The sequence below is a fragment of the Gaetbulibacter sp. S0825 genome (genome assembly GCF_011777505.1).
In the GTDB taxonomy this organism is placed as follows: Bacteria; Bacteroidota; Bacteroidia; order Flavobacteriales; family Flavobacteriaceae; genus Pontimicrobium.
Map to the genome: position 1 here is coordinate 1,557,132 of NZ_JAATJT010000001.1, position 57,671 is coordinate 1,614,802.

The window sequence follows — 57,671 nt, forward strand, 5'->3', positions numbered from 1 at the left end:
CACAAAAAATTTAAAAAAGACTTATATAAGAATGAGCAAATGTATGTAGAGTATGTTACTGCCAAAAAAGAGTTTCTAGTCTTAAAAAACAACACATATAATACATTAGATTCTAAAAAAGATATTACTAATGTATTCCCCGATTCTAAACAAAAAATAAATCAATTTTATAGAGATTATAGGTCGCTTAGAAAGGCAGATTATAGTCAATTTTTAATAAAACTACTGCAAGAACTTAAACTCGCTAGACTAAAATAGCTTTGTGCAATGAGAATTACTAAAATAGTAATCGTATTAATTTTTTGTTTTCAAACGGTTTTTTCTCAAGAAAAAACGGCGAATATTTCATTGTCTTTTGAAGATGCTAAAATCGAAGAAGTCATCCAAAGCATTGAAAACATTACAAATTATAAGTTTTTCTATATTTCAGATTGGCTTGGGGACAATAAAGTGTCTGGCAGTTACACAAATGCCTCAATTAATAGCGTGTTAGCTGATGTTTTTAAAAGCACATCTATTAATTTTTATATAGATGCTAGCTCCAATATCATTTTAACTCAAAATAATATCATACACGACAAACTTCCAGATGATTTTTTTGTTGTTAAAAAAGAAAATGTAACAGATGAATTTGAAAATGAAAATGCTTCTAACCCAGTATTTTATGTAGATGAAGAATTAGTTAACAACACCGATATTGTTAGAATAGGTAAGGAAAATAGGCGTTCAAGTTTAAAATCGTTTGTGCTGACCGGGAATATTAAAAACGAAACTACTGGAGAACCTATTGCTAATGCTGCTATTTTGGTAAAAGAAAACAATACAGGAACTACAACCGATAGTAAGGGGAATTATGAACTAACATTGGGAACTGGATTAAATACCCTTGAAGTTAGTGCACTTGGTAAAAGCAAAATTGAAAAAATCATCATCATTTATAATAATGGCGAATTAAATTTTATACTTAACGATGACTTTGAATCATTAGACGAGGTGTTCATAGAAGCCAACAAAGACAGAAATGTAGTTAAGGCAATTACTGGTGTTTCATTAATTGATGTAGAAGAAATAAAAAATATTCCTTTAGTACTAGGAGAAAGAGATATTTTAAGAGTAGCCATAGCTTTACCAGGAATTACTAATGCAGGCGAAGGTGCATCAGGGTATAATGTTCGAGGTGGGAAAACAGACCAAAATTTAATTTTATTGGACAATTCGGTGGTGTATAACCCTTCTCATTTTTTTGGTATTTTTTCGGCATTAAACCCATTTACTTCAAAAAACGCAAGTATTTATAAAGGAAATATCCCAGCTGAATTTGGAGGAAGGCTCTCATCAGTATTCGATATAAAAACCAAAGAAGGAAATACCAAGAAATTTTCTGGAGAGGCTTCTATAGGTGCAGTAATGAGCAACTTAACATTAGAACTCCCAGTTGTAAAAGAAAAATCATCTTTATTGATTGGTGGTAGAAGCACCTATTCTAACTGGATATTAAAAGCTTTAGACGACGAATCTTTAAATAATAGTAAAGCTTCGTTTTACGATGTTGTTGCTAAATACCATCATAAAATAAACAAAAACAATACGGTTAAGACCACAGCGTATATGAGTAAAGATGATTTTAGTATTACCTCAGATTCACTTTACAGTTATAACAACAAGCTGTTTTCTTTTGATTGGGAACATAAAGTTAATGATAAGAATGATGCTAATATAATAGTGGCAAAAAGCCAATACGAGTTTAACATAAATTATAAAGACAGTACCAATTCAGGCTTTGATTTAGGATATAAAATTGATGAAACAGAGTTGAAACTTAAAATGAAATACAACCATAGTGATGCACATAAATTTACTTATGGATTGTCTAGTAAGTTATATGTTGTAAAGCCTGGTAATCGTGATGTTATTGGTGCAGACTCTAGGTTTGTTGGTGTAAACATTCCTAAGGATAGAGGCTTAGAGTCGGCAGTTTTTGTATCAGATAATTTTACTGTGAATGAAAAGCTACTAATTGACGTAGGTTTGAGGTATTCACATTATATGTCTTTAGGCGAATCTACACAAAGAGTATATGCTGAGGATCAGCCTAAAGTTGAAGGGACATTAATAGATAATGTGTATTACAAAAAAAATGAAGTCATTAAACAGTATGGTGGTTTGGAAGCTAGAATTTCCATGAGATATTTTTTAATGGACGATTTTTCGGTTAAGGCAAGTTTTAATAACAACATCCAATACATTCATACTTTATCTAACAATACAACTGTTTCGCCTACTGATACTTGGAAATTATCCGATTTAAATATCAAACCACAATCAGTTAATCAATATTCTTTAGGTTTTTACAAGAATTTAAAAGATAATATGTATGAACTTAGTGTAGAAGGTTATTTTAAAAAATCTAATAATATTTTAGACTATAAAGTAGGTGCTAATTTGTTGCTTAACGAAACAATAGAACGAGAAGTATTGCAAGGGGAAGGTAAAGCGTACGGAATTGAGTTTTTAATTAAAAAAGATAAAGGAAAGTTTAATGGATGGATTGGTTATACCTATTCTAAATCCTTGAATAAATTTGAAAGCGAATTTTTAAGTGAAAATATAAATAATGGTAAGTATTTTTCATCAAATTACGATAAACCTCACGACTTAAGTTTAGTAACAAATTATAAAATCACTAATAGGTATAGTGTATCAACCAATTTTGTATATCAAACAGGAAGGCCAGTAACCTATCCAACAGGGAAATATGTTTTAAACAATACGGAGTATGTGGTTTATAGTGAAAGAAACAAATTTAGAATCCCAGATTATTATAGATTAGATGTAAGTTTTAATGTAGAAGGAAATCATAAAATAAAAAAGTTTGCTCACAGTTTTTGGAATTTATCAATCTATAATGTGTTAGGAAGAAATAATCCATATTCAGTATTTTTTGTGTCAGATGATGGTAGGGTTAAGGCATACAAGAGTTCTATTTTCTCAATCCCAATTCCAACAATTACCTATAATTTTAAATTTTAATGTATGGCTACAATAATTAAAAGTAAATATCGAGTTTTTTGGGTGTTGCCTTTGTTGTTTTTTGGCTGCGTAGAACCTTATGAAATTAAAACCGAAACGTTTGAAGACTTTTTAGTAGTTGAAGCATTACTAACCAATGAGGTGAAGTTCCAAGAGATTTTATTGAGTCGAACATTCCCATTAGAAGAAGTTATTCCTATTGCTGAGACAAACGCAAATGTTTCTATAATTGAAGATATGGGCTTGGAGTATAAATTCAACGAAGTGGAACCTGGCAAGTATATATCAGAAGTTGAGTTTAACGCTTTACCAGATAGAGAATATACATTATCTATAACCACCAATTCCGGTAGAAAATATAGTTCTAAACAAGAAAAGTTAGAGCAAGGTGATGTTGTAGATTTTAGTTTATACACGCAAAGTTCGGTGAATAGTGAAGGTGCTGAAGGTGTAGCTATATATTACGAAAGTACTGAGCCAGGAAATGAAGATTCCAGATATTTTCGTTTTGAGTACATTGAAACTTATAAAATTGTGCCACCTTATTGGTCTGATGAGTATTTAAGAGTTAACCCTAATGGAACATTAACATTATTGGCTAAAGAAAATGAGGATGGAAAAGTTTGTTTTGGCACAACGGAATCTAATGAGATTATTTTAAGAAATGCAAGTGAATTCTCAGAGAATGAAATAGACCCCTTTCTAATTAAATTTAATAAACGTCTTAATGCAAAAATACAAAGTCGTTATAGTTTACTTGTTAGGCAACACCTAATTTCAAGGGAAGCTTATACATATTATGAAACCTTAAAAGGTTTTTCGGAATCTGGTAGCGTATTTTCTGAAAACCAACCAGGAACTGTTTTAGGTAATATATTTTCTATAGATAACCTAGAGGAAACCGTTATTGGTTATTTTGAAGTTGCAAAAACCTTAGAAAAAAGAGTGTTTTTTAGTTATACCGATTATTTTCCTGACTCTCAATTATTTTTACGTCCATATTTTTTTACATGTAACATAATGGAACCGTTTATAGAAGCCAATGCTTCGCAACCATTAACTTTAGCGGAAATGATCGAACAAGGCCTAGTAATATTTCATGCAGAGAATTTTATTGAAGGAGAACCACCTTATCAAGTTGTCGTACCCAAATGTGGAGACTGCTCAACATTTGCAGATATAGAAGTACCAGATTTTTGGGAAGAATAAATTATTGTAACAAATGAAAAAAAGGATAATAGTTTTTTTAATATGCTTTGCAAGCAATATATCATTTGCTTACACACAATCTAATGCAATTAATTTGTCATTAGACCAAACCGAAGCATTACCCAAAGAAAATATTTTCGTACATTTTAATTCCTCTCTTTTTTTGGCAGGAGAAAGCATATACTATAAAATATATTGTTTAAATGAGGGAGCAAATACATTAAGCGCTTTAAGTAAGATTGCTTATTTAGAGCTTGTTGGAGAAAACCAAAACATTGTATTTAAACACAAAATTGCACTAGAAACTGGGGTGGGTTATGGAGATTTTATTATTCCAGTAACGGTTAATTCAGGTAATTACAAACTAATAGCTTATACACAGTGGATGAAAAATGAGGGTGTTGAAGTCTTTTTTAGTAGTGATATTAGTATCATTAATCCATTTCAGAGTAGTCAAGAAACTATTTTGATTGATAAGGATGCAGACCAACCAAACAATACCAATACTTTATTAAGTTTAAATTCAGATACTAATACGTTAAAATCTATTAATTCCAACCTTTTAGATATAAAAATCAACAAAAAAACATTTCAAAAGAGAGATAAAGTAATGTTGACTCTTAAAAGTAAAAACGATGAAAGTTTGTCTGGAAACTATTCAATATCTGTAAAAAAGATTGATGCTTTACATGGATTAACTAGTAAGGCACCTTCATCAAATGCTTATGTAAACCATTTAGTTAATAGAAAACAATCTTTCAAAAAGATTAATCATTTGCCAGAGCTTAGGGGCGAACTTATATCTGGCACTTTACTTAGAGTAAGTGATGATAAACCAGTTGCAAATGAGCAAGTTGTACTATCTATTCCACAAATCGATTTTATTCTTAGAGTATCTAAAACCAACCAAGATGGTGTTTTTTATTTTAATATTAATGAAGATTATGATAAGCAAATTGCGGTTTTACAAGTTTTAGGAAAAGACGCTAAAGATTTTAAAATAGTTTTAGATGAACATATTCCGATGGATTATAACAACCTTGATTTTGAGGAATTTAAAATTTCATCAGACTATAAAGAAGATTTGGAGCAGCGAAATATTTATAATCAAATTGAAAATGGGTATTTCAGCCTAAAACCAAATAGACTTAAAGAAATAGATACGGTCCAACCATTTTTTGGGGACTATTTCTCTACATTTTATTTAGATGATTACACTAGATTTAATAAAATTCAAGAAACTTTTGTTGAAATAGTTAAGGATGCCTTCATTAAAAAGGATAACAGCCAAAAGTTTAATTTTTATGTAAATTCTCTAAATCCTTACGAACAACTTGAAAAACCAGCTGGAGTTATCGTTGATGGTATCTTACTTCAAGATTTTGATGAACTTTTAAGCTATGATTCAAGAAGGATAAATAGAATAAGCATTGCACGAACTGAAACTAATTTTATTCTTGGCACAAAAACGTTTGGAGGATTTATTGTAATCGAAACTATCGATGGTAAGTTTTTTGATGAATTAACAAAAGGTAATTTAACCAATGTAACCTTATTTAAACCTCAACCTAAAAAAGCGTATTACAAAAAGGTTTATACTAGTGATGATAAGTTAAATAGAACACCAGATTATAGGCAACAATTATTTTGGGAACCTAATATTAATATAATTGACCAAGAGATAGACTTTACTTTTTTTACTTCAGATAATACAGGAAACTATGAGATTAGCATTGAAGGCTTTACAAAAAACGGCACCCCAGTTTCTATAAGAGATTATATAATTGTAAATTAAAATTTATATCTTCAACTTCTAACTAAATATTTAATGAAGGAGACTATTTCATTTGAAGACTTTATAAAAGTAGATTTACGGGTAGGAACGATTATAGAAGTTAACGATTTTCCTAAAGCAAAAAAACCAGCATATCAACTTACTATTGATTTTGGTGATTTGGGAATTAAAAAATCTTCAGCGCAAATAACTACGCTCTATACAAAAGAAGAATTGTTAAACAAGCAAATAGTAGCAACCATTAACTTTCCGAAAAAGCAAATAGCAAACTTCATGAGCGAGTGTTTGGTAATGGGAGCAGTAAATGGCACTGATGTTATACTATTGCATCCTGAACATAAGGTAAAAAATGGGTCAACAGTATCTTAATATATGCAAGAATTAGATGCCGTAAAAATTAATTTTGATAGTGGAGGGCTTTGGGTTCTAAATATTGCATTAGCAATCGTTATGTTTGGTGTGGCTTTGGGGATTACTTTCAATGATTTTAAGAGCCTACTAAAACAGCCCAAATTAGTTGTTTTAGGCATTGTATCTCAATTTGTATTATTACCCTTTTTAACTTTTCTAGTTATTTTATTATTAAAGCCACAACCAAGTATTGCTTTGGGAATGATGATGGTTGCTGCTTGTCCAGGAGGTAATATTTCAAATTTCATGACGCATTTGGCTAATGGAAACACAGCTTTGTCTGTAAGTTTAACAGCATTTGCCACTTTCTTGGCAATGTTTATGACGCCTTTAAATTTCCAGTTGTATGGTAATCTTTACGAACCAACGGCGCAAATACTAAAAACAGTATCATTAGAACCTTTTGAATTGGTAAAACTTGTTGTTTTAATTCTTGGAATACCTCTGGTTTTAGGTATGGGTTTAAGACACAAAAACGAGAAACTTGCCATAAAATTATCTAAGCTTTTAAAACCATTGTCCATAATTGTGTTTGTGGCTATTGTTGTTATTGCATTTTCGAATAACCTAGATATTTTTTATGATTACGCACACCATGTTTTTGCCATAGGTATAGGGCATAACTTGTTGGCAATACTTTTAGGTTTTGGAGTGGCAAAGTTATTTAAATTGTCATTTAGAGATACAAAAACACTAGCTATTGAAACTGGAATCCAAAATTCAGGCTTAGGTTTGTTACTCATCTTTACGTTTTTTAATGGTTTAGGAGGGATGGCTATTTTGGCGGCTTTCTGGGGAATATGGCATATCATTTCTGGTTTGATATTAGCAACTTATTGGTCTAAAAAAAGTAATACTATTGAAGAAGTTTTGGCTGCATAGTGTAAGAAATTATTTAAGATTGGGAATGTTCTTTTATTTTAAAAGAATACATGTTCACAATGTTGAAAATGTACCAAAAGACAAGCCTGTATTATTATTGGCAAATCATCAAAATGCATTACTGGATGCCTTATTAATAGCGACAAAGTGTGGGCGATTTTCTTATTTTTTAACTAGAGCTGCTGTTTTTAAAAAATCATTTGTAAGCAAAATTTTAAAAAGTTTGCAAATGTTACCTGTGTATAGAGTAAGAGATGGTTGGAGTAACATTTCTAATAATAATGCCATTTTTGAAAGTTGTTCAGAGATTTTAAATAATGAGGAGGCTATTGTTATTTTTCCTGAAGGAAGCCACAATTTAGCGCGTCGCGTGAGACCTTTAAGCAAAGGTTTCACAAGAATTGTGTTTGATACTTTAGAAAAATATCCTGATTTAGATTTACAATTAGTGCCAATAGGATTAAATTTTAATAAAGCTGAAAATTGTCCAGATAGCACTTCTATTTTCTTTGGAGAGCCTTTTGCCGCTAAAGATTTTATTAGTGAAAACAAAAATGAAGGTGTTGTAAAGATTAAAGAAGCTGTGCATAATAAAATTAAAAGCTTGACAACACATATTCCTCAGGAAAATTATGTTGAAGATTTGCAAAAATTAAACAGCCTTAATATTGATTTTTTAAAGCCCCAAGAAGTAAACTTATATTTAAAAAGTGATTTTAGTAACTGTAGTTCCAAATCGAGAAACAAAACAAATTATTTGAGTAAATTGTTTATAATGTTATTAAAGTTAAATCTTATAATCCCTTATACTATTTGGAAATTTATACTTAAATCAAAAGTAAAAGAACTAGAGTTTTTATCTACATTTAGGTTTGCTGTAGCACTTACTCTAGTTCCTCTATATTTAGTAGTAATAACGTTTGTTATTATATCACTCTACACTGTTTCTATTGGTTTAATTTATTTAATTTCTAGTTTGTTACTGGCACTTTTAGCTATTAAATTATAATTCTTCTCTAAAGAAGATAGCATTCATCAATAACTTATTTGTACCATACCAAAAAGCTCTAAAATTAGTATTATCAGTAAATGCAACCACTTTTCCTCTGCCTAATTTTTTAATTTGTAATGGAACAGTATTAGAAATACTATCTAAATTCGGTTTAGATATATAGCCACTTAAAATAGGATCCTTAGTATATTGAATAGGGTTATTGTAGCTGTCTTTACTTGGATTCATAAAAATAGTAGTATTTCTAAATAACGCAATTTTGTCATTTTTATAACCAAAATTAATTGGATGACTTCTATCAATCTTTGCTTCAAAAATGGCTCCTCCAATAACTTGCGCACCATTATAGTCTCCTCTTTGTTCAAACGAAATATCTTTTGCAGTTCGCTTCATTTTTTTAAAGTCTAATTTTGCAAATTCATTAGAGTTTAGCCATCTAACAGCATTTCTATATGCAATAATTGTACCTCCATTTCTAGTCCATGTTTTAAGCTTTTCAGAATTATTCTTGCTTAAAGAACTCGTATTTGCAACAATAATAGTATTGTACCTACTTAAACCAGCATAATTGATAGATTTAGTGTCAAGTTTAGTTATTGTTATGTTGTATCTCGTGTCAAACAAATGCCACATTTCACCTGCGTCATAACTAGAAATACCATCGCCTACTAGCAAAGCTATTTTTGGTTTGTATACCGTTTTAAAATTTCTACTACCTAAGTCTATACCAGAAGTAAGACCTGTATTTACAGCATCAATTTGTACGTGGCTTTCTTTGGCAAGCTTGGTTAAAAAAGCATGAAGGTCTTTATCTTTTAGTTTTTGATTTTGAACAGGTATAAGAATAGTTCCATAATCATAATCTTTACCATTCATCCCAAAACGTTTCAATGCTACTTTAGCACGAATGTCTTTGTTTAATAGTTTGTTTAAAACCTTTGGTGAGTAATATTCATGCCACTCCATAAGATATGCATAAGAGCTCATTGCTGTTACTTTCCCTTCCTTTTGCTGTAAATTGGTTACTTCATTTCCCAAGTTATTAATTGAAACACCTTCGGCATAATCTAAGTTAAATGCTAAAGGGAAAGTCCAGGCAGAAATATCATAAAATAAACTATCCTGAAACGTGGTTCGTTTTTCAAACATTGCATTTATAAGCCTAGTGTTTTTTTGGTTCTTTGGGACTATATAACTATATCCTTTTTTGAAGCGTTTACCATTAGCAGTGAAATCTTGTTTAATTTCATGAAATTTTATTTTATGACGATTTAATATTTCTGCTAAATGATATGTTCTAGCAGCATCTTTAGAGTCTCCAAATACGATAGCTTTACCTTTTTCTTTTGCACCTTCATTTCTTGCATTTTCATAAAAGTTCTGCTGATAGTTTAAAATTTCTTCACGCATATTTTTGGCAGCTTCTAGTGTAGATAAAGCTGCTGTAAATTGATTGCGTATAGTAAACGGAAAAGTTAACAAACCATTTTCGGTTTCTTGAACATGACCTCTAGAGCTTGCTTGTTCAAATAAAATACCAATACTACCATTAATATCTGGGAACGTCGATCCTTTACCGTAATAGAAGTCGTCATAACTTTCTTCGGTATAATAAAGAGATCCAATTTTATTAAGAGCTTTAGCATGATAATCTCCAATCGCTCTTGTAATTTCTTGATTTAGTTTTGGGGTTAGAGGATGGGTTCTTGAAGGTATTCCAGGTTGAAAAAAGAATGTTGCATTGCTTCCCATTTCATGATGGTCTGTTAAAATATTTGGTAACCATTTATGAAAGCTGGTAATTCTTGCTCTAGATTCTGGCAATTGTACTGGTAGCCAATCTCTATTCATATCAAACCAATAATGATTTGTTCTACCACCAGGCCAAACCTCACTATATTCTCTGTCGCTTGGATCTGAACTCAAATTAATACTCTTGTTGGTATTAGCCCAATAAGCAAATCTTTGTAGTCCATCTGGATTAAACGATGGATCAAATAAAATAACGGTATTATCTAGCAGCTCTTTTACATCATTACTTTCTGCAGCAGCTAAATGATAAGCTGCCAATAATCCAGCATTTGCACCACTTGGTTCATTACCATGAATTGAAAAACCTTGATAAACAACAATAGGACGATTAGAATTATTGGTTGTTTTAGTATTAGTAGCTGCAATATGAGCCTCTCTAATAGCATCTATATTTTGATGATTTGTTGGAGAGGTTATGGTTAAAAGAAGAATTGGTCTATCTTCAAAAGTTTTTCCTCTATTTTCAATTGTTACTCTATCTGAAGATTCAGCCAATGCATACATATATTGAACAAGCTTGTCATGAGTTACATGCCAATGTCCTACTTGATGCCCAATAACACTTTCCGGTGTTGGGATATTATTGTTGTATGTAACATCTTGAGGTAAATAATAAGATAAATCTACTTTGTTTTGCGCACTAAGTATTGTGCAAAATAAGAAACTAAATAGCAGTAATTTTTTCATAGGTTGGTTTGAATTAATTTAGTGATTAAAGATAAAAAAACCGTTACGATTTCGTAACGGTTTTAAATATTTTAAGATATTTTAATAATTAAATGTCTTCAAAATTTACATCAGTAAAACTCTCTGGAGAGGTTGGTGTTTCATTATTACTGTTGTTGTAATCTTCTTTTTTGTAATCCTTTTGATGGCGCTCACTAATCACTTCTTCACCTTTTTCTTGGATAACATAATCGGTCATTTCTCTTAAAATTTCATTGAATTCAGCGAAATCTTCTTTGTACAGATAAATTTTATGTTTTTTGTAATGAAACGATCCATCGTCATTGGTAAATTTTTTACTCTCGGTGATAGTTAGATAATAATCACCAGCTTTGGTTGCCCTTACATCAAAGAAGTAAGTGCGGCGTCCAGCTCTCAAAACTTTTGAAAATATTTCCTCTTTCTCCATCATATCATTATTACTCATTGTGGTTTTTGTTTTTTGTTTAGTGACTCAAAAATCTAAAAAAAAAATATAGCAACCAACTAATTAACACATTTCTTTTTGCTTATTTCAATTTATTAATGAAAGTTGTTATTTGGGAAGAGGTTAGTTATTGTCTTCAATAGTTTCCGATAATTGTTTTAAGTAGAGTTCTTTGTAGTAACCATCAATGTTTATAAGTTCATCGTGAGATCCTTGTTGAATTATTTCACCTTCATCTAAAACTATAATATGGTTTGCATTTTTAGCAGAAGATATTCTGTGACTAACAATAATTGTTGTTTTTCCTTTTGAAACCTTGTTTAAATTGCTTAAAATTCGTTCTTCGGTCTCAGTGTCAACAGCCGAAAGACAGTCGTCTAATAACAATATTTTAGGGTCTTTTATAATTGCTCTAGCTATAGAAACACGTTGTTTTTGTCCTCCAGAAAGGGTAATACCTCGTTCACCTAAAACTGTATCGTAACTTTTAGTAAATGCCTTAATATTTTTATGTACCACAGCATTTTTTGCGGCTTTTATAACGTCTTCATCTGTTGCGTTTACATAACCAAATTTTATATTATTTTTAATTGAATCGGAAAACAAAAACGCATCTTGAGGTACAAACCCTATACTATTTCTTAAACTGATTAAATTTACATCTTCAATTGGTGCTCCATCAATTCCTATAGTACCATCATTGACATCGTAAAGTCTACCAATTAAATCTAAAATTGTTGATTTTCCTGATCCCGTTTTACCAATAATGGCAAGTGTTTCACCACTATTTACTTTAAAACTAAGTCCTTTTAAGGCTTCTATATTAGTGTCATCATAGGTAAAATGTACATTTTTAAACTCTATAGTACCTTTTATTTCTGTAAGTGAGTTTACATTGTTTTTTATCTCTGGTTCTTCTTTTAAAAACTCATTAATTCTTTTTTGCGAAGCTTCAGCTTGCTGTACAATAGAGGTTACCCAACCCAAAGTTGCTACTGGCCAAGTTAGCATATTCACATAAATAATAAACTCCGCAATAACACCTATACTCTCAATTTCTCCATTAATATATTGAAGACCTCCAATATAAATTACAAGAATATTACTTACGCCAATAAGTAAAATCATTAATGGAAAAAATAAGGCCTGGACCTTAGTTAAGTCAATTTGCTTTTGCCTATTTTCTGTTGATAAAACTTCAAAGTTGTCGTTCGTAATTGGTTCAATACCATAAGCCTTAATAACCGAGATTCCGCTAAAAGATTCTTGTGTAAATGTTGATAATTTTGAAAGATATTCTTGTACAATCGTACTGCGTTTATGTATCTCCTTACTTAAAAAATAAATGATGAACGAAAGTATTGGAAGCGGAATTATAGTATAAAAAGTTAATTTGGGAGACTGATTGTACATATAAAAAAAAGCAACAACAAAAAGTGTAATCATGTTTAGCGAATACATAATTGCTGGTCCAGCATACATACGCACCTTGGTAACATCTTCGGTAATGCGATTCATTAAATCTCCAGTACGATTACTTTTATAAAAATTCAGCGACAAACGTTGGTATTGTTGGTAGATTTCATTTTTTAAATCAAACTCAATATATCTTGATACATTAATAATAGTTTGTCGCATTAAAAAAGTTAAAGCACCAGCGATTAATGCAGCACCAATTAAATAAAGAATAGTTAACATTAATTCTTTTCTAAACACTTCTTCGGTAATGGTGCCATTTAGTTTGTTAGAGATAACATCAATAGCGCTTCCAATTAATCTAGGAGTAAAAAGTTTAAATACTATAGCACTAATTGTAATTACGACGCCAAATAAAAGCCTGTATTTATACTTTAAGAAATATTTATTAAGATGTTGTAATTCTTTCATTTGCTGTTTTCTTCTTCAAAAACACTCATTAATGATTTCTTGTTTTTAAGCGGGTTTTTTTGCTCAAAATGTAATATTAGATTATTTTTGCACGCTGTTATTATTGATTTTGTAATAATAGCAATAAAATTAAAAAATAATACTAATGATTTCAGACATCATAAACCCCAAAGACATCAAAAAAGTTGACCCAGTGTTTGGACAACTTTCTTTTGATAACCACGAACAAGTCGTTTTTTGTAATGACAAAGATACAGGTTTAAAAGCAATAATAGGAATTCATAACACGGTTTTAGGACCTGCGCTTGGAGGTACTAGAATGTGGCAGTACAATAACGAATGGGAGGCTTTAAATGATGTGTTAAGGCTTTCTAGAGGAATGACCTTTAAAGCTGCAATAACAGGATTAAATCTTGGAGGCGGAAAAGCAGTAATTATTGGTGATGCCAAAACTCAAAAAACTCCGGAACTTATGAAAAAGTTTGGAGAATACGTACATTCTTTAAGCGGAAAGTATATTACAGCTGAAGATGTTGGTATGGAAACTTCTGATATGGATTTGGTAAGAGAGGTAACACCTTATGTTACTGGAATATCCGAAAGTAAAGGTGGTGCTGGAAATCCATCACCAATCACAGCTTATGGCGTTTTTATGGGAATGAAGGCTGCTGCTAAATTTAAATTTGGAACAGATATATTAGAAGATAAAAAAGTATTTGTTCAAGGAATTGGTCATGTTGGAGAATCTTTAGTAGAGCATTTAACCAATGAAGGTGCTAAAGTGGTTATTGCAGATATTAATGAAGAGCGATTACAAGAAGTAAGTTCTAAATATGGAGCTACTGTATACACAGGAAATGATATCTATAGTGAAGCTATGGATATTTATGCACCTTGTGCACTTGGAGCGACTGTCAATGATGATACTATTTATAAGATAAAAGCAGAAGTCATTGCTGGAGCTGCTAATAATCAGTTAGCAATAGAAGATAAGCACGGTGCTATCCTACAAAAAAGAGGTATAGTATATGCTCCAGATTTTCTAATTAATGCTGGAGGAATTATTAATGTATATGCCGAATTAGAAAATTATGGTAAGCAAGAAATTCTTAGAAAAACAGAGAATATCTATAATACAACACTTCAAATTTTAGAAAAGGCACAGGAAAGTGATATAACCACAAATCAAGCTGCCATGGATATTGCTAGAGAAAGAATAGCAAAAAGAAAAAAAGAAACTTCAAAATAGATTCTTTTTAAAATAATACTATTTTTGCGAGGCAAAAGACAACTATCTTTTGCCTCGTTAGTTTTAAATTAATAATTCGTTAGAATTAAAAAGTTCTTATGCTTAATAGAAGACATATTCGAATAAAAGTAATGCAAGTTATTTATGCATTTCAAGGCAATGAAAGTGATGATTTAAAAGTAAACGAAAAGTTTCTACATCAAAGCATCGAGAATATGTACAATTTGTACCTTTTAATTATTTCCTTATTAATAGAGGTACATTTAAAAGCAGAAGACCATCTTACAAAATCACAAAAAAAGCATTTAGCAACAGCAGAGGAGAAAAACCCTAATAGAAAACTCATCAATAATGAGTTATTACTTCTTTTAAAAGAGAATACCTTACTAAAAGAAACGCTTGAAGCTAGAAAAGTTGATAATTGGAAGCTAGATAACGAATATGTTGAGGTAATTTTCAAGGCGCTTTTAGAAAGCGAATTGTATAAAGACTATATGGCAACCAAAACATCTACCTTTAAAGAGGATAAATATTTTATTGTTGATGTTTTTAAAGAAATTATCGCACCAAACGAGAAACTTTACAATTACTTGGAAGATAAAAACATTACTTGGTTAGATGATTTACCAGTAATAAATACCATTATTGTTAAGCTACTTAGAAAAACAAACCCAAAAACACCAGAAAGCCATTTTCTTCCAAAACTAGTTAAAGATGTTGAAGACAAAGAGTTTGCAAACGACTTACTAAACAAAACCATTTTAAACTTAACATCTTTAAGCAATGAGATCGAGGCAAAGACTGCCAATTGGGATAAAGACAGGATTGCAAATATTGATTTTGTGTTATTACAAATGGCGATTTGCGAGTTTCAAAAATTCCCTTCCATACCAATTAAGGTAACAATTAATGAATATTTAGAGATAGCAAAAGAGTATTCAACACCAAAAAGTAGTGTGTTTATTAATGGGATTTTAGACAAAATTGTTAAGGAATACAGTGATAAAGGAACGTTAAATAAAGTAGGCAGAGGACTCATTTAATTAAAATTTATTACATTTATCCCCGAAATAACCTATAAAACAAATTAAATAACCCAAATGTTTATCTTGAATAGACAATTAAAAATGAAAATTATGAAAAAAATAATTTTAAGTTTAAGTGCCTTGTGTATGGTTGCATTTACATCTTGTAAAGAAGATGCAACAAGTAAAATTAAAGCTGAAAACGTAACACAAGCAGCCCAAAGAGATGCTGTTGTTGGAGAATTTCCAGTAATAACTTTTGACAAAAAAGAACACGATTTTGGAGAAATCGAAAATGGAACACCTGTATCTACTGTGTTTAATTATACTAATAGTGGTACTTCACCATTAGTAATTACTAACATTACTAGTACTTGTGGATGTACAGTACCTCAAGATTGGAGTAAAGAACCATTAGCTCCAGGAGCTTCTGCTAAATTTACTGTAGATTTTAACGGTAAGGGCTCTCCAGGAAGTAGTACTTCTAAAACAGTTACTATAACTGCAAATACTGAAAGTGGTAAAGAGACTGTGAAAATTAAGGCCTTTATTAAAGGAACTCCTGGTGCTGCAACTGGAATACCAAGCGTAGCAACAACTCAGGTTAAGTCTAGTACACAGCCAGGTCACGAAGGTCATAACCACGATTAATTTATATTAAATGGATGGATTAGGGCAATTTGCACCTTTTATACTCATGTTTGCTGTTGTGTATTTCTTTATGATTGCACCACAGATGAAACGTGCTAAACAAGAAAAAAAGTTTGCTGCAGACCTTAAAAGAGGCGATAGAGTCATTACCAAAAGCGGTATGCATGGTAAAGTTATAGAACTAAATGATAAAGATGGTTCTTGTGTTATCGAAACCTCGGCAGGGAAAATAAAATTTGAACGTTCGGCCATTTCTATGGAAATGAGTAGGAAGCTCAATGTACCAGCAAAATAATAAATAAAAGCAGTTCATCGAGCTGCTTTTTTTATGCTTAACAGTTTTTATACTTATCGTGTAAACCTACACCTTTTAGTATCATTGGTGTTATTTTTTCTAAACGACTTACTTTTGTAGCCTCACGTTTCGCAGTTGCTATATGCTCACAATATTCGCGTTGTTTTGAAGGTGATAATGCATTAAAACTAACGTGTAATCCCTTATTGTTATCTAACTCTCTTTGTAGTTCTGGTGGAATAACCGTTTTCTTTTTGCTCCTATCTGGTTTTATTTCTTTTCCAGCTTTTTGGTTGTCGATAGCCTCTTTAACGTAAGCCAATACAATATCTTTATTAATGTCGTTTATAGACTCAAAACGCATTTGTCGTAAGGCTTTGGTTTTTTCTTGCGCATTAACTAATAAGTTTTGTTCGTCTTTTAAAAACACGCCATTAAAAAACCAAATACCAAAGTGGTTTTTAAAAGCGCCTAAACCAACAACGTTTTTACCGTTTAAGTCATACACAGGAGCGCTCCATTTTATAGTTTCATTAAGGTCTGTTGAATTTATTAGGTTGCGAAGCAAAGTTAAGGCATCACTAAATTTTTCGTGTGACTCAATGTATTCTTCAACGGAATGCACTTTTTTCATGGTTTTTTTGACTTTCGTTTAATGCGATGATATGCAACGTTTTAATGTTTTATATTATTAGTTAAACGAAGTTCGTCTTTTTTTCTTATAAAGTCAAGTGATCTTACCAAACACCAGCATAGTCCAAATTCTCATTAGTTTGGCTATTTAAATAATCAAACTTTTGCTTTATTATTTGTCTTAAATGTAAATAATCATGAGCTAACCAATTGTCTAAAAAGTGCTTTGCAGTTACCTTTCCTAGCTTTGGGTGATTGTATGAGTTTTCCCATTTTGGATTTTTTAGACCCTTCAACCAAATTATAGAGCTATCTCTTTCCGATAGAAATTTTTTGAGCATGATATTATAGTCTTGCTTCATATAGCTGTTGTCATTAACCCAGTCTAAAGGATTGAAAGGAGGAGGTAATACGTTTGGTTGTTCTAAAACCCATTGAGTTCTATACCTAAAGTCAAATTGCTCTTCATCGTATAAATGACAAACAATTTCTAGCAAACACCATTTGTCTGGTTGTGGTCGCCAAGTAATACATTCTTTAGGAACGTCTGCCAATAAAGACTGAAATACATATTTGTTTTTTTGAAGTTGCTCTACTATGTTCATTATTTATAGCGTTCTTCTGTGAGTTCGGCAATTTTACAAATTACTTGCGTCGCTTTTAATATGCTTTCTACAGGAATATATTCATAACGTCCATGAAAATTATGTCCTCCAGCAAAAATGTTTGGACAAGGCAAACCCATATAACTTAACTGTGAGCCGTCTGTGCCGCCTCTAATAGCTTTAATAATAGGTTTAATGCCTAATTGCAACATAGCTTCTTCTGCTATATCTACAATATGCATTACTGGTTCTACTTTTTCTTTCATATTGTAGTATTGGTCGTTAATAGCAATGTTTACTATGTTGCTTTCGTATTTGTTATTAAAATCATCAGCAATTTTTTGCATCAATGCTTCACGAGCTTTAAATTTATCTTTATCATGATCTCTAATGATATATTCCAAAACGGTTTCTTCTACATTACCATGCATATCATGCAAATGGAAAAAACCTTGATAGCCTTCGGTATGTTCGGGAACTTCTAATTTAGGTAAAGCATTAATAAATTCTGTGGCGTAATACATGGAGTTGATCATTTTTCCTTTGGCATATCCAGGATGTACAATTTTACCTTTAAAGGTTACTTTAGCACTTGCTGCATTAAAGTTTTCATATTCCAATTCTCCAACTTGACTGCCATCCATAGTATAAGCCCAATCAGCTCCAAACTTTTCGACATCAAATTTATGTGCACCGCGTCCAATTTCTTCATCTGGTGTGAATCCAACTTTAATAGTACCATGTTTAATTTCTGGATGTTGAATTAAATACTCCATAGCACTTACTATTTCACAAACTCCAGCTTTATCATCAGCTCCTAATAAGGTTGTTCCATCAGTTGTGATAAGTGTTTGCCCTTTATAGAGCAATAAATCCTCAAAATAGTTAGGTGATAAAATAATATCTTCATCAGCATTTAGTACAATGTCAGAGCCATCGTAATTTTCAATGATTTGCGGATTTACATTTGCTCCTGTAAAATCTGGAGACGTATCGAAATGTGAAATAAATCCAATAGTTGGAACTTCATGATCTACATTGCTTGGTAAGGTAGCCATGACGTAGGCGTTTTTATCGATACTCACATCTGTCATACCAATTGCTATAAGTTCATCATGTAACATATTCGCTAAGTCCCATTGTTTTTTAGTACTTGGTGTGGTATTGCTATTAGGATCGCTTTCGGTATCAATTTTCACATAGCTTATAAAGCGATTGGTTATATGTTGTTTGTCTAACATTTTTAGTTGGATTTACCCAAAAATAACCAACGGTTTTGTAAGAGACAAGCTTTAAAATGTTTCTTTTTTTATGCTAAGAATTAATGTATTTTTGCAGTCAAAATCTAGATAATGTATAAATTACTGATTCGTCCATTGTTGTTTTGTTTCGACCCCGAAAAAGTGCATCATTTTACATTTTCCTTTATAAAAAACTGTTCTAGAATTCCTTTTGTTAGTACTATTATTAAATCTTTATATTTAGTTGAAGACAAATCTTTAGAGCGCAATTTATTTGGATTAACCTTTAAAAATCCAGTTGGTCTAGCTGCAGGATTTGATAAAAATGCAGTGCTTTACAACGAACTAGCAAATTTTGGTTTTGGGTTTATTGAAATTGGTACAGTCACACCAAAAGGACAAGAAGGCAACCCTAAAAAGCGTTTGTTTAGACTGAAAGCTGATAAAGGTATTATTAACCGAATGGGATTTAATAATGAAGGACTTGAAGGAGCTATAACGCAACTAAAGAAAAACAAAGGAAAAGTTATTATAGGAGGAAACATTGGTAAAAATACTAATACGCCTCCTGAGGATTATACTAAAGATTATTTAGAGTGTTTTAATGCACTCCACCCTTATGTAGATTATTTTGTACTTAATGTGAGTTGCCCTAATGTTGGAAGTCATGCTAAACTAACTGACAAAGATTACCTCAAAGAATTGATAAGCGAAGTACAAAGTGCAAATAGGACCTTTGCTGTACAGAAACCTATTTTATTAAAGATTGCTCCAGATTTAAATGATATTCAGTTAAATGAAATTATAGACTTGGTCGCAGAAACTAAAATAGATGGTGTTATAGCCTCAAATACGTCTGTATCTAGAGAGGATTTAAAAACTTCTGATGCAATATTGAATGATATTGGTAATGGAGGATTGAGTGGACTACCTATAAAAGATAAAAGTACACGAGTAATTAAATACTTATCTAAAAACAGCAATAAAGCGTTTCCAATAATAGGCGTTGGAGGAATTCATTCTGCAAATGATGCTTTAGAGAAAATAGAAGCTGGAGCAGATTTAGTCCAAATCTATACAGGATTTATTTATGAAGGACCAGGGTTAATAAAATCGATTAATAAGGCGATATTAGAAAAGAAAAAGGACTCATAGGGAGTCCTTTTTTATTTATTTTATTATAAATTTCTTGATTGTTTTTGCTCCTTCATGTTTTAGAATCAAAAAGTAAGCACCAGAAGTTAGTTTGTCAACATTAATCTGGTTATCTGTAAGTGTTCCTTCTAAAACTTTTTGACCTACAATATTTGCAATTTCATAAGACAAGCCATTAGAAAAAGAATGACTTTTAATATTTAAAACCTTATCTGAAACAGGGTTTGGATAAATTTCAATTGTAGATAATTCATTTGTGTCAGTACTTAATAAATTAGCATAAATCTTCATGTCATCTATCGCAATATCACCATCCCAATGAGCACCTCTAATAGCTCTAAAACGTATTTTTATGGATTGTCCAACGTATCCAGAAAGGTCAACTTTTTGTAATAGATAATCGTCGGCTTGCAATGATTGTTGTTGACCAATAAGTGCTGGAATTACATCTAGTACATAACCAGAATCTGTTTCAATATCTAAATGTAATTCTCCTATATTTGAGCCAAACATGTGGTAAGCAAATTCTAATTCTGCATTAGTTGAGCTTATGTTAATACAAGGAGATGTATATTCTGCTATATCTCCTGGATTAGACCCAGAAGCCTCTGCATAAATAAATGTACCTGACGTTGTTCCAGTAGTATTATCTACTTCTGGACCAGTACCATTAGAAAGTGTGCCATTAGTTGTAGCAATCCAATTATATCCGCTACCATTTACATCTTTAGCTTTCCAGCCATTATTATTTGCGAAATCAAAACTCTCAAAGCTTTCATCTATTGGTGTTGTTTTTTGAGCTCCAATTTGTATGTATTCAAAATATGTTTTGGTAACCGAGTTTGTGCCATTAGATACCGTTAAGGTAACATCGTAAAGCCCTGTAGTATAATTATGAGAAGGGTTTTGAACAGTATAGTCTATTATGTTGTCACTGTTAATATCCCATTGCCAAGATGTAGCGCCACTACTATTGTCAGTAAAGTCAACTGTTTGATTGCTATCACAGTTTTCTAGAACATTTGCCGAGAAATCTACATTTAGTGATGGACATGCAAAATAATTTCTTACACTTTTATGGGTTGCATAAATACGCGCGTATTGCTCAGTAGAAAAAAGTATTCTACACTCTTTTCTTGAATATGACATGATGTTATTTGGATCTGGAACAAAAGTATCTCCATTGGCATCGGTTTGTATTCCAGTATAAATGCAATTAGTGTCAATATTACTGCTACTTAGTTTAGGATCGGCTGGTGTGTCACATATTTCATCACCATCTGTATCACAATTGGAACCATCGACTAATTCTGTTGTTAAAATGGTATTGCTTGGACCATGTGTATGTCTTAATGAAAAGAAATGACCTACTTCATGTGGTAATGTACTACCATTTACCGCACAACTATTTGCCATTAGTATCACATCTGCACCACCTGGATAATATGCATAACCACATAAATTACTACCAGAACTATTCTGAACATTATCAGTAAAGTAAATGTTTATTAACCCATTTACATTATGTGCTGAGGTTAGAGCTGATTCTTCTGAATTTTGAAAATCATAATAATTATCATCATCTATATAATTAATACCATCACATATAAAAAACTCCATATATGCATTTGCATAAAATGCATTCATGTTTGCCATAGCTGCATTAAGGTCAGATACTGATAAGCCACCTGAACCATCAGTTTTTCTAATTATATGCGCCTTGATTGGAATAGAATTAACAATAGAGGCTCTAGATACATCATTAAAAATTTTATAAAACTCTTTTTCAAACTTTTTAATGGTTGGTTTAGTGTCTTCCCAGTACTGTTGGGATTCAGTTGTTACAACAGTACCACATTCACCCTCAATTGTTTGAGCTGATAAACCAAATGTTAAGGACAAGAATAGTATGCAAAAGCTAAGCGTTGAGGTAATTTTTTTCATGATTAATAGCAAACATTTTTATAAATGTAGAATAATTGAAAAAATGTACCTTATATAAACGTTTAAGAGTTTGTTTTTATCGGTTACTCAACGATTATTTTTTTTGCTGACACATAGCCTTCCTGTGAAGTTAGTTTTAAAAAATATAATCCTGAGCTTAAATTTTCTAACTGAACTGTCGATGTTATTAATCTTGAATTGGTAGTTATATTTTTAATTTCATTACCATAAGTGTCGTATAATTTTAGATGTTTAATGAAATTTTGAGACTCGTTATTTATTGTAAATACACCTTTGTTTGGATTTGGAAAGACTTTAATGCTATTATCGAAAGCTGCATCTTTATCACTTAAAACAACAGATTTTAAAGTTATTGAAAGTGTGCCAATTTTTTGATTATTAAAAGGACCAACATTTACAAGACTTGTAATGATACCTCCAATGTTATTATTATCAGGAGAAGTATAGCTAGTACCATTATCTGTTCCAGCATCATAAGGAAATAAATCAATGTTAATTGAAGAATTCCAATCTCCACCAACTCTTAAATCAATACTATTTACCGCTATCATCCAATCAGGGCTAGGTGCGATCATTGATACTAATGTTAATAAAGGAAAATCTTCAGAAACTTCTAAATCACTTATTGTAATTGTCCCAGTAGCCGACCCTAATGAGTTACCATCTATATATTGTTGTGTATCTGTAGGAATTGTTGGATCTACTTCATTGTTTTTAAAAACACTATTAACACCATCTTCTGCTATTCTTTCGATCCCTGCACTAGCAGTTTGCCCCATTTGTAAAAATGTAACATTACCATTATGATTTGCACCAACAAGTTTCGACCAATGTGGTCCTGGAGGAAGAGCTCCATGATCAGTAGAATTCCATACGCTAGTAAAAACTATATCGTATGTTGCTACCGATTGACTAAAAGATTGAGTTGTACTAATAATAAATATTAAAATTAAAATAAGACTTGGTTTTAGGAGAGTAGTAGTTCTTTTCATATTAAAGTTGTTTTTTCTTTAGTTCGAGATAGTTCAAAAACCTTACTTTTTGGATAGTAAGACTACAAGTAAATTTTAAAAATAGTAGTACTTTTACTCTTGGAGTAATAACATATGACAAAGCCAATTAAAATCATTGAATGTCCAAGAGATGCTATGCAAGGCATTAAGACGTTTATACCTACTGAAAAGAAGGTGCAGTATATTCAGTCACTATTGCGCGTTGGTTTTGATACTATTGATTTTGGTAGTTTTGTCTCGCCAAAAGCAATCCCTCAAATGGTTGATACTTCTGAGGTTTTAGCAAAGTTGGATTTGTCTAAAACTACAAGCAAGTTGCTGGCTATTGTTGCAAATACTAGAGGCGCTAATGATGCCTCACAGTATCCTGAAATAGATTATTTAGGTTATCCTTTTTCAATATCTGAGAATTTTCAAATGCGTAATACGCATAAAACTATTGCGCAATCGGTAGTGACGCTTCAAGAAATATTGAATATTGCAACAAAATCAAATAAAGAAGTAGTAGCCTATTTATCTATGGGATTTGGAAACCCTTATGGTGACCCATGGAATGTCGATATAGTGGGAGAGTGGACAGAGCGATTGAGTAATATGGGAGTTAATATCTTGTCATTAAGCGATACCATTGGTAGCTCTAACCCTGAGAATATCTCGTATTTATTTTCTAATTTAATTCCTAATTATCCTAATATTGAATTTGGAGCACATTTACACACAACGCCTTCTACTTGGTTTGAAAAAGTAAATGCTGCTTATTTGGCTGGATGTAATCGTTTTGATGGTGCTATACAAGGTTTTGGTGGATGTCCAATGGCTAAAGATGAGCTTACTGGTAATATGCCAACCGAAAAATTATTATCCTATTTCACCTCACAAAAACATAATAATTTAAATGCATTAAGTTTTGAAAGCGCTTATAATGAGGCTACTAAAATCTTCACTCAATATCATTAGAAAATTTATTTAAAATAATTCTAAATAACATTTGTTTTTTTAGTTTTCAGTATTACATTTGTCGCTGAAATTAATTAACTATTTATAATAAGTCTAAATAAAAACAAATGAAGAAAGCTGTCTTATCAATGGCGATTTTAATGTCAAGTTTTGCGTTTGCTCAAACTGTAAGTCAAGATACTACTGCAACTAATAATCAACAACGTAATGCTGCACAAAACATTTTGAATGGTAATGGTTCAAATGGTATTACAGTTGGAGGTTATGCACAAGTAGATTACAATCAACCTGAAGGAGCAAACGGAAAAATGGATGTCCATAGATTGGTTATGTTATTAGGTTATAAATTTAGTGATAAAGTACAGTTTGTTACTGAAATTGAGTACGAACACGTTAAAGAAGTATACGTTGAACAAGCATTTTTAAACTATAGTGTAAGTGATAATTTTAACGTAAGAGGTGGTTTAATGTTGGTGCCAATGGGAATTGTGAATGAGTACCACGAACCAACAACTTTTAATGGTGTAGAAAGACCAAGTATGGATAAAAGTATTGTGCCGACTACGTGGAGAGAAATGGGAGTTGGTGTTACTGGAAAGTTTGATGATGCCAATTTGCGTTACCAAGCTTATATTTTTAACGGTTTTGCATCAGTAAATGACACAAAAGTTTTAGGAGGTAGTAATGGATTGAGAAATGGTCGTCAAAAAGGTGCAGAGTCTACAATCAATAAGCCTAATTTATCAGCTAAAGTAGACTATTATGGTGTTCAAGGATTGCGTTTAGGGTTATCGGGATATTTTGGTAGAACTCAAGCAACTGATGATGTTCAAGAAATCGATGGTGCAGATGTTGGTGTATCTATGTTAGGTTTAGATGCACGTTATATTAATAAACGATTTTCAGCTAGAGGACAATACATTCATGCTTTAATTAAAGATGCTGAAGATTATAATAATTTATACACAACAAATTTAGGGTCAGAATTAAAAGGATGGTATGCCGAAGCTGCTTATAATTTATTACCGCTCGCTAAAGAACAAAAACTTGATGCTTTTGTGAGGTATGAAAAATACGACACTCATGCTGCAACTGCAGATGCAAATATTACACGTAATTTAGGTTATAATAGAAATGAGTGGACAACAGGCTTAAGCTACCATGTAGCACCAGGAGCAGTGGTAAAAGCCGATTATCAAATTTTTGATAATGCAGTAGAAGGAAACGATGCCAAAGGTCAATTAAACATTGGGTTTGGTGTTTGGTTTTAGTAATTTAATTGGTTAGTTTTTATCAAATAGTTAGGGTAATATTTTTGCCTTAGCTATTTGGTGTTTTTATGTAATACGAAAAAAATGAGTTATAAATATTTAATTATTTCAATTTTTAGTTTAGTGTTGGCAGTTTCAAATCTCCCAAAAAACATTCAAAAAAAAGTTGATAAGGAGATTAAAGAAGTTTACAATATTGAAGCACATAAGTTAATTCCTATAACTTTTGATAAGCATATTATTGATGCTTTGCCAAATACATATAATGAAAATGGCTTATTTAAAATTTCAAGTAGCAATGAAGATGTAGGCTATGCTTATGTCTCAAAAGCGCCTAGTAAAACAGATGAGTTTGATTATTTAGTGCTTTTCGATAACGATTTCATTATTAAAAAATCGAAAATATTAATTTACAGAGAAGATTATGGTAATGAAATTGGCAGTAAACGTTGGTTAAAACAACTTATAGGTAAAAACAAAAACGATAAGCTAACTTATGGCGATAATATTGCAGCCATTTCGGGAGCTACTATTTCGGTTAAGTCAATGACAAACGCTGTAAACGATTTGCTGAAATCTATAAAAATCCTTCATCATAAAAACCAATTATAATGCAATTAAACGGCTTAATATATTCGCTTTCAAAAGAATTAAAATTATTAATTGGTGCATTTATAATAGTGTTAAGCATTGGCTTTTATACAGGATTATTATTTGTTGGCGAAACCTCGACAGCTAATCCTAATGGCATCGAAGAGCAATACTTAGGAAACGAAAACGATGAGGAGGTTGAGATTATGAAATTTAAAAAAAGTGACAAAGAAATGCTTACACTGGTTCATAATCATATTTTGTCAATGTCCATTATTTTCTTTTTACTAGGTGGTATTTTAAGTATAACGAAGTTGGATAGTAAACTAAAACTATTTTTAATTGTTGAACCTTTTTTATCTGTTGTATTTACGTTTGGAGGACTATTTTTTCTATGGAAAGGTGTCTTGTGGATGAAGTATATAGTAATGTTCTCAGGTATATTAATGACGCTTACTTTTACTCTTACAATTGCAATTATATTACATCAACTTTTTAAACAAAATGACGTTAGTAAATAGTTTAAAATCATTTACAATTAATAAGAACTTTAAGTATCTTTATGCAAGCAAAATTTAAGGTATGAATCAAGTAATAGAACAATTATTAAACGATCAAGTAAAGTTTGAAGCCAAGGCTTCTATGCAATATTTAGCAATGGCTTCTTGGGCAGATGCAAAAGGTTATAATGGTGTGGCTGATTTTTTTTATGCGCAGTCTGAAGAAGAGCGTGTGCACATGATTAAATTAGTTAAATTTATTAATGAACGAAGTGGAAATGTGGTAATTTCTAGTTTAGAAAAGCCTAAAAGCGATTATAAATCCTTAAATGAATTATTTGAAACTTTTCTAGAAAGTGAAATGTTTGTCACTCAACAAATTAATCATATCATTTTTGAGTGTTTACAACACAAAGATTACAATGTGCATAATTTTATGCAATGGTACGTAACCGAACAATTAGAAGAAGAAGCAGTTGCAAGAACCTTACTCGATAAATTAAATATTATTGGCGAAGATAAATCAGGTCACTATTTATTTGATAGAGATATTAATACAATTGCTCAAGCAAGTCAAAATCCTGAGTAGTATTTATGCCCAACTCTAATAGTTTTACCTTACCTATAATCATAATGACACCATGTGTTATTAATGAATGTGGTGGTGTAAAAAAAAAAATGCTGCAAAAAATTCAAGAAAAAAGGAAAAACCAACTGTAAACGTTGTCCAAAGCGTTATTGATATTTCCATCGAAGCTAATTTTCTATAACAGATATTTATTTATCTTATTGTGGTGCTAGTAAAATAAAAAGCGTAAATTTGCATGCAATTAAAAGCTAAAGGCAATGATTGCACATCAAAACAAAATTGTTGGAGAAGGTCTTACTTACGACGACGTATTATTAGTCCCAGCATATTCCGAAATTTTACCACGAGAGGTTAGTATTCAGTCCAAGTTTAGTAGAAACATTACTATTAATGTTCCTATTATATCTGCTGCTATGGACACGGTTACCGAAAGCAGAATGGCAATAGCCATGGCTCAAGAAGGTGGAATTGGTGTGTTGCATAAAAACATGACTATTGATGAGCAGGCTGCTAAAGTACGCAAAGTAAAACGCGCCGAAAGCGGAATGATAATCGATCCTGTAACTTTACCATTAACAGCGAAAGTGAAAGATGCTAATCAATACATGAAAGAATATAGTATTGGTGGTATTCCAATAGTTGATGATAAAGGAATTTTAAAAGGTATTGTGACCAATCGTGATTTACGTTTTGAACATGACAACGACAGACCAATAGTTGAGGTTATGACAAGCGAAAATTTGGTAACTGCTGCTGTAGGAACGTCTTTGAAAGATGCCGAAACTATTCTTCAGCAACACAAAATTGAAAAACTTTTAATTGTAGACGATAATTACAAACTAGCAGGTTTAATCACCTTTAGGGATATAACTAAAGTAACTCAGAAGCCAATCGCCAATAAAGACCAATATGGACGTTTACGAGTTGCTGCAGCTATTGGCGTTACTGGAGATGCAGTAGATAGAGCTGCTGCCTTGGTAAAAGCTGGCGTGGATGCTGTTATTATTGATACTGCTCATGGACACACTAAAGGTGTGGTAAATGTGCTAAAAGACGTTAAGGCAAGCTTCCCGAAATTGGAAGTTATTGTTGGAAATATAGCTACTGCCGAAGCTGCTAAATATTTAGCCGAAGCTGGAGCAGATGCTGTAAAAGTTGGTATTGGTCCAGGTTCTATTTGTACAACGAGAGTCGTTGCAGGAGTTGGTTTTCCGCAATTTTCGGCGGTGTTGGAAGTAGCTGCTGCGTTAAAGGGTAGTGGTGTTCCAGTGATTGCTGATGGTGGTATTCGTTATACTGGTGATATTCCAAAAGCGATTGCTGCAGGAGCCGATTGTGTGATGTTAGGCTCTTTATTAGCAGGAACACAAGAATCTCCAGGAGAAACTATCATTTATGAAGGCAGAAAGTTTAAGTCTTATAGAGGAATGGGTTCTGTAGAAGCCATGAAACAAGGTAGTAAAGACCGTTATTTCCAAGATGTGGAAGATGATATCAAGAAATTAGTGCCAGAAGGTATTGTGGGTCGTGTGCCTTATAAAGGAGAATTATACGAAAGTATTCACCAGTTTGTTGGTGGTTTGCGTGCTGGAATGGGTTACTGTGGCGCAAAAGATATTGAGACTTTAAAAGCGACTGGAAAGTTTGTAAAAATCACAGCGTCTGGTATTGGTGAAAGTCATCCTCATAATGTAACGATTACAAAAGAGGCACCTAATTATTCGAGATAGTTTTATTAGTTGTTATTTTAGTACAAGTTCTTCACTAGTTGAAAAAGGTTAAGTGTTTTTAGTAGTAATGAATAATTGCAGTTATAACCATATGTATTTTTAATTATTCAATTAGAAATGTAATTCCAACAGCAACTGCTCCTGATAACTGTTCGACAGATGGCTGTAAGTAATAAATAAGACCTAAATCAACATTATTGTTTTTTCCAAGTTCCAATCCTAATGAAAAGGGTATATGATGGATAATTCCGCTTTTATCAACATTATCAAATGTTGTTAATGTTTCAAACTTTCCAATTGAGGTTCCTATTCCAATTTCAATATAAGGCGCAATCCAAGGAATTGGTGCTCTAACTCTTGCTTTTCCACCAAGTAAAAAGGCTTTTGATTCAGCTTTTTCATTTGTAGAATTATTATTAAGGTCTTTTCCATTTGAATTTGTCAAAATAAAACCGGCATATGGTCTAAACTCAACCCAAGAAGCAATTTTAAGCACTAACTCTCCTTGAGCAAAAAAGCCATCATCAACAATTTCGTCAACACTATTATATGGTGTGCTTAACCCATATCCAATTTGAACATTAATTGATTTCTCTTTTATAAACTGTGCCCTAACTAAATTAGAAGTCAGAACTATTATTAATAATAATAGGTTTTTTTTCATAATGTATTAAATGTGACAATATGTGGTATTTTAATAATCAATATTAATTGTTAAACGAAGTTAGTCGCTTTTTCTTACAAAATCAAAAAAACGTTGGCCAGTAATGGTTTCAAATATTGACTAAATACGAAACCTAATCAATATTATTAATCAGTCAATTTTCTCATAACTGTTCCTTTTTTATGGTTGTAAGAGTAAATTCTATTCTAGATTTTAATTCTTCTAACCAGAGTTTTTCTACCATGAACTTTGTATAATATCCATGAAGTAGTTTATAAGTTTGAGGTTCTTTTAGATATTTATCTAATGCTTCATCACCTACAATAAACTCTGGATGTGTGGCAAGGTTGGTTTTTGGATAGGATATATTATGAAAATTCTCTAATGAATTAAATTTAATGACTAATTCTGCCCAGTCTTCATTAAAAAATGAGTTTGTGGTATTTATAAATCCAAGGTAATTAGTTATTGATGTCTCGTAATCTGCAAATGCAGTTGTAATATCTTCGGATAGTAAACTGAATCTACCTGATGATTTGGCACTGCTCAATCTCGAGTTATTAAGAATTGCTACTTCAATAACGAGTGCACTTGAAACATAAGCTCTTAAACTGTCCATTGGTTCATTCGTATTTGAATTAGCAGAGAAATTTAAGACTTCTATCAGGTTTTTATTGGTATCTATTAGAAGATTAATTCTTCCATTAAATTGGTCTAAATTTTCATTGAGTTCTTGTTTAAGATTGGTAATTAATGTTAATCTTTCTTTGTCTTGTTGATGTTCTATATTTATATTATTAATCCAAAGCGCAATCAAAATTCCAATAACCACAAGTAAAATTTCTCCAATGGCGTATTTAAAGTACTTTCCGGTATTTCCTTCTGAAAGCAGATTTTGTCTAATTTTTCTAAAGAATTTTATCATAATTAATTATTAGCTTCATTTGCCTTTAAAACTCTTAAGAAATTGCCTCCCAGTATTTTAATAATGTTTTCTTCACTATAACCTTTTTCTACTAATGCTTTAGTAATTAAAGGATAGGAGGTAACATCGTCTAATTGTTGAGGTGTAAGATTGATGCCGTCAAAATCTGAGCCTAAACCTACATAATCTACGCCAACGAGTTTAACTATGTAATCTATATGCTCCATGAGCATAGATAATGGAGGTCTCATGACTGCTGTCTCACTGCTATATTTATTGTATAGATAATCTAAAGTATACCATTCATCCATTCCACTTTTTATTAGAGAATCACTTTCTGCTGAGTGTTTTTCAAGAAAGGCAGCTTCTTTTCCATCAAAACTACTGTCAATAAATCCTGGATGAAAATTCACCATAATCACACCTTCGTTTTTAGCTATTGCCTTAATTTGCGCATCTTTTAAATTCCTACGGCTTGCTACGAGGCTATACACCGAACTGTGAGAGGCGATGATTGGTTTGGTGGTGATTTCAATAACATCCTTAAAGGTCTGTTCACCTACATGACTTATATCCACCATCATCCCTAATTCGTTCATACGCTGTACTACTTGTTTTCCGAAATCTGTGAGCCCTTTTTGTTCTAAGTTTGGATTGGTTGTTTCATCGGCTGCACTTGTTGCCCAAGATGGTGCAACATTATGTGTTAAAGTTAAATATCGTGCACCACGATTATAAAGTGCTTCTAATTTAGTAAGATCATCTTCAATCATGTGACCACCTTCTACGCCAAACATGGCTGCAATTTTATTCTCATTCACAGCGGCCATCATTTCTTTATAGTTTGCTACTTTAGCAATCTTATCTGGATTTCGAGATACAACAGCATCTAAACTATCCATTTCTCTGTTAGCATAGGCATAGGCGTTTTCGGCACCACCATCACAATACACAGAAAATATTTGAACATCAAGACCTCCTTTTTTCCAACGATCTAAATCGCTATGTGTTTGTCCAGTTAGATCTTGATCAAAAATAATCCCATTGTCTGCCGCTTTCATCAGAATATCATTGTGAGTATCTACTACAATTGCTTCAGCGTGAATTTCAGCGTAGGTTTTGATTTTAGGCTCTTTCTCTGGCGCAGGCTTGCAAGATGTGATGATAACAATACATAATAGAATTAATTTTTTCATATTCTTGGTGTAAAATGTTTTAATAATGTCAATAAAATTTATCCAGCTATTGTCTCTAAAGCGTCTACTAAATAATCAATATCCTTTTTGGTAATAAATATGGCAAATGAAATACGCACACCATTTAAGCCATAACTGCTCATTGGTCGTGTGTCGACACCATAATCGTCAGTGAGTTTGTTTTTTACATCTCTCACATTTTTACCAATAACTTCCAGTGTTTGAATCGCACAAGATAGATCATCATGAGCAGGAGTTTTTAGTTTAAATTTTGGATTGTCTTTTACTTTATTTCTAAAGTAATGTTTCAACTCATAAGAACGCTTCGATACTTTTTCCTTGCCAATGCTGTTTATAAAATCGACTGCACTTCCAAAGCCTAATAATTCTGGTAAGTTTCTAGTGTTGTAGTTCTCTAAACGCCTTATGCTTTTATCTGTATGTCCATTCGCAACTATTAAAGGTTTTAAATGATGTTGACTTTCTTTTTTTGCATAAAACATAGCAATACCTTTTGGCGCAAACAACCATTTATGAGCACTAACTGTATAAAAATCGCAACCTAAATCTTTTAAATCTATGTCAAACATACCTGCGGCTTGAGCACCATCAACTGCAACTAGAATTCCTTTTTTATGTGCCATTTCGGAAACTTCTTTAACAGGAAGCATCATACCATTTGTATTTACTGCATGACACATGGATATAATTTTGGTGCGTGGCGTAATAGCATCTTCATACACTTTTACAATGTCTTCAACAGTTTCTGGAAGTATTGGAATTACTGGACGCACTAATTTCACACCTCTCTCTTCTTGCCAAACGGTAAAAGGAATCACACTACTTTTGTGTTCGTGGTCTATTAAAATGATTTCATCGCCTTCTTTTAAATTGAAACTTCTAGCGATGAGATTCATCCCTTCAGTAGTGTTGTGTGTTAAGGCAATTTCTTCGTTAGATACTGAGAATAAGTCAGCTACTTTTTGTCTTACTTCTTCTTTCTCCTTATACCATCCTCCCCACATATATTTTGATGGAAATGCATCTAAAGTGGCTCTAAACTCATTGGTTGCTTTTTGAACTGCTATAGGACATGACCCTAAAGACCCATTATTAAAATATCGCAAATTTGGTGCAAACTTAAACTGTGCTTTTATATTCTCCCAAAAAGCTTCACTATCATCATTTTTGTCTAAAAGTTCTATAGGGAGATCTATATCACTTGGTTTATAAGAAGATAATAAAACGGTTCCTGCAACGCCTGTAAAAAGTTGTTTTACGAAGTTCCTGCGATATAAATTTTTCATAATGTTATTTTAGTTGGATGCTATTTTCTTTGGTTTTAATTCTTCAAAAAAGAAGTCATCGTTTGGTACATAAAAATCAAATCCAGTCACTTTTAAATTGTTATCTGTATTTATTTTAATCGTACCAAAGCTAAACCAAGCATGAGAATGGTCCCAGTTGATTTTCCATACATCATGATTCCAATGCGTTAACGTTGCAGATAGTAATGGCGAATGTGAGAACAGTAGTTTCAACTCATTATCTTTTTCTACAATACTTATTTTACCATACATGTCAGAATTGTAATCGCCAGTAAAATCTTTAGGTTGAGTTATTGGTTTGGTGTTTAAAACTCTAGCCTTTATTCTGTCTGAAATGCGTGTATCGTTTTTAGCATTTTTATTAGTGTTGTTTAAATAATCGGTTGACCAATCTTTATTGTTTTCAATGCCTAAAAATTTATCTAAGGCATAATATGTTGCAGCCATAATAGGGCTTTTTGGTCCATTAGTCAATATAACAACGCCTAAATTTTCATCTGGAATAAGTGTTACAGCAGTAATCATCCCATCGTAACCTCCAGTATGTCCAACTCTCATACGTCCATGATAATCACTTAAGCCCCAACCTAAACCATACGAATTGAAATGCCTATTAAAATCGTTTTTAGTGGTGTGATCTACATAATGATTATTATGAGGTGTCCAAACCAAGTTTCTTGTGGTTTTAGATAACAACGTGTCATTTTCGTGAATGCCATGATTTAGATTAAAAATCATCCATTTTGAAATATCAGACACACTAGAGATTAATCCACCAGTAGCTGCAACGTTATCCCATTTTGCCCAAGGAATCGGATAGTTTTTCTCATCTTTTCTGGCGTGTGGTGTTGCATAATTCCCTTTCTTTTCTAAATCATAAACAGTTGATATTGTACGATCCATACCTAAAGGATTCAGAATACGTTCTTCTACATTTTCTGCCCAACTTTTGCCAGTAACTTTCTCAATAATTTCGCCAGCAGTAATAAACATTAAATTGGAATAACCATATCCTGCTCTAAAGTCGTAGGCTTGAGGAACGTATTTTATGCGTTTAATGATATCTTCGGCTGGAAGATCCGATTTATACCAAATATTATCACCACTAAATGTGCCTAAGCCAACACGATGACTTAATAGATCTCTAATGGTAACATTATTGCTCACCCAAGTATCATAAACCTCAAAATAGGGCAAATGTTTTTTTACTTTATCATTCCAATTAAGCTTTCCTTCTTGAACCAACATACCAATCATTGCTGAGGTAAACGCTTTGGAATTGGATGCAATGGCATATAATGTATGCTCGTTAGGTTTTTGGTTTTTGCCAACTTCCATGGTACCATAATTTCCTGTAAAGATGAGTTCCCCATCTTTTACAATACCAATGGTAGCACTTGGGATGTCCCAGTCTTTTACCATTTTTTCGTAATAATTGTCAAGTGCTTTTAAATCGACGTTTGTTTGTTGTGCTTCAATTTTAGAAGTAAATAGAATACAAATTGCAATGAGGGAAAGAATACGTTTCATCAGTTGTTAGTTATTTTTAATTTATTATTTCAAGGTAATTAATTATCTTCTATGGAGTGACCTTCTTCACGATATAAATCGACTTTGCCATCTAATAAAACAGCAATTACAGTAACGTCTTTGTCTTGAGCATGGTCAGGTAAATCAATATAAAGTAGACCTGGAACATTGCTCCAGTACTGTTTACCAACAACGTTATGCTCTAGTTTTGTGCCATTGCCAACGACCCAAATTCTGTTGACTTTATTTTTTAAGCCTTTCACTAGTAATGATCCATTAGGATTATTGTCAACATATAAATACAAGATATTACCTTCTTTGTTTAAAGCGGTGTATCCGTTAAAATGCCCATGAGGTATCCCTGCACGAGTACCATAAATGGCTGTTTTATGTTTGCTGGTCCAACGACCTAAATCTTTTAGAATGGAGACTTGTTCTTCTGGAATAGTACCATCTGGTTTTGGTGCAATATCAAGGAGTAAATTACCTCCCATACTAATACAGTCCACTAAAATTCTAATAACTTGATTGGATGTTTTATATGCAGTATCGTTAGGTTGGAATCCCCAAGAATTATTCATGGTCATACATAATTCCCAAAACTCACTTTTTGGTTTTGCAACTGGGACACCTTGTTCTGGTGTAGCATAATCACCATATCCTTGAAGTCTGGAATTAATAATAGTATGTGGTGTTTTGCTTATGAGTAGATTTCTTATGTCTTTTGCTTTCCATTTTTCGGCACTCTGTTCCCAATCGCCATCAAACCAATATAAATCTGGATTAAATTTTGTGAGTTCTTCTAATTGACCAAAATTGAATTTTGTAAACCTTTGCCATTTTATACTATCATTTTCGTAACGTTTTTTGTCTCTAGTAAAATTTGGATAATCTTCGTGAGACCAATCTAATAATGAATAGTAAAGGCCTAATTTCAAGCCTTCTTTTCTAACAGCTTCAGCAAAAGGTGTTATTAGGTCACGCTTAGCTTTTGTTTTTTTAACAACATTTAAATTACCATATTTAGAATTCCATAAAGCGACTCCATCATGATGTTTAGTAGTAATAACTGTATATTTAGCACCGCTTTCTTTTATGAGTTTTGCCCAATATTCAGGATTATATTTCTTAGCTGTAAATCCTTTTAACTGTTTCATATATTCAGTATAAGGAATGTAACCATTATAGAAAGACCAAGATTCGTCAATACCATTAACGCTATAAATGCCCCAATGTATAAAAATGCCCAATTTGGCATCTTTAAACCATGATAGGCGTTCTTCTTTAGGAATTTCTTCACTTTGGGAATAACTAGTAATTGAATAACTGGTAAGTACTATTAATACAAATATCTTTTTGAGGGAATATTTCATGTTTTGAATTGCGAATCTTTTACTCATTGGCTACAGATGTTCCTTTTTCAACAAAATTTTTAAAATCAACCATGTATTTTTTAGATTGTTTTTTAAAAGCTCCTGGCATTAAAAGAGTCATAGCTTTCATCATAAATCCTGAAGGCTGGAACTCACAGTTAGAAATCCATTTAGTATGACCTTCTGGTGTTTCTTTAAAGTAGTTTTCTTGAATGTTATGCATGCCTTTTGTATGATAGGTTGCAGAAAACTCTTCAGGAAAATTATTTTTTGTGATTGTTTCTACAAGAGCCATTTCACGTTTACCCATTTTATAATTTAGCTGCATTTTTGCTCCAACTTTACCTGGTGTTCCAGAAATATGCTCACTAGATACAAGACCCTTTTGCCAATGCTTCATATTATCTACATTATCCATTTTTTTAACGACTTCATCTCGGGGCTTTTCAATTAGAACTTCTACAGAGTATTTCATGTGTTTATAATTTGTTTTTTTAATGGTCATGTGTAACATCCATTATAATTATTTTCTTGAGTATCGAAAATTTTAGTTATGGAAGCTTCATGATAATTTAGTGTTTATGCTTTTAAAGATAGCCTACATTTTTTATAAATAAAAATATAATGATTAAGGTGTACTATTACGGGATGCTTATCGTTAACTTATTACTTGTTTAATCTTTTAAATATATTATTTTTGCTACAATTCAATAAAAGCCCATATCTTATGAAAACATACATAGTATCAGCGTGTGTTGTTTTATTTTTTTCATTTTTTGGTAATGCACAATCAAGCAATAACGATGTTTTGTTTACAGTTAATAATGAACCAGTTTTAGCTTCTGAGTTTCTAAGAGTTTATAATAAAAATTTAAATTTGGTTCAAGATGAATCTCAAAAAGATGTTGACCAATATCTGTCATTATTTGTTAATTATAAATTAAAGCTTGCCGAAGCCAAAGCACTCAACTTTCATAAAAAACCTGCATATGTGCGAGAATTAGATGGCTACAAAAAGCAATTAGCAAAAAATTACATGGTTGATAGTGAAGTAACAGATGTACTAGTAAAAGAGGCTTACGATCGAGTTTTGTATGATATAAATGCCAAGCATATTTTAATCATGTTAGACCCATCAAGAAATGATACACTAGAAGTTTATAATAGATTGCTAAACCTTAGAGAACGTTTTAAGAATGAAGATTATAATGATTTAAAAAAAGAGCTACATAATGGTAATACTATTTTAGTTGAAGATTTAGGTTATTTTTCAGCATTTAAAATGGTGTACGATTTTGAAACCGAAGCCTATAAAACAAAAATTGGAGACGTATCCATGCCCTTTAGAACACAATTTGGATATCATATAGTAAAAGTATTTGATAAACGTAAATCTAGAGGAGAAATCACAGCTGGGCACATAATGATTTCTAAAAATCAAAAAGATACTACTGAAGATCCAGAAATCAGAATAAAAGAGATTTATAAGCTTATTGAGCAAGGACAAGAGTTTGAATCACTAGCAAAACAGTTTTCTCAAGATAAGAGTTCATCTAGTAAAGGTGGGAAATTAGCGCCTTTTACAGGTGGACAATTAAGTTCTGTTGTTTTTGAAAACAAGGCTTTTAATTTACAGGAAGATGGAGCGATCTCTAAACCTTTTGAGTCGGAATATGGATGGCATATTGTTAAACGTTTTAGTATTAAGCCTATTGGTAGTTTTGAGGATATGCAATACGAACTCGAAAATAAAGTAAGTAGAGATTCGCGCTCAAAACTTATAAATACTTCAATGCAAAATAAGTTACGAAAGCAATACAATGTAAGTAATACAAACCCATCTAGAGAGTACTTTGTTTCTATTTTAAATGATGACTTTTATGACAGAAAGTGGCAAATACCAAAGGGTTTCGATAAAGCAAAAACCATCTTAACTATTGGAGGTAAAAGATGGAATAACAAAGATTTTGCTAGTATTTTGCGGTCTCAGCAAAAAGGAAATACAAAAGGAAAATCTTTTGAAAGCATAATTGACGAAGCTTTTGAAGCTTTTGCAAATAAGTGTGTGTTGATGTATCATGAAGAAAATCTTGAAAACGTAAACCAAGAGTTTGCTCAAATTTTAAATGAATACAGAGAAGGGTTGTTGTTATTTGACTTAATGGAGACAAAAATTTGGAACGCAACAAAAAACGATACTTTAGGTATTGAATCTTATTACAATAAAAACAAACAAAACTATAAGTGGAACACTCGAGTGGAGGCTATAGTTGGAACAGCATCTCAAGAAGACGACATTAAAGAGGTGGTAAATATGCTTAAAAAAGGAGAGGAAGTAGACAGTATTAAAGAAAAGCTTAATACAAATGGTAAACAAAAAGTAATATTTACATCTGGGACAATGGATGCGGACCATCAAGCATTACCTAATAATTTTGAATTTAAAGAAGGGATTTCAAAAGTTTATTCTCAAAATAATGTATATTATGTTGTAAAGGTCACTAAATTAATACCTGAATCTTTTAGAACTCTAGATGAAGCTAGAGGCATGGTTATAAACGATTACCAACAAGAAGTTGAGCAAAATTGGATTAATAACTTAAAAAGCAAGTATGAGGTCACTATTAATAAGGACGTTTTAAGGAAAGTCAAAACACAAATTCATAACTAATTGACTATTAGAAATCTAATATTGGCGTTTTTATTTGCAGTAATTATTGTCTCATGCGATTTTTTTAGAAAATCTAATGATGAAGATGTAGTCGCTAGGGTCAATGATACATATTTATATAAAAGCGAAATAGAAAACCTTATATCCGAAACTACATCAAAAGAAGACAGTGCCTTACGAGTTAACAATTATATTAATCATTGGGCTACGCAACAGTTATTAATGGATGGTGCACGTTTAAACTTATCTCAAGAAAAGCAAGAAGAGTTTAATCAATTGGTAGAGCAGTATAAAAACGATTTGTTTATTAAAGCCTATTTAGAAGCTTTAGTAAAGCGAAGTATTGACACTACTGTTACCGAGCAAGAAGCTCAAGATGTTTACGAAAGAAATCAAGAAACATTTAAGCTAAATGAGGAACTCATTAAGTTTAGATATATAAATGTAAATGAAAATATTGCAAACCTAGATGATATTGAAAAACAGTTTAAGCGATTTAATGATGAAGACAAAAAAGTGTTGGACTCCATAGCTATTCAGTTTAAATCCTATTCATTAAACGATTCTATTTGGATTAGGGCAAATCAAGCACTATTAAAAATTCCTGTTTTAAATCCAGAAAATAAAAAAGAACTGTTAAAAAAATCTAATTTTATACAACTCAAAGACTCATTAGGTTTATATTTGATGCATACAAATGATGTGCTATTGCGTAATGAAAATGCACCCATTGAATTTGTAATGCCAACTATTAAACAAATCGTTATAAACAAGCGAAAGTTGGAGTTTATTAAAGAACTAGAAAAAGACATCACAAAAGATGCTATTAAAAACAAACAATTTGAAATTTTTAACTAAAGTGAAATATTTTGTACTAAGCATGTTAATGCTAACGTCATTTACAACAATGGCACAAGAAATTATTGAAGATAAGAAGGAGGAGAAAAAAGTTAAAAAAAAGATAGACACCTCACAACGTATTAAATTAGACGGTGTTGCTGCTGTAATTGGTGACTATGTCGTATTGGATTCCGATATTGATAAACGTATCGATCAAGCTAGAGCAGCTGGTCAATCTTTGGAAGGACAAACAAGATGCGAAATTTTTGGTTCCTTATTAGAGGAAAAATTATACATGCACCATTCCATTCAAGACAGTATTGTAATTAATGATGCTGAAATTAGTGCAAATGTAGATCAGCAAATCAATGTGTTGTCTCAGCAAATTGGTGGTCTTGATAAATTGGTCTCTTATTATAAAATGGATACCGAACAAGAGTTGAGGGACGAAATGTATACGCTTAACAGAGGCCAAAGAATGGTTCAGTTAATGCAGCAAAAAATCATTGATGAACTTGAAGTAACACCAGAGGAAGTTAGACAGTTTTACAATAGAGAGTTAAAAGAAGACCCTCCACAATTTGGTACCGAATTGAGATTAGCGCAAATAGTTGTAATTCCAGAAACCAGTGCTGAAGAAGAGCAAAAAGTTATTGATAGACTAAACGAATTTAGAACAGATGTTTTAGAAAGCGGAGCAAGCTTCACGACAAAAGCGGTTCTATATTCAGAAGACTCTGGGTCTAAAAGTTCTGGTGGAAAGTATACTCTAAATAGAAAACGTCCTTTGATGGTTAAAGAATTTAGAGAGGTAGCTTTTTCACTTGAAGAGGGCGAAATTTCTAAGCCATTTAAAACAAATTATGGTTATCATATCATTCAATTAGAAAAAATTAGAGGCCAAGAATATGATGTGAGACATATTTTACTAAAACCTAAACTCACAAATGCAGACATAGCAAAAGCAAAAGAAGAAATTGAAAATGTTAGGCAAAAAATTATTGCTGGTGAAGTTTCATTTGCAGATGCTGCATTAGAAGTTAGTGATGAGGAAGAAACCAAGTTTGAAGGAGGGCAATTAATTAATCCTGAAACTAGAGATTATGTGTTCCCCTTAACAAAAATAGACCCTGATCTTTATGTACAAGTTCAAGATTTAAAAAATGGCGAAGTAAGTCCGGTTTATAATGAGAGCGACATGTATAATGAGGTGAAGTTTAAAATTTTAACTGTTACTGATCGTATTAACGAACATAAAGCAGATTTTGCAAAAGATTACCTAAAAATTAAAGAGTTAGCCTTATACAATAAACAGTTAGAGGTAATAGGAAAATGGCAAAAAGAAAAAATCATGGAAACGTACATAAAAATAAATGGTGAGCATCGTGAATGTGATTTTAAGGCAAATTGGTTAAAAAAAGAAGAAAGATAATTTATGTCTGATGTTGCTGCTATCGAACAACTTGTAGTGAGATACAAGGATTTAAAAAAAGAAATTGCCAAAGTAATTGTTGGTCAAGAAGAAGTTGTAAATCAAATTCTTATTTCGGTGTTTTCAGGAGGTCACTCATTGTTAATAGGTGTTCCTGGTTTAGCCAAAACTTTAATGGTTAATACCATTGCGCAAGCTTTAGGACTCGATTTTAAACGTATTCAATTCACACCAGATTTAATGCCAAGTGATATCCTTGGTAGTGAGATTCTAGATGAAGATCGTCATTTTAAATTTATTAAAGGACCAATCTTTGCTAACATTATTTTAGCAGATGAAATTAACCGAACACCTCCAAAAACACAAGCGGCACTTTTAGAAGCAATGCAAGAGCGCGCAGTAACTGTTGCAGGCCACCATTACAAATTAGATTTGCCATATTTTGTATTGGCAACCCAAAACCCAATTGAGCAAGAAGGAACATACCCTTTACCAGAAGCACAATTAGACCGTTTTATGTTTGCTATTAATTTAAAATATCCAACGTTTGAGGAAGAAGTACAAGTTGTAAAAACAACAACATCAGATGAAACTGCTACGGTAAATCCACTTTTTTCTGCTCAAGAAATCATTGATTTTCAACACGTTTTACGCCGCATTCCAGTAGCTGATAACGTAATTGAGTATGCAGTGAAAATGGTTGGTAAAACAAGACCAGATAGCGATTCTGCATCCGATTTGGTAAAGCAGTATATAGATTGGGGAGCAGGACCAAGAGCTTCTCAAAATTTAATTCTAGCAGCAAAAACGCATGCAGCAATTAATGGTAAATTTTCTCCAGATATTGAAAATGTTCAAGCTGTAGCGTACAGTATTCTTCGTCACAGAATAATAAAAAATTACAAAGCTGAAGCTGAAGGTATTTCCGAAGAACAAATTATTAAAAGCCTGTTTTAGCAGGTTTTTTTCTTTTCTAGAAGCTTTTACTATTGTTAATTTATTATTTTTTCAACATCAAAATTATTGATTTGATAAAATATCAATTAAAAAAGGCTATTTCATTGAATTATATTTAGTTTTTGTTCAATTTTGTTGTATATATATTAAAATATATTAATATTTTGTATTTTTGCATGACAGTAAAATAGTATAAGAATTTAAAATTAAAGTATATGGCATTCGATATAGACATGATAAAAAAAGTGTATAGTCAAATGGCTGAACGTGTTGAAGCAGCACGTAAAGTTGTAGGTAAACCACTAACACTTTCTGAGAAAATTTTGTATAGTCATTTATGGGATGGAAATCCTACAAAGGCTTTTGCTAGAGGTAAAGATTATGTCGATTTTGCTCCAGATAGAATTGCATTGCAAGACGCAACTGCACAAATGGCATTATTGCAGTTTATGCAAGCAGGTAAAAAGAAAGTTGCTGTTCCAACAACAACACACTGTGACCATTTAATTCAAGCAAAAAATGGTGCAAGTATGGACTTACAGAGTGCTTTAAACACAAGTAATGAAGTATTTAATTTTTTAGAATCTGTATCAAATAAATATGGCTTAGGCTTTTGGAAACCTGGTGCTGGAATTATTCACCAAGTAGTTTTAGAAAATTACGCATTCCCTGGAGGAATGATGATTGGTACCGATTCGCATACAGTAAATGCAGGAGGATTGGGTATGGTAGCTATAGGTGTTGGAGGAGCTGATGCAGTAGATGTAATGGCAGGTATGGCTTGGGAGTTGAAATTCCCTAAATTAATAGGTGTAAGGTTAACAGGAAAACTATCAGGTTGGACAGCACCTAAAGATGTAATTTTAAGGGTTGCAGACATACTAACAGTAAAAGGAGGTACAGGAGCTATTGTAGAATATTTTGGCCCTGGAGCAACCTCTATGTCATGTACAGGAAAAGGAACCATTTGTAATATGGGAGCCGAAATAGGTGCAACGACATCAACTTTTGGTTATGACGACTCTATGGAGCGTTATTTACGTGCTACAGATAGAGCAGATGTTGCAGATGCAGCTAATAAGGTGAAAGATTATTTAACAGGAGATGCTGAAGTATATGCAAATCCAGAGCAATATTTTGATCAGGTTATTGATATTAATTTATCTGAGTTAGGACCATTATTAAATGGCCCTTTTACACCAGATTTATCGACTCCTGTTGGTAAAGAAATGACTGAAAAAGCAAAAGCCAACGATTGGCCAATGAAGGTTGAATGGGGACTAATTGGTTCTTGTACCAATTCGTCTTACGAAGATTTATCTCGTGCTTCATCGATAGCGCAGCAGGCTTTGGATAAGGGCTTAAAAACAAAAGCTGAATTTGGTATAAACCCAGGTTCTGAGCAAGTTCGTTATACAGCTGATCGTGATGGGATTCTTGAAGTATTTGAAAAACTAGATGCTAAAATTTTCACCAATGCTTGTGGACCATGTATTGGTCAATGGGCTAGATATGAAGATCCAAAAAATGCACCAAAAAATAGTATAGTACATTCTTTTAATAGAAACTTTGCTAAACGTGCAGATGGAAATCCAAATACACATGCATTTGTTGCTTCACCTGAATTAACGGCTGCAATTGCTATTGCTGGGCGATTAGACTTTAACCCATTAACAGATAAGTTGATAAATGAAGACGGTCAAGAAGTTATGTTAGATGAGCCAACTGGATGGGAGTTACCTCCTAAAGGTTTCGCAGTTGATGATAATGGCTATTTAGAACCAAAAGAAGACGGTAGTGGTGTTGAAGTAAAAGTGGCATCTGATTCTGAGAGATTACAACTATTAGAACCTTTTACTCCTATAGGAGATTCAATAACTGGAGCTAAACTCTTAATAAAAGCTTTTGGTAAATGTACTACAGACCATATTAGTATGGCTGGACCTTGGTTACGTTTTAGAGGGCATTTAGATAACATTGCAAACAATACATTAATTGGAGCTGTGAATGCTTTTGGAAAGAAAACAAACTTTGTTAAAAATCAATTAACAGGTGAATTTGGAGGTGTTCCAGATACTGCAAGAGCTTATAAAACTGCTGGAGTTAAATCTATTGTAGTTGGGGATCATAATTACGGTGAAGGATCGTCTCGTGAACATGCTGCTATGCAACCACGTCACTTAGGTGTTGCTGCTGTAATTGTAAAATCTTTTGCTAGAATCCATGAAACTAATCTTAAAAAACAAGGTATGTTAGGATTGACATTTGATAATGAAAGCGATTATGATTTAATACAAGAAGATGATACTTTTAACTTCTTAGATTTAAACGAATTTGCACCAGGAAAACAGTTAACAATTGAATTAGCACATGCTGATGGTACTAAAGATACTATTAAAGTAAATCATACTTATAATCAATCTCAAATAGATTGGTTTAATGAAGGATCTGCTTTAAATTTAATAAAAAAGGAAAATGCTGCTTAATGATTTGTAGTATATGTTATAAGTGAGCCTTTGAGAAATCAAAGGCTTTTTTATTGAATATATGTAAGGATTTTGAATCTAAAACGACTGCGTTAGAATATAATTTAAAACTCCCAAATAGTATGCAGTCAATGTGGTTTTTTGATGATGTTAACCTTTTTAAGGTTTTATGTCCTCATAAGTTTAAAGCTTATAAGAAAGATCATGATTTTGATGCTTATAAGAAAAAAGACTATATATACTTTGAAGAAGACTCTGCAAACAAAGTATATCTAATTGAAAAAGGAAAAGTAAAGATTGGGTACTATAATGAAAATGGTGATGAAATTGTAAAAGCTATTTTATCTAGAGGAGAACTATTTGGAGAAAAAGCTATTCTTGGTGATAATAAACGTGATGAGTTTGCACAATCAATAGATAATACGACATCAATTTGCCCTATTGGAGTAGCAACTATGCATGAACTAATGAGAGATAACCAAACCTTTAGTTTTAAGGTTTACAAATTTATTGGTTTTAAGTTCAAAAAATTAGAACGTAGATTACAATTACTCTTATTTAAAGACACCAAAACACGATTAGTAGAATTTTTGGATGAACTTTGCGCAGATTTTGGTTACGACTGCCCAAAAACAGGTGATCATGTTATAAAACATCCTTATACACAAAAAGATATTGCTTCATTAATAGGTACTTCTAGACCGACTCTTAATATTCTTCTTAATGAACTTAAAGAAGAAAATTATATTAATTTTAATAGAAAAGAGATAAGAATTCTAAAAAAAATAGCTTAGTGTTAGATAGCTAACATTTTAAATGTCATCGGCTTTATACTTTTGAATTATAATAATTTTAAAAAAATAAGCGATGATTAAAAAAATGTTTTTAGCGGTTTTAGCATTAGGAATGTTAGCCACTTCATGTAGTAGCGATGATGATAATGTTTTGTCAACAAGTAATTTAGTATTGAACTTAAATGGGCTAGAAGCCTTAGGAGATGATTTTGTTTATGAAGGATGGCTAATCGTAAATGGTAATCCAGTATCAACAGGTACATTTTCCAGTGTTACTTTTCCACAATCCTTTTCAGTAAACATTGATGATATTAGAAACGCAACCACTTTTGTGTTATCAATAGAGCCTACAGTTGATAGTGACCCAGCACCAGCTGCCACAAAAATTTTAGCAGGAGATTTTAATGGAAACTCTGCTAGTATTAGTTCAAATGGTATAGTTGGAGATTTTTCAGCTTCAACAGGAAATTACATTTTAGCAACACCAACAGATGCTGATAATACAAATGAAGAAAGTGGCGTTTGGTTTTTAGACAATTCTAGTGGTTCTGCAGTCGATGGTTTAAACCTCCCAATATTACCACAAGGATGGAAGTACGAAGGTTGGGCAGTTATGAATGGTATGCCAATAAGTACAGGAACGTTTACCGATGTTAGTGATTTTGATGAAAACGCTACAAGCTCATCATTTAAAGGAACCGCTGGAGATGGACCAGCTTATCCTGGTGAAGACTATTTACAAAATGCACCAGCAGGATTAACTTTCCCAACAGATTTAAGAGGCGCAACAATTGTAATATCAGTCGAGCCTAGTCCAGATAATAGTTTAGCACCATTTACATTAAAACCATTAGCACATATGGTTCCGGCTGCAGCAATGACACATACAACAATTGCTATGGGAACAGGACCAGTTATTTCGCTTACTGGTACAGTAACAAGATAATTTAGAAGTTATATACTTTATTTTGTTAGATTTGAAGCATAGTTTCTATATAGAAACTATGCTTTTTTATATATTTAAGATTGATAAGTCTATTTTTGTGTTAGAAACAACTTTCTCATACTTAAATTAATCGGTATCAATAAGTTAAAGCTATTAATCCATTAGTACTAAACTAATTACAATGAAAAAAAAATACAATATTCTTGCAATTACCCTTTTGTTAATTGTAGGAACACAGTCATTACTCTCTCAAAATAAAGAAAAACCTTGGGTCTTAAATGCTGAAATCAATGCTGTTGATGTGTATCCAGTTGGAGAAAATGCGCCTCAAGGTGAATACTTTGATGAGTTTTTTAATTTATCTGATCATTGGAATATTAGTTTTCCTAAAATTACTTTAACCAAATACTTATCTGATAATCTATCAGCAAATTTATCTGGTTCTTATAATAAGTTAAAAAAATGGGGAGAATTCCCTGGATCACCAAAACTTAAAGTAAATAATCTTACTTATGTAAGTATTGATGGTATGTTTAATTATTATTTTTCTGGCTTGTCTAAGCCAAATAAATTAAAACCATTCATTGGTGCTGGAGCAGGTTATACATGGATTAGACAAGGGCGTTTTAATACTTTTGCTAGTGGCATAAATAACGATGAGTTAGTAGGTGCTGGTACCGTTAATGGAGCTCTTGGTGCTAATTATTGGATTGATGATAGAATAGGACTTAATGTTCAAACCACTTATAAACATTCGTTTAAAGAGTACTTAACCAAGCATTGGCAACATAGTTTTGGAGTGGTTGTTAGACTCACAAAAGGCGATAGTAAGAATAAGGTAGAAGAAGAGAATAAGGATAGAGATGGTGATGGCACTCCTGATGAATCTGATTTATGTCCTGATACTCCTGGATTAGAGGCATTACGTGGATGTCCAGATGCCGATGGTGACGGAATAGCTGATAAAGATGATGTATGCCCAACAATTTTCGGATTTAAAGAATTTGATGGTTGTGTGGATTCTGATGGTGATGGTTATCATGACAATATTGATGAATGTCCAGACGTGAAAGGAACAAGTATGGGCTGTCCAGAAATAGAGGAAACAGTGATTGAATCTAAATATTGCTATGAAGATGTTGCTGATATTAATGCTTACTTTGCAGCATTAAAGCGTGATGGCCAAATTGAAGTAGAAGGATTAAAGTTTAAAGTTCAAATAGGAGCTTATCGAAATGCACCTAAAGCATCATACTTTGACTTCCTTAAAAATGTTGGAAGCATTAATGTGATTATGGAAAATGAGCTTGCAAAGTATAGATTAGGAGATTATAAAACACTTGCTGATACTGAAACTATTCGTTTAAGTGTCATTGAGCAAGGTATTGATGATGCTTTTGTTCTTGCGTTTTTTAATGGTGTTCAAGTATCTATGAGACAAGCAGTTGAAATGCTTTGTGGTAAAGAGTAGATAATTTTTTAATAGATATTTAGTTTTTAAAACAGATGTATCTAGCAATATTATTCCTATTTTAAAGCTTAATTATCCATGTAAACTAATTACAATGAAAAAGAAATACAATATTCTTGCAATTACCCTTTTATTAATTGTAGGAACACAATCATTATTTTCTCAAGATAAAAGTAAGCCTTGGGTATTAAATGTTGAAGCAAATGCTGTTGATGTATATCCAGTAGGTGAAAATACACCTCAAGATGAATACTTTGATGAATTTTTTAATTTAACAGACCACTGGAGTATTGGTTTTCCAAAAGTAACCATATCTAAATATTTATCAGATAATATGTCTGTTAACTTATCAGGAGCTTTTAATAAACTAAAGAAATGGGGAGAATTCCCCGATTCTCCAAAAGTAGATGTGGATAAGCTTACTTACTTGGGTTTTGATGGGATGTTTAATTACTATTTTACAGGATTGTCTAAAAGAAGCAAGCTAAAACCATTTATTGGGTTAGGTGGAGGCTATACTTGGATTGAGCAAGGTCAGTATAATACTTTTTCCAATGGTATAAATAAAGATGAATTAGTGGGAGCTGGAACCATTAACGGTGCACTTGGTGCCAACTATTGGATTAGCGACAGAATAGGGTTAAATCTCCAGACTACATATAAACATTCATTTAAAGAATATCTAACCAAGCATTGGCAACATAGTTTTGGAGTAGTAATTAATCTTACTAAAACAGAGAATAAGAAAAAAGTAGAGGAAGTAAAGGATAGAGATGGAGATGGTGTTCCTGATGAAACCGATTTATGTCCAGATACACCAGGATTAAAGGCATTAGAAGGATGTCCAGATAGCGATGGCGATGGTATTGCAGATAAAGATGATGTATGCCCAACAATTTTCGGATTTAAAGAATTTGATGGATGTAAAGATTCTGATGGCGATGGATATGCTGATAATATTGATGATTGTCCAGATGTAAAAGGAACAAATAAAGGGTGTCCTGAAGTAAAAGAAGTAGAACCGAAAGAAGTAATAAGTGAAAAAATAATTTATTTTGCTTTTGATAACTCTAGTATTAATGCAGAATCTCAAGCTGTTTTAGAAGAAGTTGTGAATCTTATTAAAGATGCTAATTATAGTATTTCTATTGATGGTCATGGAGACCATATAGGAACAAAAGAATATAATTATAAGTTGTCATTAGATAGAGCAGAAGCTGTAAAAAATTATTTAATAGATAAAGGTTTATCTAGAATTTTAATTACCACTAAAGGTGAAGGAGAAAGTACTCCAATAGCTTCTAATGATACTGAAGAAGGAAGAGCAAAAAACAGAAGAGCAGAATTAACTATAAAAATAATATCTCAATAAGATATTATTAAAAAGTAAATTAAAAAGCGTTATCATGTGTAGTGATAACGCTTTTTTTTGTAAGGATAAATTAATTTTCCGAACTTATAAATGTGCATTTTTAAACTTTATATGAAATTAAGAAAACCCAAAAAAAGTGATATTGTGTTATTAGTTATTATCACTTTGCTAATTATTCCGCAAACACGACAGCCAATCCAAATTGCGTTGCATTCTGTGTTGTCAAAATTTGGACCATCGGTTATTGATAAAGAAGACCAAAAAAAGGTATCGTATACCTCTTGGAAATTAAGGGATTTGGAAGGAAATGAGTTAAACTATCAAGATACTAAAGGTAAAGTGGTATTCATGAATTTATGGGCAACTTGGTGTCCGCCTTGTATTGCAGAGTTTCAAAACATTCAAGATTTGTATGATGATTATGGCGATAAAGTTTTGTTTCTGTTAGTTTCTGACGAATCTCCAGTTACCATTCAAAAATTCCTAGATAAAAAAGGGTATAATATTCCAATAGTTAACCCAATAACTGATTATCCAGACGATTTCAATCCGAGAAGCATTCCTAGAACTTATATTATTGATAAGGAAGGACATATTGTTGTTGATAAAAAAGGGGCAGCCAATTGGAATAGCGATACAGTTAGGCAGCAGTTAGATGAGTTGCTTATAAGGTCTTGAGAAAGGCTTTTATAAAACTCCATGAAAAAAGAGACCACATAATTTTTAAGTCTTCAAGTAAGGTTGATTCTTCATCTAAAAAACGAAACATTGTTTGTACAGAATTCTTACTGTAAAATTGCTGAAAAATCCACTCGCCTTTATCATTCTCATCTTTTAATACCTTTAAAAAAACTTTGTCATAAAACTTATATTTTCTTTTAAATAGCCTATTTGAAGGTGTTTTATTTGCTTTTATATTGGTAATAATTTGGGAAACTTTTTTTTCAGTGTGTTTAAATGAATATCCTGTAGTACCTTTCACCCAACCACCACCTGTACCAATTTTTGTTATTCTATTTGTGTTAAATTTTTCAAAGGGAAAATTGGTCATTGGTATTTGACCTTTCTCAGTTTCAATAATGGTATAATCATCAATTTTTAGATAGTCGTTTATATATTGTTTTAAGAAATAATTATAAACATCATCTTCAACAAGATGTTCAGTAAAATAGGTGAATTCTACCAAGGCCTCAGTTTTAGAAAATGGCAAAACATAGGTAAAAGTAGTTTGCTCTCCATCTTTTAAACGATAATCCATCATTATTACTTTGTTTTCATCAAAAACATTGTCTTTAGTTTTTATAACCCAACCTTTAAAATGTTGAGTGATTGAAATGTATTTTTTTGATAAGGACAAAAATTCTTCAGGAATTCGACTGTCAAAAACATGTGTTGCAGAATAAGATTTTTTTGTGGTTTCTATTTTAACTAAGTCATTTTCTATTACAGATTTTACTTTATCTATTATAAAATGAATATTCGGATAGTTTTTAAGCTTAGTTTTTACTTCATTATAAAAATTAATAGCACGAATAGTTTTGTAGGTATAGGGTTGAAGTTTTAAATCAATTGTTTCGTTTGAAGTAATAACCGAAGCTTCTCCCCAGAATTTATGGATAATACTATCCCATTGTGTAGAATTTACTTCCCAAAAACTCCAAGTTTTATCATTTTTGTTTTTAGTTGATTGGTCTATTAAAGCAATTTGTTTGTGATTGAAAAAAGAATCTGAAGCTAGTTTTAGAGCCAACTGTAATCCAGCTAAACCATTTCCAATAATGATATAATCGAAATGCTTACTGTCATCTTTCATAGCCTAAAAAATGTACTATTTTTTGAAATACTTAAAAGGCACTAAAAGCATTCCAAAGCATTCACCCTCTTCTTTTCCTAGATGTTTATGATGAATTTTATGTGCTCTTCTTACACCTCTAGCATACCAATTATTTGCGTTTCTAAACAATTTAAAGCGTTGATGAATAAAGATATCATGGACTGTAAAATAAGCAATACCATAAGCAAGAATACCAAGCCCTAAAGGTAAGCAATACCATACGTTTTCATAGCTCCATAGATAGAAGCAGGTCATACTAACTATAGCATAAAATATAAAGAAAAAATCATTGCGTTCAAACCAGCTGTTGTGGTCCTTTTTATGATGATCTTTATGTAAATGCCATAGAAAACCATGCATGACATATTTATGTGTAAACCAAGCCATAAATTCCATGATGGAAAAAGTGCCAAAAAATATTAATATCCAGTAGACTGTTTGCATAATTTAGTTCACAATAAATTTAGTTGAAATTTCACATAACTCCGCGTTAAAAGCTCAAATTTTTTATAATTTGGGACTCTTACTCTAGTGTTTTTTATATCTAAAGCTGGAGTTTTTTTAAGCTTTTTTAGTAGCTGTCTATAATACCTATAAGCCATAAATACACCAAATTTAGCTTCCATTGGTAGTTTTTTAATACCTTCTAGCCCTTCGGTAAAATCATTTTCAATATCGTTAATGATATCTTGTTTAGAAGCTTCATCTAGTTTTGTTAAATCTGTATTCGGAAAATAGGTTCTATTTAAATCCTCATGGTCAGCTTTTAAGTCTCTAAGAAAATTTACTTTTTGAAAAGCTGAGCCCAAAGACATTGCTGTATCTTTTAATTCATTATATTTTTCTTTATCACCTTTAACAAACACTTTTAAGCACATTAATCCAACTACATCAGCAGAACCATAAATGTAGGCTTTATATTCTTCTTCTGTTAGGTATTTAGATTTGTGTAAATCCATTCGCATTGAATTCATAAAAGAATCTACTAATGATTTATCAATTTTATAACGATGGAATGTGTGCTGAAAGGCATTTAGAATGGGATTTAAACTAATTTTGTTTGAAAGTGCATGTTCCAAATCTTCTTCAAATTTTTCGAATAATTCTTTTTTATCAAACTCATGGAATGAGTCAACAATTTCATCTGCAAACCTTACAAAACCGTAAATGTTGTAAATGTCTTGTCTAATAGATGCAGACAGCATTTTTGTAGCTAATGAGAACGATGTGCTATATGTTTTAGTAACAGTTTTGCTACAATCGTTAGATACGTTGTCGAAAATATACTTCATGTTGTTTTAGTGTTCTTGTAATGGTTTTTTATGCATTGAAATATCTTTTACAATCAGTTCAGAAGCTAATTTTCCAGATATTAGCGAAGGAGGAACTCCTGGCCCCGGAACTGTTAATTGGCCAGTAAAAAATAGCTTTTTTACTTTTTTACTTTTCAATTTTGGTCTTAAAAATGCTGTTTGCAATAAGGTGTTTGCCATTCCATAAGCATTGCCTTTATATGAATTATAATCTTTTATAAAGTCGTTGACACAGTATGATTCTTTAAACAAAACATTATCACTTACATTTTGAGAGGTTAATGTTTCAAAACGGGTTATTATTTTATTAAAATATGTCTCTCTCAATTCAGGAGTGTCTTCGAGTCCTGGAGCTAGGGGAATTAAGAATATGCCTGCTTCTTTTCCTTCTGGCGCAGAAGATGAGTCTGTAATACTAGGGAAACTGGCATAAAATAATGGATCTTCAGGCCATTTAGCATTATCATAAATGTCTTGTGCATGCAGTCCGAAATCTACATCAAAAAATAGAGTATGATGATTTACATTTTTTAATTTTTTGTCAAAGCCAACATAAAAAAGTAGGGAAGAAGGTGCAAAAGTTTTTGCTTCCCAATAAGACTCAGAATATTGTCTATACTCTTTATCTAACAACGTTTCTGTATGATGATAATCTGCTCCGCTTAATATATAGTCGCATAAATAATCATTTCCATTAGATCTTATCCCTTGTGTTTCTCCATTATTTACTAATATTTTTTCTATTGGAGCATTCGTTTTTATTTTAACACCTAACGATTTAGCTAGCGCTTCCATAGCATGAATCACTTGGTACATTCCTTTTTTTGGATGAAATGTACCCAAGCCAAAATCGGCATAATTCATGAAACTGTAAAAAGAAGGTGTTGCACTAGGTTTGGCACCAAGAAAAAGCACTGGGAATTCAAGAATTTGTGCTAACCTGTTATTGCTAAATTCTTTACGCACATCTTTTTTGATAGTACTAAAAAATTGATTGATTTTTCCAATAGTCTTTGAGGATACAAGTTCTAGAGGAGAGAGCCCTGGATTATAAACCAAGTCTTTTATAGCAATATCATAGTTGCTTTTGGCTTGTTTTATAAATTTTAAGAGCTTTTTAGAACTTCCTTTTTCTTCTTTTTCAAAGGCGGCGCAAATTTTTTCGAGTGTATCCTCTATGGTAATGAAATCATCTTTACCAAAATATACACTATAAGCTGGGTTTAATTTTTCTAAAGTGTAATAGTCTGAAGGTTTCTTATCAAAATCTGAAAAGAAACGTTCAAAAACATCAGGCATCCAATACCATGTTGGTCCAATGTCAAAGGTGAAACCATCTTTTTTTAATTGTCTAGCACGACCTCCAATGGTGGCGTTTTTTTCAAAAAGAGTGACATCATATCCAGCTTTAGCTAAGTAGCAAGATGCTGCTAATGATGAAAATCCTGATCCGATAATATTTATTGTAGCATTCATTTGTTTAACAAATATATAAAAAAGTTAAACAAATGATGATAAAAATAAAACTTTTACAATTCTTTAACTAAATCTTTAATGGATTTAAAACCAATTATCGAGTCTGAATAGCTTGAAATATCAACAGATGCAAGCTTTTGACCTAATAACCAAAGTTTAGTAGATTCTTTATTAATTATTTCTTTTTTGAAATCTTCTATATACTTTATAACATCTTGTTCTTCCTCTGGTTTTACCGTAAAATAAGAAATATATGTTATTTCATTAAAAAATTCTAACAGGTCACTTAGACTATTCATTGGAACGCTTTCACCAAGAAAAATAGTGTGATAACCTCTGCTTCTTAATTCATAGTTGACAAATAATAGGCCTATGTCGTGAATTTCATTTTCAGGTAAGTAAAGTACAAATGTTTTTGTGTTTGGTTTTGGTTCTAAATTTTGAAGTTTTTCAATATTTAAAAGTATTTTTTGTTTAATGTGTATTGAGAGAAAATGTTCATGTGCTGGTGAAATGGTATTGGTTTGCCATAACAGTCCTATTTCATTTAGCAATGGAATAAAAACATCATAAAAAATATCTCTAAAAGTATGGCCTTCCAGTAGGTTCATGTATGTATTATAAAAAAGTACTTGATCAAAATTTAGCATAGACATTTTAAATGCATTGATTGCATGATTTTCTACACTTCCTCTTGATGCTATTTCCCTAACATTAGCAGGAATTTCATCATTTGATAGTTTCGCTATTTTTGATATTTTATAACCATTATTATTTAAAAAAGCTACATTAAGGAGCTTTTGTAAACTTTCGATACTATAATGCCTAATATTTGTGTCTGTCCTTTCAGGCTCTAAAAGGTTGTATCTTTTCTCCCAAATTCTTATGGTGTGAGCCTTAATTCCAGAAAGGTTTTCAAGATCCTTTATACTGAAATCATTTTTTATATTGTTCATTAAAAATTGCTTTATCTTAAACAAAAATAGATATAATTATTTTGTAAATAAAATAAAAACAAAAATTTAAGAAAATTTTGTGCAAAAGCGAATCCCAAGAATTAGGAAATCTAGTATGATAGTTATGAATTTGGACTTATTGTGCGCACGAGAAGACTCGAACTTCCACGACCTAATGGTCACTAGCCCCTCAAGCTAGCGCGTCTACCAATTCCGCCACGTGCGCAAATTTTTTTTGAAGTAGTCAAAAATAAAAAAAGTTAAGCAAATTGCTTAACTTTTTTTGTGACCAGTCTGGGGCTCGAACCCAGGACCCTCTCCTTAAAAGGGAGATGCTCTACCAACTGAGCTAACTGGTCATAATGTTTTTCTCTAATGAGGGTGCAAATATAAAATGTTTAATTAATAAAACAATACTTTTTGTATATAAATTTCGTTTTTTTGTAATACCCAAACCTAGGGTTTTAATAATCAATATAAATACAAAAAATGATTATAGTTTTAATGGGATATATGGCCTCTGGTAAGTCTTTTGTAGGAAAGGTTTTAGCAAAAAAAATAGGCTTTGATTTTATTGATCTTGATACTTATATTGAAAAAAGAGAAGGTAAAACTATAAATGATATTTTTGAATCTTCTGGAGAAATCCATTTTAGAAAAATTGAAACTAAGTATTTAAGGGAGGTTTTGGATTTAAAAACCAACATAGTTTTTTCTCTTGGAGGTGGAACTCCGTGTTATGGAAATAACTTGAGCATAATTAAAAGTGACTCTAAGGTAATTTCTTTCTATCTAAATACAACTATTGATACAATTGTTTCTCGTCTTGAAAATGAAAAGTCTAAGCGCCCTTTGGTTGCAAGATTTAAGTCTAAGGATGAATTACAAGAGTTTATTGGTAAACATCTTTTTGAGCGAAGTTATTTTTACAATCAAGCCAATTTTGTAATAAAAAATGACAAAAATTTTGTTGATGATATCATCGAGGATATTATTGTAAAGCTATTTTAAAACAGCTTCAAACTCTTTTCCTATAAGATTAATTTCTACATGTTCGTGCAAAGAGGTAGATAGAGAAATGCCTTTAAAATCAGCTTTCACAGGATATTTTTTGTGATTTCTATTTATTAAAACAGCCGTTTTAAACTGTTTTAGAGGCACATTTAAAAAATGTTTTACGCCATAAATTAATGTGGTTCCAGAGTTTAAAACATCATCGATTAGCACTATGGATTTATTTGTATAATCTTCAGGCGAAATAGAGGTTTTTATTTCAGTTAGGGGATTTTTTTTATCTATAGTAACCTTGCACAATAATGGTTCAATATTTGATATTTTTTTAAGTGTAATCTTTAGTTTTTTAGCCAATATATATCCATTGCTTTCTATTCCAGCTAAAATCACTTCTTTTTCATCGACATTACATTCGTAGATTTGGTATGCAATACGTTTTATTTTATGATTGATTTCTTTATGCGATAGAATATTATTTTGTTCCAGTGCCATTAGTGGTTATTTTTTTCAAAGATAAAAAACTGTTCTTTATGTTCTCTTGGTTTTATTGAGTTATATGATTTTTCCAATGTATTAATTTTGAAAACTGAAGAAAATAAATTTAAATATTCAGTTTTACTTCCACCAAAAGGAGGTCCTTCTTTAGTTAGTTCAAAATTAAAAAGTAGTCCAACCAATTTTCCATTCTCCTCAAGTAATTCATTCATTTTATTGGAGTAGTTTTTTCTTAGATTTGGTTGTAAAGCACAAAAAAAAGTTTGTTCTATTATTAAATCAAAAGAATCTTTTAACTCAAAAAAATCTTTATTTATTAATTGTTCATTTGGAAAGTCAGTCAATCTCTTTTTTAAATTGATTAGTGGTTGATTAGCTATATCTAATACAAATACATTTTTAAACCCTTTTTTCCATAAATATTCAGCTTCATAACTATTACCAGCCCCAGGGATAAGTATTTTTAAATCTTTATTAGTTAATTGATCTATATACGTTTTTATAGGTAGAGAAACATGACCAACATCCCAACCAGTTTTATTTTCACGATAACGGTGTTCCCAAAAGCTTTTATTCAACTTCTTCATCAGTATCTTCTAAATAATCTTCAATATTTCTTCTATCTTTTTTGGTTGGTCTACCAGTCCCTTTTTTTCTATAATAATCTTTAGAATATTTCAGTAATTCTTGGGCTTCAAAAGCTTCTCTAGGGGTTGTATCTGTCCTGTAAATATCTACTAATTTAGCTCCAACCCTATTAGGTGGAATATCATTAACTGTTAGTTTATAGTTGATTTGATTTTTTCTAAGCTCGATAACATCAGTAGCATATACTTCTCGACTGGGCTTTACTATTTGGCCATTGACTTTAATATGCCCTTTTTTACAAGCAGTTGTTGCTATATTTCGGGTTTTATAATATCTAACACACCAAAGGTACTTGTCTATTCGCATAAAAAATGTAAAAACTACGTTAATGTTATGATACAAAAATATTATAAAATTGTATCTTGCAGCACAAAAAATTAGCAATATGAAATTTAGATATTATTTATTAGCACTTTTAAGCTTGTCGCTAATGTTTAATGCATGTAATAAATCTGAAGATGATGACCCTACAGAGCCCACTAATGTTGTTGACAGAGGTGAACAACAAATTATAGATAACGATTCTTTAATTGGTTATTTTCAAACACATTATTTTAATTCTGGCTATTTTGTGAATAACCCAAACGCTTCCATGCATGACTTGATTATTACAAAACTTGAAGAAGGTGAGACTGTTCCAGATGACCATGTGCTTTTAATTGATAGTTTAGACCACATGAGAAGAACTACTGTTTTTTCTGAAACTGATTACGAATATTATGTTTTAAAATTGAATCAAGGCCCAGGGGATACGCCAAATTTTTCAGATACGGTTAGATTAAATTATTCTGGTAACTTATTGGATGAAAGTGTATTTGATAATTCTATCAATCCTGTAGATTTTGACTTAACTGGTTTAATTAGAGGATGGGCTTTAGCAATTCCAGAATTTAGCACATCGGAGTCGTTTGTCGAAAATGGTGATGGTACTGTAAGTTATTACAATCCTGGAATAGGAGCAATGTTTTTGCCTTCCGGATTAGCTTATTTTTCTGGCGTAAGCCCTGGAATTCCAATATACTCACCTTTAGTTTTTAAGTTCGAATTATACCAAACAAGAGTGAATGACCACGATGGAGATGGAGTGCCTTCTTACCTAGAAGATATTGATGGTGATTTAAATGTTACCAATGATGATACAAATGCTAATACTGTTGCTGATTATAATGACCCAGATGACGATGGTGATGGAGTGGCAACCTTTAACGAATTACAACAAAATGAATATACTGTAGATACTAATAATGGTGAACTAGAACCTATTTTGGGAAGCAAGGAATTTGAATATT

At 31.8% G+C, this 57,671-nt stretch carries 53 protein-coding genes and 2 tRNA genes (2 of these 55 cut by a window edge); 30 read left to right on the forward strand and 25 right to left on the reverse strand.

The window, feature by feature from the left end; genetic code table 11:
- The 7 genes in view from HB672_RS07145 to HB672_RS07175 are tightly spaced (at most 33 nt apart) and all read left to right on the forward strand, a layout consistent with a single transcriptional unit that may run on beyond the window.
- On the forward strand, positions 1 to 258 hold the final stretch of the coding sequence (locus tag HB672_RS07145) for a hypothetical protein (RefSeq protein ID WP_167609929.1). Its footprint begins 465 nt before the window's first position; only the last 258 of its 723 coding nucleotides appear in the window; the start codon falls outside the window, past its left edge; its stop codon occupies positions 256 to 258.
- 9 nt (positions 259 to 267) lie between these two features.
- Positions 268 to 3,030: a carboxypeptidase-like regulatory domain-containing protein gene (locus HB672_RS07150; RefSeq protein ID WP_167609931.1), complete on the forward strand. Its 2,763-nt coding sequence runs from the start codon at positions 268 to 270 to the stop codon at positions 3,028 to 3,030.
- A 3-nt stretch (positions 3,031 to 3,033) separates the two neighbouring features.
- The gene (locus HB672_RS07155) at positions 3,034 to 4,239 is read left to right on the forward strand and encodes a DUF4249 domain-containing protein (RefSeq protein WP_167609933.1); all 1,206 of its coding nucleotides are present in this window, start codon (positions 3,034 to 3,036) and stop codon (positions 4,237 to 4,239) included.
- A 13-nt stretch (positions 4,240 to 4,252) separates the two neighbouring features.
- The gene (locus HB672_RS07160) at positions 4,253 to 6,034 is read left to right on the forward strand and encodes a hypothetical protein (protein WP_167609936.1); all 1,782 of its coding nucleotides are present in this window, start codon (positions 4,253 to 4,255) and stop codon (positions 6,032 to 6,034) included.
- A gap of 33 nt (positions 6,035 to 6,067) precedes the next feature.
- Positions 6,068 to 6,403: a tRNA-binding protein gene (locus HB672_RS07165; protein ID WP_167609939.1), complete on the forward strand. Its 336-nt coding sequence runs from the start codon at positions 6,068 to 6,070 to the stop codon at positions 6,401 to 6,403.
- A 3-nt stretch (positions 6,404 to 6,406) separates the two neighbouring features.
- Complete coding sequence (locus tag HB672_RS07170; RefSeq protein ID WP_167609942.1) at positions 6,407 to 7,327, forward strand: bile acid:sodium symporter family protein; 921 nt, start codon at positions 6,407 to 6,409, stop codon at positions 7,325 to 7,327.
- Positions 7,305 to 8,336, forward strand: a complete 1,032-nt coding sequence (locus HB672_RS07175; RefSeq protein WP_244306583.1) for a lysophospholipid acyltransferase family protein — start codon at positions 7,305 to 7,307, stop codon at positions 8,334 to 8,336. The genes HB672_RS07170 and HB672_RS07175 overlap by 23 nt, the downstream gene beginning before the upstream one ends.
- Here HB672_RS07175 and HB672_RS07180 read toward each other — a convergent pair.
- The 3 genes from HB672_RS07180 to HB672_RS07190 all read right to left on the reverse strand — a co-directional run bounded on the left by HB672_RS07180 (position 8,331) and on the right by HB672_RS07190 (position 13,191).
- Positions 8,331 to 10,838: a M14 family metallopeptidase gene (locus tag HB672_RS07180; protein WP_167609945.1), complete on the reverse strand. Its 2,508-nt coding sequence runs from the start codon at positions 10,836 to 10,838 to the stop codon at positions 8,331 to 8,333. The genes HB672_RS07175 and HB672_RS07180 overlap by 6 nt on opposite strands.
- An 88-nt stretch (positions 10,839 to 10,926) precedes the next feature.
- Complete coding sequence (locus HB672_RS07185; RefSeq protein WP_167609948.1) at positions 10,927 to 11,304, reverse strand: PUR family DNA/RNA-binding protein; 378 nt, start codon at positions 11,302 to 11,304, stop codon at positions 10,927 to 10,929.
- A 123-nt stretch (positions 11,305 to 11,427) separates the two neighbouring features.
- The gene (locus HB672_RS07190) at positions 11,428 to 13,191 is read right to left on the reverse strand and encodes an ABC transporter ATP-binding protein (protein ID WP_167609951.1); all 1,764 of its coding nucleotides are present in this window, start codon (positions 13,189 to 13,191) and stop codon (positions 11,428 to 11,430) included.
- 145 nt (positions 13,192 to 13,336) lie between these two features.
- Here HB672_RS07190 and HB672_RS07195 point away from each other — a divergent pair, with 145 nt between their 5' ends.
- The 4 genes from HB672_RS07195 (at position 13,337) to yajC (ending at position 16,411) form a co-directional block, all read left to right on the forward strand.
- Positions 13,337 to 14,440: a Glu/Leu/Phe/Val dehydrogenase gene (locus tag HB672_RS07195; RefSeq protein WP_167609954.1), complete on the forward strand. Its 1,104-nt coding sequence runs from the start codon at positions 13,337 to 13,339 to the stop codon at positions 14,438 to 14,440.
- 98 nt (positions 14,441 to 14,538) lie between these two features.
- Positions 14,539 to 15,483, forward strand: coding sequence for a transcription antitermination factor NusB (nusB, locus tag HB672_RS07200; protein WP_167609957.1), 945 nt, complete (start codon positions 14,539 to 14,541; stop codon positions 15,481 to 15,483).
- A gap of 93 nt (positions 15,484 to 15,576) precedes the next feature.
- Entirely contained in the window at positions 15,577 to 16,116 is a 540-nt protein-coding gene (locus tag HB672_RS07205) for a DUF1573 domain-containing protein (protein ID WP_167609960.1), read from the forward strand.
- 10 nt (positions 16,117 to 16,126) lie between these two features.
- Entirely contained in the window at positions 16,127 to 16,411 is a 285-nt protein-coding gene (yajC, locus tag HB672_RS07210) for a preprotein translocase subunit YajC (RefSeq protein WP_167609963.1), read from the forward strand.
- A gap of 37 nt (positions 16,412 to 16,448) precedes the next feature.
- On the opposite strand, the gene HB672_RS07215 is transcribed toward yajC, so the two are convergent.
- The 3 genes from HB672_RS07215 to pepT all read right to left on the reverse strand — a co-directional run bounded on the left by HB672_RS07215 (position 16,449) and on the right by pepT (position 18,890).
- A complete protein-coding gene (locus HB672_RS07215; protein ID WP_167609966.1) occupies positions 16,449 to 17,045 on the reverse strand; it encodes a YdeI/OmpD-associated family protein in 597 nt (198 codons plus the stop codon).
- Positions 17,046 to 17,148: 103 nt separating this feature from the next.
- Positions 17,149 to 17,649: a DinB family protein gene (locus tag HB672_RS07220; protein ID WP_167609969.1), complete on the reverse strand. Its 501-nt coding sequence runs from the start codon at positions 17,647 to 17,649 to the stop codon at positions 17,149 to 17,151.
- The gene (gene pepT / locus HB672_RS07225; protein WP_167609972.1) at positions 17,649 to 18,890 is read right to left on the reverse strand and encodes a peptidase T; all 1,242 of its coding nucleotides are present in this window, start codon (positions 18,888 to 18,890) and stop codon (positions 17,649 to 17,651) included. Before pepT ends, HB672_RS07220 begins: the two co-directional genes overlap by 1 nt.
- A gap of 111 nt (positions 18,891 to 19,001) precedes the next feature.
- Between pepT and HB672_RS07230 the strand changes: the two genes are divergently transcribed.
- Positions 19,002 to 20,045: a quinone-dependent dihydroorotate dehydrogenase gene (locus HB672_RS07230; protein ID WP_167609975.1), complete on the forward strand. Its 1,044-nt coding sequence runs from the start codon at positions 19,002 to 19,004 to the stop codon at positions 20,043 to 20,045.
- 15 nt (positions 20,046 to 20,060) lie between these two features.
- Here HB672_RS07230 and HB672_RS07235 read toward each other — a convergent pair whose 3' ends face one another.
- A complete protein-coding gene (locus HB672_RS07235; RefSeq protein WP_167609978.1) occupies positions 20,061 to 21,989 on the reverse strand; it encodes a T9SS type A sorting domain-containing protein in 1,929 nt (642 codons plus the stop codon).
- 83 nt (positions 21,990 to 22,072) lie between these two features.
- On the reverse strand, positions 22,073 to 23,002 hold the full coding sequence (locus HB672_RS07240) for a spondin domain-containing protein (protein ID WP_167609982.1): 930 nt from the start codon (positions 23,000 to 23,002) through the stop codon (positions 22,073 to 22,075).
- Between the two features lie 114 nt (positions 23,003 to 23,116).
- Between HB672_RS07240 and HB672_RS07245 the strand changes: the two genes are divergently transcribed.
- From HB672_RS07245 to guaB, 6 genes are all read left to right on the forward strand, one after another.
- On the forward strand, positions 23,117 to 23,980 hold the full coding sequence (locus HB672_RS07245) for a hydroxymethylglutaryl-CoA lyase (RefSeq protein WP_167609986.1): 864 nt from the start codon (positions 23,117 to 23,119) through the stop codon (positions 23,978 to 23,980).
- A gap of 107 nt (positions 23,981 to 24,087) precedes the next feature.
- Positions 24,088 to 25,251 carry a hypothetical protein gene (locus HB672_RS07250; RefSeq protein ID WP_167609989.1) on the forward strand — a complete coding sequence of 388 codons (1,164 nt, stop codon included), beginning with the start codon at positions 24,088 to 24,090 and terminating at the stop codon, positions 25,249 to 25,251.
- A gap of 84 nt (positions 25,252 to 25,335) precedes the next feature.
- Positions 25,336 to 25,863, forward strand: coding sequence for an FMN-binding protein (locus tag HB672_RS07255; protein WP_167609992.1), 528 nt, complete (start codon positions 25,336 to 25,338; stop codon positions 25,861 to 25,863).
- Positions 25,863 to 26,363, forward strand: a complete 501-nt coding sequence (locus HB672_RS07260; protein WP_167609995.1) for a hypothetical protein — start codon at positions 25,863 to 25,865, stop codon at positions 26,361 to 26,363. The genes HB672_RS07255 and HB672_RS07260 overlap by 1 nt, the downstream gene beginning before the upstream one ends.
- 61 nt (positions 26,364 to 26,424) lie before the next feature.
- The gene (locus tag HB672_RS07265; RefSeq protein WP_167609998.1) at positions 26,425 to 26,931 is read left to right on the forward strand and encodes a ferritin; all 507 of its coding nucleotides are present in this window, start codon (positions 26,425 to 26,427) and stop codon (positions 26,929 to 26,931) included.
- 257 nt (positions 26,932 to 27,188) lie between these two features.
- The gene (gene guaB / locus HB672_RS07270; protein ID WP_167610002.1) at positions 27,189 to 28,661 is read left to right on the forward strand and encodes an IMP dehydrogenase; all 1,473 of its coding nucleotides are present in this window, start codon (positions 27,189 to 27,191) and stop codon (positions 28,659 to 28,661) included.
- A gap of 103 nt (positions 28,662 to 28,764) precedes the next feature.
- On the opposite strand, the gene HB672_RS07275 is transcribed toward guaB, so the two are convergent.
- From HB672_RS07275 to HB672_RS07305, 7 genes are all read right to left on the reverse strand, one after another.
- Positions 28,765 to 29,325, reverse strand: a complete 561-nt coding sequence (locus HB672_RS07275) for a hypothetical protein (protein ID WP_167610005.1) — start codon at positions 29,323 to 29,325, stop codon at positions 28,765 to 28,767.
- 163 nt (positions 29,326 to 29,488) lie between these two features.
- Positions 29,489 to 30,250 (reverse strand): hypothetical protein, encoded by a 762-nt coding sequence (locus HB672_RS07280; RefSeq protein WP_167605660.1) that lies wholly within the window; start codon positions 30,248 to 30,250, stop codon positions 29,489 to 29,491.
- Positions 30,251 to 30,252: 2 nt separating this feature from the next.
- Complete coding sequence (locus HB672_RS07285) at positions 30,253 to 31,446, reverse strand: dipeptidase (RefSeq protein WP_167610008.1); 1,194 nt, start codon at positions 31,444 to 31,446, stop codon at positions 30,253 to 30,255.
- A gap of 38 nt (positions 31,447 to 31,484) precedes the next feature.
- Positions 31,485 to 32,753, reverse strand: coding sequence for an aminotransferase class V-fold PLP-dependent enzyme (locus HB672_RS07290; RefSeq protein ID WP_167610011.1), 1,269 nt, complete (start codon positions 32,751 to 32,753; stop codon positions 31,485 to 31,487).
- A 9-nt stretch (positions 32,754 to 32,762) separates the two neighbouring features.
- Entirely contained in the window at positions 32,763 to 34,304 is a 1,542-nt protein-coding gene (locus HB672_RS07295) for a serine hydrolase (protein WP_167610014.1), read from the reverse strand.
- 38 nt (positions 34,305 to 34,342) lie between these two features.
- The gene (locus tag HB672_RS07300; RefSeq protein ID WP_167610017.1) at positions 34,343 to 35,677 is read right to left on the reverse strand and encodes an alpha-L-fucosidase; all 1,335 of its coding nucleotides are present in this window, start codon (positions 35,675 to 35,677) and stop codon (positions 34,343 to 34,345) included.
- Between the two features lie 19 nt (positions 35,678 to 35,696).
- Positions 35,697 to 36,152: an SRPBCC family protein gene (locus HB672_RS07305; protein ID WP_167610020.1), complete on the reverse strand. Its 456-nt coding sequence runs from the start codon at positions 36,150 to 36,152 to the stop codon at positions 35,697 to 35,699.
- A 252-nt stretch (positions 36,153 to 36,404) separates the two neighbouring features.
- Here HB672_RS07305 and HB672_RS07310 point away from each other — a divergent pair, with 252 nt between their 5' ends.
- From HB672_RS07310 to HB672_RS07355, 10 genes are all read left to right on the forward strand, one after another.
- Positions 36,405 to 38,348: a peptidylprolyl isomerase gene (locus HB672_RS07310; RefSeq protein ID WP_167610024.1), complete on the forward strand. Its 1,944-nt coding sequence runs from the start codon at positions 36,405 to 36,407 to the stop codon at positions 38,346 to 38,348.
- Positions 38,349 to 39,206 carry a peptidyl-prolyl cis-trans isomerase gene (locus HB672_RS07315; protein WP_167610027.1) on the forward strand — a complete coding sequence of 286 codons (858 nt, stop codon included), beginning with the start codon at positions 38,349 to 38,351 and terminating at the stop codon, positions 39,204 to 39,206.
- Complete coding sequence (locus HB672_RS07320) at positions 39,190 to 40,620, forward strand: peptidylprolyl isomerase (RefSeq protein ID WP_348272548.1); 1,431 nt, start codon at positions 39,190 to 39,192, stop codon at positions 40,618 to 40,620. Before HB672_RS07315 ends, HB672_RS07320 begins: the two co-directional genes overlap by 17 nt.
- A 3-nt stretch (positions 40,621 to 40,623) precedes the next feature.
- Positions 40,624 to 41,577, forward strand: a complete 954-nt coding sequence (locus HB672_RS07325; protein ID WP_167610033.1) for a MoxR family ATPase — start codon at positions 40,624 to 40,626, stop codon at positions 41,575 to 41,577.
- 215 nt (positions 41,578 to 41,792) lie between these two features.
- Positions 41,793 to 44,063 carry an aconitate hydratase gene (locus HB672_RS07330; RefSeq protein ID WP_167610036.1) on the forward strand — a complete coding sequence of 757 codons (2,271 nt, stop codon included), beginning with the start codon at positions 41,793 to 41,795 and terminating at the stop codon, positions 44,061 to 44,063.
- 122 nt (positions 44,064 to 44,185) lie between these two features.
- Positions 44,186 to 44,857, forward strand: a complete 672-nt coding sequence (locus HB672_RS07335) for a Crp/Fnr family transcriptional regulator (protein ID WP_167610338.1) — start codon at positions 44,186 to 44,188, stop codon at positions 44,855 to 44,857.
- A gap of 73 nt (positions 44,858 to 44,930) precedes the next feature.
- On the forward strand, positions 44,931 to 45,803 hold the full coding sequence (locus tag HB672_RS07340) for an anti-sigma factor (protein WP_167610038.1): 873 nt from the start codon (positions 44,931 to 44,933) through the stop codon (positions 45,801 to 45,803).
- Positions 45,804 to 45,984: 181 nt separating this feature from the next.
- The gene (locus tag HB672_RS07345) at positions 45,985 to 47,274 is read left to right on the forward strand and encodes an OmpW family outer membrane protein (protein ID WP_167610041.1); all 1,290 of its coding nucleotides are present in this window, start codon (positions 45,985 to 45,987) and stop codon (positions 47,272 to 47,274) included.
- 94 nt (positions 47,275 to 47,368) lie between these two features.
- A complete protein-coding gene (locus HB672_RS07350) occupies positions 47,369 to 48,646 on the forward strand; it encodes an OmpA family protein (RefSeq protein WP_167610044.1) in 1,278 nt (425 codons plus the stop codon).
- A gap of 111 nt (positions 48,647 to 48,757) precedes the next feature.
- The gene (locus tag HB672_RS07355; RefSeq protein ID WP_167610046.1) at positions 48,758 to 49,324 is read left to right on the forward strand and encodes a TlpA disulfide reductase family protein; all 567 of its coding nucleotides are present in this window, start codon (positions 48,758 to 48,760) and stop codon (positions 49,322 to 49,324) included.
- On the opposite strand, the gene HB672_RS07360 is transcribed toward HB672_RS07355, so the two are convergent.
- From HB672_RS07360 to HB672_RS07390, 7 genes are all read right to left on the reverse strand, one after another.
- The gene (locus tag HB672_RS07360; RefSeq protein WP_167610048.1) at positions 49,311 to 50,459 is read right to left on the reverse strand and encodes a lycopene cyclase family protein; all 1,149 of its coding nucleotides are present in this window, start codon (positions 50,457 to 50,459) and stop codon (positions 49,311 to 49,313) included. The two genes, HB672_RS07355 and HB672_RS07360, sit on opposite strands and share 14 nt — an antisense overlap.
- A gap of 15 nt (positions 50,460 to 50,474) precedes the next feature.
- Positions 50,475 to 50,924, reverse strand: a complete 450-nt coding sequence (locus tag HB672_RS07365) for a sterol desaturase family protein (protein WP_167610051.1) — start codon at positions 50,922 to 50,924, stop codon at positions 50,475 to 50,477.
- 8 nt (positions 50,925 to 50,932) lie between these two features.
- Entirely contained in the window at positions 50,933 to 51,772 is an 840-nt protein-coding gene (locus tag HB672_RS07370) for a phytoene/squalene synthase family protein (RefSeq protein ID WP_167610054.1), read from the reverse strand.
- A gap of 6 nt (positions 51,773 to 51,778) precedes the next feature.
- Positions 51,779 to 53,269, reverse strand: a complete 1,491-nt coding sequence (gene crtI / locus HB672_RS07375) for a phytoene desaturase family protein (RefSeq protein ID WP_167610057.1) — start codon at positions 53,267 to 53,269, stop codon at positions 51,779 to 51,781.
- Between the two features lie 53 nt (positions 53,270 to 53,322).
- Positions 53,323 to 54,225 (reverse strand): MerR family transcriptional regulator, encoded by a 903-nt coding sequence (locus tag HB672_RS07380; RefSeq protein WP_167610060.1) that lies wholly within the window; start codon positions 54,223 to 54,225, stop codon positions 53,323 to 53,325.
- 142 nt (positions 54,226 to 54,367) lie between these two features.
- Positions 54,368 to 54,451, reverse strand: a tRNA-Leu gene (locus HB672_RS07385).
- Between the two features lie 60 nt (positions 54,452 to 54,511).
- Positions 54,512 to 54,584: transfer RNA gene (locus HB672_RS07390), tRNA-Lys, on the reverse strand.
- Positions 54,585 to 54,714: 130 nt separating this feature from the next.
- Here HB672_RS07390 and HB672_RS07395 point away from each other — a divergent pair.
- On the forward strand, positions 54,715 to 55,236 hold the full coding sequence (locus HB672_RS07395) for a shikimate kinase (protein ID WP_167610063.1): 522 nt from the start codon (positions 54,715 to 54,717) through the stop codon (positions 55,234 to 55,236).
- On the opposite strand, the gene HB672_RS07400 is transcribed toward HB672_RS07395, so the two are convergent.
- The 3 genes from HB672_RS07400 to HB672_RS07410 are packed head-to-tail and all read right to left on the reverse strand — an operon-like array spanning position 55,228 to position 56,688.
- Positions 55,228 to 55,731, reverse strand: coding sequence for a phosphoribosyltransferase family protein (locus tag HB672_RS07400; RefSeq protein WP_167610066.1), 504 nt, complete (start codon positions 55,729 to 55,731; stop codon positions 55,228 to 55,230). The genes HB672_RS07395 and HB672_RS07400 overlap by 9 nt on opposite strands.
- Positions 55,731 to 56,321: a methyltransferase domain-containing protein gene (locus HB672_RS07405; RefSeq protein WP_167610069.1), complete on the reverse strand. Its 591-nt coding sequence runs from the start codon at positions 56,319 to 56,321 to the stop codon at positions 55,731 to 55,733. The genes HB672_RS07400 and HB672_RS07405 overlap by 1 nt, the downstream gene beginning before the upstream one ends.
- Positions 56,305 to 56,688, reverse strand: a complete 384-nt coding sequence (locus tag HB672_RS07410) for an RNA-binding S4 domain-containing protein (RefSeq protein WP_167610072.1) — start codon at positions 56,686 to 56,688, stop codon at positions 56,305 to 56,307. Before HB672_RS07410 ends, HB672_RS07405 begins: the two co-directional genes overlap by 17 nt.
- 79 nt (positions 56,689 to 56,767) lie before the next feature.
- Here HB672_RS07410 and HB672_RS07415 point away from each other — a divergent pair, with 79 nt between their 5' ends.
- On the forward strand, positions 56,768 to 57,671 hold the 5' portion of the coding sequence (locus HB672_RS07415; RefSeq protein ID WP_167610075.1) for an FKBP-type peptidyl-prolyl cis-trans isomerase. 119 nt of this gene lie beyond the right edge of the window; only the first 904 of its 1,023 coding nucleotides appear in the window; it begins with the start codon at positions 56,768 to 56,770; the stop codon falls past the right edge of the window.

What these genes read in the sequence shown, in the direction of transcription:
- HB672_RS07250 (WP_167609989.1), top strand. Translation starts at nt 24,088, where the DNA reads ATGAAGAAAGCTGTCTTATCAATGGCGATTTTAATGTCAAGTTTTGCG.
- HB672_RS07280 (WP_167605660.1), bottom strand. Translation starts at nt 30,250, where the DNA reads ATGATAAAATTCTTTAGAAAAATTAGACAAAATCTGCTTTCAGAAGGA.
- HB672_RS07345 (WP_167610041.1), top strand. Translation starts at nt 45,985, where the DNA reads ATGAAAAAAAAATACAATATTCTTGCAATTACCCTTTTGTTAATTGTA.
- HB672_RS07155 (WP_167609933.1), top strand. Translation starts at nt 3,034, where the DNA reads ATGGCTACAATAATTAAAAGTAAATATCGAGTTTTTTGGGTGTTGCCT.
- HB672_RS07330 (WP_167610036.1), top strand. Translation starts at nt 41,793, where the DNA reads ATGGCATTCGATATAGACATGATAAAAAAAGTGTATAGTCAAATGGCT.
- HB672_RS07285 (WP_167610008.1), bottom strand. Translation starts at nt 31,446, where the DNA reads ATGAAAAAATTAATTCTATTATGTATTGTTATCATCACATCTTGCAAG.
- HB672_RS07355 (WP_167610046.1), top strand. Translation starts at nt 48,758, where the DNA reads ATGAAATTAAGAAAACCCAAAAAAAGTGATATTGTGTTATTAGTTATT.
- HB672_RS07265 (WP_167609998.1), top strand. Translation starts at nt 26,425, where the DNA reads ATGAATCAAGTAATAGAACAATTATTAAACGATCAAGTAAAGTTTGAA.
- HB672_RS07180 (WP_167609945.1), bottom strand. Translation starts at nt 10,838, where the DNA reads ATGAAAAAATTACTGCTATTTAGTTTCTTATTTTGCACAATACTTAGT.
- HB672_RS07305 (WP_167610020.1), bottom strand. Translation starts at nt 36,152, where the DNA reads ATGAAATACTCTGTAGAAGTTCTAATTGAAAAGCCCCGAGATGAAGTC.
- HB672_RS07340 (WP_167610038.1), top strand. Translation starts at nt 44,931, where the DNA reads ATGATTAAAAAAATGTTTTTAGCGGTTTTAGCATTAGGAATGTTAGCC.
- HB672_RS07230 (WP_167609975.1), top strand. Translation starts at nt 19,002, where the DNA reads ATGTATAAATTACTGATTCGTCCATTGTTGTTTTGTTTCGACCCCGAA.
- HB672_RS07325 (WP_167610033.1), top strand. Translation starts at nt 40,624, where the DNA reads ATGTCTGATGTTGCTGCTATCGAACAACTTGTAGTGAGATACAAGGAT.
- HB672_RS07360 (WP_167610048.1), bottom strand. Translation starts at nt 50,459, where the DNA reads ATGAAAGATGACAGTAAGCATTTCGATTATATCATTATTGGAAATGGT.
- HB672_RS07260 (WP_167609995.1), top strand. Translation starts at nt 25,863, where the DNA reads ATGCAATTAAACGGCTTAATATATTCGCTTTCAAAAGAATTAAAATTA.
- HB672_RS07335 (WP_167610338.1), top strand. Translation starts at nt 44,186, where the DNA reads ATGCAGTCAATGTGGTTTTTTGATGATGTTAACCTTTTTAAGGTTTTA.
- HB672_RS07170 (WP_167609942.1), top strand. Translation starts at nt 6,407, where the DNA reads ATGCAAGAATTAGATGCCGTAAAAATTAATTTTGATAGTGGAGGGCTT.
- HB672_RS07190 (WP_167609951.1), bottom strand. Translation starts at nt 13,191, where the DNA reads ATGAAAGAATTACAACATCTTAATAAATATTTCTTAAAGTATAAATAC.
- HB672_RS07240 (WP_167609982.1), bottom strand. Translation starts at nt 23,002, where the DNA reads ATGAAAAGAACTACTACTCTCCTAAAACCAAGTCTTATTTTAATTTTA.
- HB672_RS07405 (WP_167610069.1), bottom strand. Translation starts at nt 56,321, where the DNA reads ATGAAGAAGTTGAATAAAAGCTTTTGGGAACACCGTTATCGTGAAAAT.
- HB672_RS07245 (WP_167609986.1), top strand. Translation starts at nt 23,117, where the DNA reads ATGACAAAGCCAATTAAAATCATTGAATGTCCAAGAGATGCTATGCAA.
- HB672_RS07290 (WP_167610011.1), bottom strand. Translation starts at nt 32,753, where the DNA reads ATGAAAAATTTATATCGCAGGAACTTCGTAAAACAACTTTTTACAGGC.
- HB672_RS07255 (WP_167609992.1), top strand. Translation starts at nt 25,336, where the DNA reads ATGAGTTATAAATATTTAATTATTTCAATTTTTAGTTTAGTGTTGGCA.
- HB672_RS07215 (WP_167609966.1), bottom strand. Translation starts at nt 17,045, where the DNA reads ATGAAAAAAGTGCATTCCGTTGAAGAATACATTGAGTCACACGAAAAA.
- HB672_RS07295 (WP_167610014.1), bottom strand. Translation starts at nt 34,304, where the DNA reads ATGAAACGTATTCTTTCCCTCATTGCAATTTGTATTCTATTTACTTCT.
- HB672_RS07185 (WP_167609948.1), bottom strand. Translation starts at nt 11,304, where the DNA reads ATGAGTAATAATGATATGATGGAGAAAGAGGAAATATTTTCAAAAGTT.
- HB672_RS07365 (WP_167610051.1), bottom strand. Translation starts at nt 50,924, where the DNA reads ATGCAAACAGTCTACTGGATATTAATATTTTTTGGCACTTTTTCCATC.
- HB672_RS07275 (WP_167610005.1), bottom strand. Translation starts at nt 29,325, where the DNA reads ATGAAAAAAAACCTATTATTATTAATAATAGTTCTGACTTCTAATTTA.
- pepT (WP_167609972.1), bottom strand. Translation starts at nt 18,890, where the DNA reads ATGTTAGACAAACAACATATAACCAATCGCTTTATAAGCTATGTGAAA.
- HB672_RS07160 (WP_167609936.1), top strand. Translation starts at nt 4,253, where the DNA reads ATGAAAAAAAGGATAATAGTTTTTTTAATATGCTTTGCAAGCAATATA.
- HB672_RS07235 (WP_167609978.1), bottom strand. Translation starts at nt 21,989, where the DNA reads ATGAAAAAAATTACCTCAACGCTTAGCTTTTGCATACTATTCTTGTCC.
- nusB (WP_167609957.1), top strand. Translation starts at nt 14,539, where the DNA reads ATGCTTAATAGAAGACATATTCGAATAAAAGTAATGCAAGTTATTTAT.
- HB672_RS07410 (WP_167610072.1), bottom strand. Translation starts at nt 56,688, where the DNA reads ATGCGAATAGACAAGTACCTTTGGTGTGTTAGATATTATAAAACCCGA.
- HB672_RS07165 (WP_167609939.1), top strand. Translation starts at nt 6,068, where the DNA reads ATGAAGGAGACTATTTCATTTGAAGACTTTATAAAAGTAGATTTACGG.
- HB672_RS07300 (WP_167610017.1), bottom strand. Translation starts at nt 35,677, where the DNA reads ATGAAATATTCCCTCAAAAAGATATTTGTATTAATAGTACTTACCAGT.
- HB672_RS07400 (WP_167610066.1), bottom strand. Translation starts at nt 55,731, where the DNA reads ATGGCACTGGAACAAAATAATATTCTATCGCATAAAGAAATCAATCAT.
- HB672_RS07150 (WP_167609931.1), top strand. Translation starts at nt 268, where the DNA reads ATGAGAATTACTAAAATAGTAATCGTATTAATTTTTTGTTTTCAAACG.
- guaB (WP_167610002.1), top strand. Translation starts at nt 27,189, where the DNA reads ATGATTGCACATCAAAACAAAATTGTTGGAGAAGGTCTTACTTACGAC.
- HB672_RS07220 (WP_167609969.1), bottom strand. Translation starts at nt 17,649, where the DNA reads ATGAACATAGTAGAGCAACTTCAAAAAAACAAATATGTATTTCAGTCT.
- HB672_RS07395 (WP_167610063.1), top strand. Translation starts at nt 54,715, where the DNA reads ATGATTATAGTTTTAATGGGATATATGGCCTCTGGTAAGTCTTTTGTA.
- HB672_RS07310 (WP_167610024.1), top strand. Translation starts at nt 36,405, where the DNA reads ATGAAAACATACATAGTATCAGCGTGTGTTGTTTTATTTTTTTCATTT.
- crtI (WP_167610057.1), bottom strand. Translation starts at nt 53,269, where the DNA reads ATGAATGCTACAATAAATATTATCGGATCAGGATTTTCATCATTAGCA.
- HB672_RS07370 (WP_167610054.1), bottom strand. Translation starts at nt 51,772, where the DNA reads ATGAAGTATATTTTCGACAACGTATCTAACGATTGTAGCAAAACTGTT.
- HB672_RS07195 (WP_167609954.1), top strand. Translation starts at nt 13,337, where the DNA reads ATGATTTCAGACATCATAAACCCCAAAGACATCAAAAAAGTTGACCCA.
- yajC (WP_167609963.1), top strand. Translation starts at nt 16,127, where the DNA reads ATGGATGGATTAGGGCAATTTGCACCTTTTATACTCATGTTTGCTGTT.
- HB672_RS07350 (WP_167610044.1), top strand. Translation starts at nt 47,369, where the DNA reads ATGAAAAAGAAATACAATATTCTTGCAATTACCCTTTTATTAATTGTA.
- HB672_RS07380 (WP_167610060.1), bottom strand. Translation starts at nt 54,225, where the DNA reads ATGAACAATATAAAAAATGATTTCAGTATAAAGGATCTTGAAAACCTT.
- HB672_RS07205 (WP_167609960.1), top strand. Translation starts at nt 15,577, where the DNA reads ATGAAAAAAATAATTTTAAGTTTAAGTGCCTTGTGTATGGTTGCATTT.